Source organism: Pseudomonas citri (genome assembly GCF_025336485.1).
GTDB lineage: Bacteria > Pseudomonadota > Gammaproteobacteria > Pseudomonadales > Pseudomonadaceae > Aquipseudomonas > Aquipseudomonas citri.
The window spans coordinates 57,672-115,342 of sequence record NZ_JAODAB010000015.1 but is presented as its reverse complement, the minus strand read 5'-3'; the positions used below and the strand labels follow the sequence as shown (position 1 = coordinate 115,342).

Genomic DNA, 57,671 nt, shown 5'->3' with positions numbered 1-57,671 from the left:
AGCGCCAACGCCCGCCAATTGTTCAACTGGTAAGCCTGAAGCCCACACAGGCCACTAGTGGCCTGTACTCGAATTAGCCACACAGGCCACTCACTACACCCTGAACGCATTGATCAACTGCTTGAGCCGCACCACCTGGGCGGACAGCTCGCGGCTGGCGTCTTCGGTCTGGTGCGCACCTTGCGCCGTGCGCTCGCCGGCGCGATTGATCTCGACGATGTTCTGGTCGATATCGTGGGCCACGGCCGTCTGCTGTTCCACCGCAGCGGCGATCTGCTGGTTCTGGTCGACGATCATGCCGACCGCACCGAGAATATTCTCCAGCGCCTGCTGGACCTTCTCCGCCTGGCCGACCGTACCGCTGGCCATCTCATGGCTGGTGCCCATGGCCTTGACCGCCGCCCCCACGCCACCGTGCAGGCGGCTGATCATCGCTTCGATTTCTTCGGTCGACTGCTGGGTGCGCTTGGCCAGTGTGCGGACTTCATCGGCCACCACCGCGAAACCGCGCCCCTGCTCACCGGCCCGGGCCGCTTCGATGGCGGCGTTGAGGGCCAGCAGGTTGGTCTGCTCGGCGATGCTCTTGATCACTTCCAACACGCGGCTGATGGCCTGGCTGTCATTCGCCAGTTGATTGATCACCTTCACTGACTGATCGATCTCACCGGCCAAACGGACGATGCTGTCCTGTTGCGACTCCACCAGCCCTCGGCCACTGAGCGTCTCGTCGTTCACGCTATGGGCACTGCTTACCGCCGCGGCGGCGCTGCGGGCTACTTCCTGGGCCGTCGCCGACATCTGATTCATCGCCGTGGCCACCTGCTCGATCTGGCTGCGCTGCCCGGCCACGGCCTGGTTGCTCCGGGCCGAAACCGTTTCCACCTGCCCGGCCTGGCGCTCGACCTCGGCGACGGTGCGGCCGACCTGTTCGATCAGGTCATGGATCTTCGCCACCGTGCCGTTGAACACGTCACCCAATTCACCCAGTTCATCTTTGCTGCGGGCCACGAAATTGACGGTCATGTCGCCGGCCGCCACCTTGTCCATCATCCGGCCCAAATACCGGAGCGTGGTGCGGGTCGACGCGTAGAAACCGGCGTACAGGTAAAAAATCAACAGGAACACCCCGGCCAGCGCCACGGCCTGCAGCACCATGTGGCTGCGATTCTGCTCCAGGCGCTGCTGTAACTCGGCGCCGAGAAAACCCAGAATCGCGTCGTCGAGGCGGTAGGTCTGCTCCATCAGGCCACTGAGCTGCTCATAGAATCCCGACCATGGCGCATCGAGGGTATCGGCCATCACCACCTGTTCCTCGATCAGTTCCGCGGCCTTCTTGAGCGTGCCCTTGCTGTCATTGGCTTGCCCCGCCAACGCCTGGCCGGCGGCCTTGCTGGAGCCGAGGGCGTCTTGCAATTTCAGGTCATATTCACCCTGGAGTTTTTCGATCTGCGCCAGCAACTCGTCAAACCGGGTGCTCGACGCCGAATTGAGAAACCCCAACCCCAGCGACGCAGCTCCCAGCGCGCGACCTTCGCCCAGGGTCTGGGTGACCCGGGGCGTCACGCCGATGCTCAGCTCGCTGAGCTGGCGGATATCGCTCTGGTTGTCGCGGCCAAGCCCCGCCTGGCTGGCGATGAGCTGGCTGAACATTTGCGCAGTGTTGAGCAACTTGCCAATCAGGGCGCTTTTGCTTTGCAGGGAACCCTCACCCTGCTGCGCCTTGAAGGCCGCCATCAGTTCATCGCGCTTGGCATCGAAGGCCCCAGCCTGTTCAGGCTCGACGGCCACGGCACGCATGCCTTGCAGGCGCACGAGGACACGTTGCTCAAGCGCCCCGATCTTCGCCTCGACATCACCGGCCTTGCCGGACTGGCCCAGGCTGGCGTTGATCTGCACCAGGTTGTTGAGGGTTTCCAGATCCCGGCGCAGGGTCAGGCTGCTGCTCAGCAGGTCGAGGCTTTGCAGCTCCACTTGCGTTCCTTGGAATTCCCGATAGGAATCGCGCACCAGAAAGAAGTTGGTCACCAGCATCGGCAACAGGAACAACACGCTGATCAGGCTGAACTTCATACCGAAGCTCAGGCGATTCATCAGCGCGACAGCGGGCCAGAGCAAACTCTTCACAAGGAAGTCTCCCGGGGTGTTCTTATTTTTATGAATTCGCGCGCAGAGACAGCAGAAAGCCACTATTCGGGCGCTGCCCCTGTATAGCCTAAAAAGGCGGGGAGATTTGTAACTTAAGGTTAACGCAACCCATCACGTTCCCTATGGTGGTGAGGGGACACTGTGGGAGCAAGGCTTGCCCGCGATGGCCGCGTCGCAGTCTAAAAGCTAAACCGCGTTATCGTTCCTCGCGGGTAAGCCTTGCTCCCACAGCTTCTCTCACCACAGGGAACAGGCGTGTCTAGGCCAACACCGTCCACAACGCAAAACCGGCATACCAGAGCACCGCCGCGCGCAGCAGCAACTCCCAGAGCCGGTCCAGGCTGTTGATCCCGTCCGGCCCCGTCGCGGGTTCGGCTATTTCGCCGGCCACCCGACCGACCTTATCGATCAGATGGGCGGCGCTGATGTTCCAGTTCAGCAGTTCATGCAACATGATCCGGCTGACGGCGACGAAGTTGCCCACCAAGGCAAAACTCGCCGCCAGCAAGCGCACCGGCAACCAGTCGAAGGCATGGCGCAGCTGCGCGGCCCTCTCGGCCACGCCGGGGTTCAGGCTGTGCTCGGCCGCCAGCGCCAGCAGTCGATAACTCAGCGCCGCGACCGGCCCCAGCAGGAAGTACCAGAAAATCACCGCGAAAAAGCTCTGGTACGCCTGCCACAGCACATACCCCTGGACCCGCTCCAGCAATTGCTCGCCGCAGTCGGCTTCAAGGTCCAGGTCGCGCTTGGCCACATGGACGGCCGCTTGCAGGTCTTCCCGCCGCCACGCGTCGCGAAACGGCCCCAGGGCCGCCAGCAGATCGCCGCGCCCCAGGCTGTAAATCACCACCAACAGATGCACCGGCAATGCCAGCAGGCCATAGGCAACCGGGTCCAGCACCCACAGCAGCAACGCCAACGACGCCACGGGCAGCAGGACCATCACCAGCAGCACCAGCCAGGGCCGCTTGAGCCAGCGCGGGCGCGCTTCCAGCCGGTTGAGCTCGTGCAACCAACCACTGTCGCGCTGGACCCGCTGGCGCAACGCCGAGAACTTCTCGATCCAGACGGCCAGCAGCAACACCAGAAAACTCATTGTCCTTCCCCTTCTGTCAGGGCCGCACGATAGCGAACCCAGTCGAATGCCGGCCCCGGATCGGTCTTGCGTCCCGGCGCGATGTCACTGTGCCCGCAAATGCGCGACACCGTGATCGCCCTGAACGCCGCTTGCAACTGCCGGGTCAGGTCCACCAGCGCGGCGTACTGCGCGTCGGTGAACGGCTGATCATCGGTGCCTTCAAGCTCGATGCCCAGGGAAAAATCGTTACACGTTTCCCGCCCCTCGAAGCACGACACACCGGCGTGCCAGGCACGGTCCAGGCAGGAAACGAATTGGGTAACGGCACCGTCACGCTCGATCAGAAAATGCGCAGACACGCGCAGATCGGCGATCCCGGCAAAGTAGGGATGCTCTGTGACATCCAGGCGATTCTGGAAAAATTCCTGCACCTTGCCCGTGGCGAACTGTGCCGGCGGCAAGCTGATGTTATGGATCACCAGCAGGGAGATCTCGCCCTCGGGGCGCGCATTGAAGTTGGGCGATGGGCAATGGCGCACGCCATCGCACCAACCGCTCGCGGGGTCCAACTGCATACAGGTTCCTTCGATGACAGCGGTCGATGCCGCCAGTATGCCGTGATCGGACTGGCGAGTGTGATCACTTGCCGCGATTGAGCTGGCGCAAGTTGCCCAGAACCGACTCCAACGCCCGGTCGAACAGCAACGTATCGTCCAACAGGCGCGCCGCCCCCCGGCGAAATTCCAGGGCCAGGCTGGTGCGGCTGTGCTCCTGCACCTTCAGGCCGGTGCGGTTGACGAAGACATACTTGCCGGTGGACTCGATGATCGCCGCCAGTTTGCAGCGCAGGCGGTTGTCCTCGTCCTCCTGGAACTCGACCCAGCTTCCCAGACGCAATTGATCGACCTGGCGCAAGCTCGCATCATCGGCCGGCAAGCCGACCAACGAGCTGTCCACCGAAGCCTTCTGAGGCGCACGCAGGGTGATTTTTTCCAGCACCTGGATCATTACCGGCGACTCGGCCGACTCGCCCTGCCCCGACGCCTGCCCCATGTGCTCCAGCGCCTGCACGTGCAAGACCTCCAGCTCGGCGAAAAACTCGCTGGTGGCGAACGGGTCGAACGCCGAACGGCTCAAGCCTTCACGCAGGGCCTTGAGCAGTTCCGGCACCATCGCCAACAAGCGCACGCCCGCGTCGGCCTCATTGTGGGGCTGGACGCTCCAGATCAGTTGTTCCAGGGTCAGGACATCCGCCTGCCACTCGGCTGAACGCTCGCCGTGCTTGAAGCAGGTCAGCAGCAACACCTGGCTCCAGGCCTGCTGCACGAACTCCACCACCGCCAGCGGCAACACTTTGCCCAGCATGAGGTGGTTCAGTGCCCCTTCGACACGCTGGCGCGCCCATTCCGCCTTGGCCCTCCCCTCTTCGGCATCCCGGATGCGCTGCTCGAGCAGTTCGCTGCGGCGTCGCTCGTCGCTGGTGAACGCCAGGAAGTCGGCCAGCAGCTCGGAGAAAATGGCCGGGTCATCGACGAAATCATTCAATAAACGCTGCACCACCTGTTCGATGCGCTGGTAAAGGCTGTCACGCTGATGATCGTCGCAATCGCCACAGCCCATGGCCGCCGCGGCGATTTCATTGAGCAGCCGCCGCGCCGGATGATTGCCTCGGCTGAAGAAGCTCTTGTCTTGCACCGCGACCTTGAGCATCGGGATCTGCAAGCGACCGATCAGCGCCTTGAAAGAGTCCGGCAGGTTATGGTCGTCGAGGATGAACTCGAACATCATCGAGATCAGGTTGATCACGTCCTCGTCCGCGCCTTCCACCACCCGGGATTTGCCGCTGCGGACACTGACCCGGGTCAGCAGTTGCTCGAGCTGGCTACGCAGATCGAACTCGTCCTGAACCGCGGGCGCCGGCACGTATTGCTGCAAATGCGACAGCAGACGCAACAAGTCACTGGTGGAGATCGGCTGGGTCGGCGCGCTGACCTCCAGGGTCGGCGCTACGCTGCCACGGACCTGCCGCAACAGCTTCTGCAACGCCGCGAACACTTCCTGCACGCTGTCGTCGACTTCAGCGGCCCGGGACTTGGCAGCGGCATCGGCCTTGGGCCTGGGACTGGCATCCGCGCGATCCGATGCGCGCCGCGACGGCGTCGCCTTGAGGTCGGGCAGGATGCCGGTGGCGGCCAGCAACTGATTGGCCTCGGCGTAGAGTTGGTCGCACTCGCTGAGCACATAGCGCTCGAACAATTTGAGCAGGATCAGCTTGACCTTGATCCCCACACCCAGGTTCCGCGCGGCCTGTAGAAAGCTTTCGCACAACAGTGCCGGGCTCAGAGGATTCTGCTGGCTCGACAGCGGCCGGGCCAGCAGCGCACTGAGCCGGACCGTCAATTGATCGAGGGCCCCGCCTTCGCGGCTGAGTACCCGGGTGACCATGGCTTCTACCGCGAGATGGCGCTCCAAGTCGTCATGGCCGCGCTGGGGCGGGCCATCTTGCGCCAGGATGGGCGCCAAGGTGGCTTGGGTCAGGTCGTACTGGGCGAGGCTGACAAACGCCTCGAAAAACTGTTCGATGAACTCGCGCTCAATGCTCTTGCGCTTGAGCCGCAAGTCCCGCATCGCTTCGAAATACAGGTTCTGCTCGACATCCTGACGCGCCCGGTCGGCCATTTCGAACAGAGTGTCGTCGGCGTTATCGAACAACTCCTGCAAGCCTTGGCGCAACTGCTGTGCGGCCTTGTCGCGGACCTGAAGCAGAATCACAGGAAGACGGGCAAGGGGCGAACGAATCGCCTGATCGGCAGAAACCTTGTGTAAAGGCACTACATTCCCGTCGTTATGCATCCCGACCTCCTGTAACGGCATTCTTCGGCGCTGGACGTCAAAGTCATGACGTCAATCGAAAGGCGGATTATCTGCAAAACAACCCCGTCGCACCAGCGGACTCTGTGATCCCACTCGAAATCCAGCGCAATAAGTGACCGGATAAATGCGCAAACGTTGCGAGCAGGCGACCAAATGCCGTTTCGATACCTACGGTAGACCTCCGGCACCTTGGGTTCGCTCACGGCCTGGCCCTATAATCTGGCCACTTTGTTTGTGGAGCCCGTCATGCCGAATCTACGTCTCGCCGATCTGACCGCCGAAATCGAAGCCAACGTGCGCCGCGCGTTGCTCGAAGACATCGGCAGCGGCGACATCACCGCGAAACTGATCCCCGCCGAACGTCTGGCCAAGGCCACCATCATTACCCGCGAAGCGGCGATCATCAGCGGTACGGCCTGGGTCGATGCCGTGTTCCGGCAGTTGGACCCGCGCGTCGCGGTGCATTGGCAAGTGCACGACGGCGAGCGGGCCAGTCCCGATCAGGCGCTGTTTCACCTTGAAGGCCCGGCCCGTTCGCTGCTGACCGGCGAGCGCAGTGCGCTGAACTTCTTGCAGATGCTTTCGGGCGTCGCCACCCGGGCGCGCTACCTGGCGGATTTCGTCGCCGACACCCAGGTCAAGCTACTGGACACCCGCAAGACCCTGCCCGGGCTGCGGCTGGCGCAGAAGTACGCCGTGACTTGCGGCGGCTGCCATAACCACCGCATCGGTTTGTACGACGCGTTCCTGATCAAGGAAAACCACATCGCCGCCTGCGGTGGCATCGCCCAGGCCATCAGCGCCGCCCACAAGATCGCACCGGGCAAACCGGTGGAAGTCGAGGTGGAAAGCCTGGAAGAATTGAAACAAGCGCTGGCGGCCGGCGCCGACATCATCATGCTCGACGAACTGAGCCTGGACGACATGCGCGAAGCCGTGCGCCTGAATGGCGGCAAGGCGAAACTGGAGGCCAGCGGCGGGATCAACGAAAACACGTTGCGCCCGATCGCCGAGACCGGGGTGGACTACATCTCGATCGGGGCGATGACCAAGGATGTGAAAGCGGTGGACCTGTCGATGCGGCTCAGTCTTTAAGCAGCTTCGAGCCGCAAGCTACAAGCTGCAAGCTGCAAGCTGCAAGCTGTTCCGTGCTTGGCTTGTAGCTTGTAGCCGCCGTTAAACCACCAGATTATTCATCTCGCAGTATTCTTCCCACTCAACCCCCAATACCTCGGCCGCTTCCTTGTGCAACGCAAGGCGCTGCGCCTCGAATTCTTCAGGCGTGCAGGTGTACTTGAGGGTCAGTTCCCAAGGCTGCAGCCCCTGGGCTTCAGCCTCGTCCTCGAACGCCCACTGGATCTGGTCTCTCTGATCGTCGGCGGACAAGTCCTTGATCTCTTCCAGCAACTGCGGCGCGTCCAGAACGTACTTCTTCAGCGCTTCTTCGTGCCTGGCTTCTTGGGACAATTGTTTAACAGTCATGGCGTTCTCGTTGATCTGGGGAATGGGAGATGGATCTGGATCATCAAGGATCTCTCTGACGCAAGAAACCGTGTGAAGCCCGGTTTACCTGGCCTTCAGGACCATTCTGGGGATCATTTGAAAACCGCTGGGTGAAACTCATAACGAGGGAATGGTGCCCGAGACAGGAATCGAACCTGCGACCTTCGCGTTACGAGTGCGCTGCTCTACCGGCTGAGCTACACGGGCGGTGGCTAAACCTAGCATCGTCCCCGGTGACCAGGCAACCTGCCAGAGAGGGATTTTTAGCACATAGCAAAACGCCCCGAACCAGTCGGGGCGTTTGCTTGTTCAGCAGTCAGGCGAAAGGCTGATTAAACGCCCGATGCCTTGGCGGCAGCCACGTCCTTGATGGACAGCTTGATACGGCCACGGTTGTCCACGTCCAGCACCAGCACTTCCACTTCCTGGCCTTCCTTGAGGATGTCGGTCACTTTCTCGACGCGAGCATCGCTCAACATGGAGATGTGCACCAGACCGTCCTTGCCCGGCAGGATGTTGACGAAGGCGCCGAAGTCGACGATGCGCTCGACCTTGCCGACGTAGATCTTGCCGATCTCGGCCTCGGCGGTGATGCTCAGGACGCGCTGGCGTGCTGCTTCTGCCGCTTCCTTGGTTTCGCCGAAGATCTTGATCGAGCCGTCGTCTTCGATGTCGATCGAAGCCTTGGTTTCCTCGCAGATCGCACGGATGGTCGCGCCGCCTTTACCGATGACGTCACGGATCTTGTCGGTGTCGATCTTCATCGCGATCATGGTCGGAGCGTTGGCCGACAGCTCGGTACGGGACTGACCGATCACCTGGTTCATCTGGCCGAGGATGTTCAGGCGCGCTTCCAGGGCCTGGCCCAGGGCGATTTCCATGATCTCTTCGGTGATGCCCTTGATCTTGATGTCCATCTGCAGTGCGGTGACGCCCTTGGCGGTACCGGCCACTTTGAAGTCCATGTCGCCCAGGTGGTCTTCGTCACCGAGGATGTCGGTCAGGACGGCGAATTTCTCGCCTTCTTTCACCAGGCCCATGGCGATACCGGCAACCGGCGCCTTCATCGGCACACCGGCGTCCATCAGGGCCAGGGAAGCGCCGCAGACCGAAGCCATCGAGCTCGAACCGTTGGACTCGGTGATTTCCGATACCACGCGGATGGTGTACGGGAACACGTCAGCGGCTGGCAGCATGGCCTGGACCGAACGACGGGCCAGACGGCCGTGACCGATTTCGCGGCGACCGGCGCCACCCATGCGACCACACTCGCCTACCGAGAACGGTGGGAAGTTGTAGTGCAGCATGAACGGGTCTTTCTTTTCGCCTTCCAGGGTGTCCAGCAGTTGTGCGTCACGGGCGGTGCCCAGTGTCGCAACGACCAGCGCCTGGGTTTCGCCACGGGTGAACAGTGCCGAACCGTGGGTCTTTGGCAGAACGCCGACTTCGATGTTCAGCGGACGCACGGTGCGGGTGTCGCGACCGTCGATACGCGGCTTGCCGTTGACGATGTTTTCGCGAACGGTACGGTATTCGATTTCACCGAAAGCCGCTTTGACGTCGGCAGCAGACGGCTGGCCTTCTTCGCCGGACAGCTTGGCAACCACCTGGTCGCGCAGCTCGCCCAGACGCGCGTAACGGTCGGCCTTGACGGTGATGGTGTAGGCCTGGGAGATCGCTTCGCCGAACTCGGCACGGATCGCGCCCAGCAGTTCGGTGGCTTCCGGCTGTGGCGCCCAGGTCCAGGTTGGCTTGGCGGCTTCGGCGGCCAGCTCTTTGACAGCCTTGATGACCGATTGGAATTCGTCGTGGGCGAACAGCACGGCACCCAGCATCTGGTCTTCGGTCAGCTCTTTGGCTTCCGATTCAACCATCAGTACGGCTTCCTCGGTACCGGCCACGACCATGTCCAGGCTGGAGGCAGCCAGTTGCTCGTAGGTCGGGTTCAGCAGGTAGCCGGTGCTTTCGTGGAACGCCACGCGGGCTGCGCCGATCGGGCCATCGAAAGGAATGCCGGAGATGGCCAGTGCAGCCGAGGTACCGATCATCGCAGCGATGTCCGGATCGGTCTTCTTGCTGGTGGAAACGACGGTGCAGACAACCTGCACTTCGTTCATGAAACCTTCTGGGAACAGCGGACGGATCGGACGGTCGATCAGTCGGGAAGTCAGGGTTTCTTTCTCGGAAGGACGGCCTTCGCGCTTGAAGAAACCGCCAGGGATCTTACCAGCCGCGTAAGTCTTTTCCTGGTAGTGAACGGACAGAGGGAAGAAGCCCTTGCCTGGATCGGCTTGCTTGGCACCCACTACGGTCACCAACACGCTGACGTCGTCGTCAACGGTGACCAGTACTGCGCCGGAGGCCTGACGGGCAATACGGCCAGTCTCGAGGGTAACGGTCGACTGACCGAACTGGAATTTCTTGATTACCGGGTTCACGGTGTCCTACCTTCTTTGTGGCTCTTGGGGAACTTGTCTTCTTGCGAAATTCTTGGGCAGTGCGGGGAATCGGCCCAACGACTGTCCAGATAAAACTTGAGGCTGGAAGCCTGCCGGCCACCCGAGCAGAACGCAGGCAACTGGCAGACAACCAACCTCATAGCGCAATCGCTGATTAGCGACGCAGGCCCAGGCGGCCGATCAAGGTGCTGTAACGATTAACGTCCTTGCCCTTGAGGTAGTCCAGCAGCTTACGACGCTGGTTTACCATGCGGATCAGACCACGACGGGAGTGGTGGTCTTTACCGTTGGCCTTGAAGTGACCTTGCAGTTTGTTGATGTTGGCGGTCAGCAGTGCAACTTGCACTTCTGGCGAACCAGTATCACCAACAGCTTGCTGGTAGTCGGTCACGATCTGAGCTTTTTCTTCAACGCTGAGTGCCATGTGGCTTTCCTCTTGTGAGGTACCGTTTCCAGGGAAACCGTACCAACAGGCCAGGGACAAATCCCTGTATCGATAAATGAGTAGTGACCGTGCCTGTTAACAGCCACACTCGCCAGCCTGTTGTTACACAGGCTGGTTCCGGTCATTCCGACCGAATCAGTCGACGCGGCGCAATACGCCCGTCTTCGCTCACTTCACCGATACCGATGAAACGACCGTTGTGATCCTGTACCCGTACCATGCCGAACTTCGGCGCATCCGGGGCACGTACCGGCTGGCCGTTGAGCCAGTAGAACGCACTGTGTTCCGAGAACTGCAACAGCGGCCAGTCTTGCAGCCCGCTGTCCGATGGCATCAGGAAACGGTCGACCGCTTCATTGCCACCTTCGGCATGGGCCGCTTCGAGCTCTTCCAGCGTGACCGTCTGGGCCAGTGTGAAAGGCCCGGCCTGGGTCCGGCGCAGTTCCGCCACGTAGGCACCGCAACCGAGCCGCTCGCCGATATCCTCCACCAGGGTCCGGATATAAGTGCCCTTGCTGCAATCCACGGCCAGCCGCGCAGTATTACCGTCAAAGGCCAGCAATTCCAAGCGCGCAATAGTAACAGAACGCGGTTCACGCTCCACTACTTCACCCGCACGCGCCAGTTTGTACAACGGCTGCCCATCACGCTTGAGGGCCGAGTACATCGGCGGTATCTGACTGATTTGCCCACGAAATCCTGGCAACACCGCCTCGATATCAGCCTGACCAACGGTCACCGGGCGCTCGAGCAAAACCTCACCTTCGGCATCTGCCGTGGTAGTGGTCTTGCCCAGTTGCGCCAGGGTTTCATACCCCTTGTCGGAATCGAGCAGGTATTGGGAGAACTTGGTTGCCTCGCCGAAACACAACGGCAGTACGCCGGTGGCCAGCGGGTCGAGACTGCCGGTGTGCCCGGCTTTCTCGGCATTGAGCAACCAGCGGACCTTCTGCAGCGCCGCGTTGGAGGTGAACCCCAGCGGCTTGTCGAGCAGGATGATGCCGCTGACGTTACGACGGATACGTTTGACCTGCGCCACCGAATTACTCCTTGGTGTCTTCGGGTTCAGCCGCGTGCTGACTGTCTTCAGCCACGGCACGCTCGATCAGCGCCGACAGGTGTGCACCCCGAGCAACGCTTTCGTCGTAGTGGAAGTGCAACTGCGGGACGCTGCGCAGCTTCATCTCCCGGGCCAACTGCATCCGCAGGAAACCGGCCGCCGAGTTCAGCACCTTGATGCTCTGGGCGATTTCTTCGCCGCTGTCCTGGCCCATCACAGTGATGAAAATTTTCGCGTGACCGACGTCACGGCTGACTTCCACAGCGGTAATGGTGACCAGGCCGACGCGCGGGTCTTTGACTTCGCGACGGATCAGCTGGGCCAGCTCGCGCTGCATCTGATCGCCGATTCGTTGGGTACGGCTGTATTCTTTTGCCATGTCTTGTTACCTGTTACTGCCCCACGGTGAAACCCGCGAGGTCTGAAAGCGGCAAACGCCCGGCCTGGCAAAAACCAGACCGGGCGTTGCGTTTAGAGTCCGCTCGCGCGGCAGCGCATGTTCATGCGACTACCCCGTGCGGCTCTTGAAGTGCGCGAGTCAGAGGCTGCGAGCAACCTGGACCTTCTCGAAGACTTCGATCTTGTCGCCGACCTTGACGTCGTTGTAGCTCTTGACGCCAATACCGCATTCCATGCCGGCACGAACTTCGGAAGCGTCATCCTTGAAGCGACGCAGCGATTCCAGCTCGCCTTCGAAGATCACGATGTCTTCGCGCAGTACGCGGATCGGACGGTTACGGTGAACGACACCTTCGATCACCATGCAACCGGCGATGGCACCAAACTTCGGCGAGCGGAACACGTCGCGAACTTCGGCCACACCCAGGATGTTCTCGCGAACGTCGCTGCCCAGCATACCGGTCAACGCTTTCTTGACGTCTTCGATGATGTCGTAGATCACGTTGTAGTAACGCATGTCCAGGCCTTCCTGCTCGACGATCTTGCGAGCGCCGGAGTCGGCACGCACGTTGAAGCCGAACAGTACCGCATTGGAAGCCAGCGCCAGGTTCGCGTCGCTTTCGGTGATACCACCGACCCCGCCGCCGACCACACGCACTTGGACTTCGTCGTTGCCCAGGCCGTTCAGGGCGCCTTGCAGGGCTTCCAGCGAACCACGGACGTCGGACTTGAGGACGATGTTGAGCGTCTTCTTCTCTTCCTGGCCCATGCTTTCGAAGATGTTTTCCAGCTTGCCGGCGTGAGCGCGAGCCAGTTTGACTTCGCGGAACTTGCCTTGACGGAACAGCGCCACTTCACGGGCTTTCTTCTCGTCAGCCACAACGCTCATCTCGTCGCCAGCGTCCGGGGTACCGTCCAGGCCGAGGATCTCGACTGGAATGGCAGGACCGGCTTCCTTGATAGGCTTGCCGTTCTCGTCGAGCATGGCGCGCACGCGGCCGTAGTTCGAGCCGACCAGCACCATGTCGCCCTGACGCAGCGTACCGTCCTGGACCAGGACAGTCGCAACCGGGCCACGGCCCTTGTCGAGGCGCGATTCAACGACCACACCACGGCCAGGGGCCGAAGGTGTCGCGGTCAGTTCCAGGACCTCTGCTTGCAGCAGGACCGCTTCGAGCAGTTCGTCAACGCCGGTACCCATCTTCGCCGAGACCGGAACGAATGGCGTGTCGCCACCCCAATCTTCGGAAGTCACGCCGTGAACCGACAGTTCGCTACGGATGCGATCGAGGTCAGCACCTGGCTTGTCGATCTTGTTCACCGCGACCACCAGCGGTACGCCAGCAGCCTGGGCGTGCTGGACGGCCTCGACGGTTTGCGGCATCACACCGTCATCCGCCGCGACCACCAGGATCACGATGTCGGTCGCCTTGGCACCGCGGGCACGCATCGCGGTAAACGCGGCGTGACCCGGGGTGTCGAGGAAGGTGACCATGCCGCGATCGGTTTCAACGTGGTATGCACCGATGTGCTGGGTGATACCGCCGGCTTCGCCAGCCGCCACCTTGGCACGACGGATGTAGTCGAGCAGCGAGGTCTTACCGTGGTCAACGTGGCCCATGACGGTCACGACCGGCGCACGAGGAACCGCTTCACCTTCGAACTTCAGCGACTCGGCCAGGGAATCTTCCAGGGCGGTATCACTGATCAGGGTCACTTTGTGGCCCAGCTCTTCAGCAACCAGTTGGGCAGTTTCCTGGTCCAGTACCTGGTTGATGGTGGCCGGTGTACCCAGCTTGAACATGAACTTGATGATTTCGGCAGCCTTGACCGACATCTGCTGGGCCAGATCGCCCACAGTGATGGTTTCGCCGATCTTCACTTCACGCACGACAGGGCCGGTCGGGCTCTGGAAACCGTGGGCGTTGCGTTTTTTCGGTTTGGCCTTGCCGCGACCGCCGCGACGGAATCCATCGCTTTCTTCATCGGTAGTGCGCGGGGCAACGCGGGGTGCCGGCGCCTTTTCCTTGACCGAAGCACGATGAGGCGCGTTCTTGCGCTCGCCATCGCCACCGCCACGACGGTTTTCGTCGGCACGTGGCTTGTCTGGACGACGCTGCTCGTCACGCTTGCGAGTATCCGCCACCGGGGCCGGCGCAGGCGCCACGACCGGGGCGCTTTCGCGCTCGGGCTCGACAGCCGGTGCAGGTGCAGGTGCAGCGACGGCCTCGACCGGCGCGGGTTGCGCGACGGCAGGCTGGCGACGCGCCTCTTCTTCGGCTCGACGCTTGGCTTCTTCTTCAGCCTTCTGACGGGCAGCATTCTCTACTGCGCGACGCTCTTCCAGTTCACGCTTGCGCTCGGCTTCGATTTCTTCCGGGCTGCGCTGTACGAAGACTTTCTTCTTGCGGACTTCTACGCTGATGCTCTTGCTACCGGCAACACGCAGGGTGCTGGTGGTTTTACGCTGCAGAGTGATCTTGCGTGGTTCTTCCACTTTCGCCTTGTGACTGCTTTTCAAGTGGGTCAGCAGGGATTGCTTCTCACTGTCGGTCACATGTTCCTCGGCGGCGGTGTGCGGCAGACCTGCCTCACGCATCTGCTGCAACAGGCGCTCTACCGGTGTTTTGACCTCATCGGCCAGTTGTTTCACCGTGACTTGCGTCATGCACTTCTCTCCTCAGGCCGCGCCTAATTACTCGAACCAGTGGGCTCGGGCGGCCATGATCAACTTGCCGGCACGCTCATCGTCAATGCCGTCGATGTCGAGCAGATCGTCAATAGACTGCTCGGCCAGGTCTTCGCGGGTAATGACGCCGCGCACCGCCAGTTCCATCGCCAAATCCTTGTCCATACCCTCAAGCGAGAGCAGGTCGTCGGCCGGATGGGCGTCTGCCAGCTTTTCCTCAGTAGCGATGGCTTTGGTCAACAAGCGATCCTTGGCTCGAGCGCGAAGCTCGTTGACGATGTCCTCGTCAAAGCCGTCGATGTTGAGCATCTCCTCCACCGGTACATAGGCAATCTCTTCCAGGCTGGTGAAGCCTTCATCCACCAGCACCTGCGCCAGCTCTTCATCGACTTCGAGTTCTTCGATGAAGTTGCGCAGGATGTCGCCGGTTTCAGCTTGCTGCTTGGCCTGGATGTCCGATTCGGTCATCACGTTCAGGGTCCAACCGGTCAACTGGCTGGCCAGACGCACGTTCTGGCCTCCGCGACCGATGGCCTGAGCCAGATTGTCCGCGCCAACGGCGATGTCCATGGCGTGGGCATCTTCGTCGACGATAATGGCCGCCACTTCAGCAGGCGACATGGCATTGATCACGAACTGCGCCGGGTTGTCGTCCCACAGGACGATGTCCACGCGCTCGCCGCCCAACTCGCCGGATACGGCCTGGACACGCGAACCACGCATGCCGATGCAGGCGCCTTGCGGGTCGATGCGCTTGTCCTTGGAACGGACCGCGATCTTGGCACGCGAGCCCGGATCACGGGAGGCAGCCATGACTTCGATCAGGCCTTCAGCGATTTCCGGCACTTCGATGCGGAACAACTCGATCAGCATTTCCGGCGCGGTACGCGACAGGATCAGCTGCGGGCCACGGTTTTCAGTGCGGATTTCCTTGAGTAGCGCGCGCAGCCGCACGCCCACCCGGAAGGTTTCGCGGGAAATGATGTCTTCACGCGCCAACAGCGCCTCGGCGTTGTTGCCCAAGTCGACGATCACGTTGTCGCGGGTGACCTTTTTCACGGTACCGGAGATGATTTCCCCCAGCTTCTCGCGATAGGCGTCGACCACTTGCGCGCGCTCGGCTTCGCGAACTTTCTGCACGATGACCTGCTTGGCAGTCTGCGCAGCGATACGACCGAATTCGATAGACTCGATTTTTTCTTCGACGACATCGCCGACCTTGGCACCTGGATGCGTCTGGGCAACCTTGCTCGGCCAGGTCTCGATAGCCGGATCGTCCAGGTCGGCTTCCTCGACCACTGTCCAGCGACGGAAAGTCTCATAAGACCCCGTGTGACGATTGATCTCCACACGCAAGTCAACTTCGTCTTCAAACCGCTTCTTGGTAGCAGTGGCCAGGGCCAGCTCCAGCGCTTCAAAAATAACGTGAGCCGGTACGCCCTTTTCATTGGATACCGACTCAACAACCAGCAGTACTTCTTTGCTCATCGTACGCCTCGCCTTTCGCAAGCCATTGGATCCGCGGGATCCGCAGTATCTGGCACGTATCAGTCAAAACTGGGAATAATGTTGGCCTTGTCGATCATATCGATCGGCAACAGGAACTCATGGTCATCTACCTGCACCACGACGTCCTGTTCTTCTACACCGCGCAGAAGGCCTTGAAAGTTGCGTCGCCCTTCGAAAGGAGAACGCAGCTTGATCTTCACTTGTTCACCGGCAAACGAAGCAAACTGCTCAAGAGTGAACAGTGGGCGTTCCATGCCAGGCGAGGAAACTTCAAGGGTGTATTCGGTGCTGATTGGATCTTCAACATCCAGCACACCGCTGATCTGACGGCTGACGATGGCGCAATCGTCCACCAACACGCCGCCTTCCTTATCGATATAAACGCGCAACAATGAGTGGCGACCTTGAGCCGAAAACTCAATACCCCAGCATTCATAGCCCAGGGCCACGACCACCGGGGCCAACAAGGCCTGCAACTGTTCTAGCTTGCTCGACACCTGAACCCCCTCGTGCATGTTTGTGCATGCTGTGCAAATAAAAAAAAAATGGGCGAATCGCCCATCCCTGAAACGCCGCCTGAACAGCGGCGCTGTAAAGTGTCCAGCTAACAAAAAGCCCCTTGGAAGGGGCCCTGAAACTGGTTGCGGGAGCCGGATTTGAACCGACGACCTTCGGGTTATGAGCCCGACGAGCTACCAGGCTGCTCCATCCCGCGACAAAGCTGGGGCGGAAGTATACGACCGATCCCCTACAGGGTCAATGTAACCCTTCCACCTACAAGAAAGCCCGCAATCGCGGGCTTTCCTGATAATTGGTACCGAGAAGGGGACTCGAACCCCTACACCCTATGGGCACAACCACCTCAAGGTTGCGTGTCTACCAATTCCACCACCTCGGCAAATACAGCGTTTGAAACCTTCTTACTTCTGCTCTTGAGCTGGAGGTACGTCAGTCGCCGGGTTGGCCGACTTTTGCTCTTGAAGCACCGGGACATCATCAGAAGCCGGTTGTTGCTTTGGCGCCTCCAGAACGGCCGGGTTTGGCAAACCTACTTGAGTCAGCTCGTGAGCCTTCTCTTTAGCAAAGTAACCTAACCCTAAGCTGGTCATGAAGAAACCGGCGGCAAGTATAGCAGTAAACTTACTAAGAAAGGTAGAGGAACCTTGGCTTCCGAACACAGTATTTGAAGCACCTGCACCGAAAGACGCACCAGCATCCGCACCTTTACCCTGCTGCAGCAATACGAGGGCAACTACACCCAGTGCACCCAGCAGATGAAAAACGACTACGACTGTTTCCAGCATTTTTTCAGTTTCCCGCGGCGCGACAAATCGCACCGAACTCATCTGCATTCAGGGATGCCCCACCAATGAGCCCCCCATCGATATCCGGCATGCCGAACAGCTCAGCCGCATTGGCCGCCTTCACGCTGCCGCCGTATAGAAGCCGCACACCTCGTGCCACTTCAGAATTCTCTGCCGCCAACTGCGCCCTGATGGCTGCATGCACATCCTGCGCCTGTTGAGGCGAAGCTGTCAGCCCGGTACCAATGGCCCAGACCGGCTCGTAAGCAATGACAGCCTTGGCAAAAGCGCCGACGCCCAGGTCTTCGATGATGCTGCCCAGCTGACGCCCGACAACCTCAAGGGTCTTGCCGGCTTCACGCTGTTCGAGGGTCTCCCCTACACACAACACCGGGATCAGACCGCACGCCTGAGCCGCAGCGAATTTGCGAATCAAGGTCTTATCCTGCTCACCCATGATCAGGCGACGCTCGGAGTGTCCAACCAGGACCAGGGAACAATCCGCATCCACCAACTGACTTGGAGCAATCTCACCCGTCAATGCACCTTGCATGGGCTCTATCGCGGAATTCTGTGCGCCGACCGAAATCGACTTGCCTTTCAAGCCATCAATCACTTGATTGATATACAAGCAAGGCGGGAATACCGCGACATCAACACCGCTTGGCAAGGCCAAATGACGAAGGCCATTGATCAGCTCAGCGACGCTGGCGCGGGTACCGTGCATCTTCCAGTTACCAGCTACCATAGGGCGACGCATGCTGTACCTCGTCGGTCAAAGTGGGCGCAGATCTTACCCAACCGTTCCATGGCTGGCAAGCCGAATTCAGGCAGAAACTTCAGCAACCAGTTTTGCCAGCTCTTCGGCATAGCCGCGAACCAGTGTTTCGTCCTCGCCTTCGACCATCACACGCACCAGAGGCTCTGTTCCGGACTTGCGCAACAGCACACGACCACGACCAGCCATCGCCTGTGTCACACGCTCGCTGGCCTGCTTGACCTTCTCATGCTCGATCGGGCTCGCCCCGCCACCGAAACGCACGTTGATCAACACCTGCGGGCATTTGCGCAATGCCTGGCGTGACTGTGCGAGCCCTTCGTTGCGCGCCTTGAGCGCCATCAGCACTTGCAAGGCAGCAATGATGGCGTCCCCGGTAGTGGTGTGATCAAAGCACACGATGTGACCGGAGTTTTCACCGCCGATCACCCAATTGCGCTCCAGCAACTCCGAGATCACGTAGCGGTCACCCACGTTGGCGCGCACGAAGGGAATATCAAGATCCGCCAAGGCCAGTTCAAGCCCGAGGTTGCTCATCAGTGTACCGACGACACCGCCCTGCAACCTGCCACGACCGTGCAAGTCGCGAGCAATGATGAACAGCAGCTCGTCTCCATCGACGACCGTACCGGTGTGATCAACCATCAGGACCCGGTCACCGTCGCCATCGAAGGCAATCCCCAGGTCGGCCTGCTCGGCGAGCACGGCAGCCTGCAACGCCTCGGTATGGGTGGAACCGCAGTTGTGATTGATGTTCAGGCCGTTAGGCTGGGCGGAAAGCACCACGACCTCCGCCCCCAACTCGCGAAATACACTCGGCGCGACCTTGTAGGTAGCGCCATGGGCGCAGTCGACGACAATTTTCAGGCCCGAGAAGCTGGTGCCGGTCGGCACACTGCCTTTGCAGAATTCGATGTAGCGACCCGACGCATCGTTGATCCGCGATACCTTGCCGATCTTGCTCGACTCAACCACGGTCATCGGCGTATCCAGCAGTTCCTCGATCATCAGTTCGATTTCATCGGGCAACTTGGTGCCCTGGCCGGAGAAAAACTTGATGCCGTTGTCGTCGTGAGGGTTGTGCGAGGCACTGATCACGATGCCTGCCTGCGCCTGGAATGTACGCGTCAAGTAAGCAATGGCGGGCGTCGGCATCGGCCCCAGCAGCATCACGTCGGCACCCGCCGACGTCAGGCCAGCCTCCAGGGCGGATTCGAACATGTAGCCGGAAATGCGCGTGTCCTTGCCGACCAGCACCTTGCAGGCGCCCATCTTGCGGAACGCCATGCCGGCAGCCCAGCCGAGCTTGAGCATGAAATCAGGGGTGATGGGGTATTCGCCGACCCGACCACGGATACCGTCGGTGCCAAAGTATTTTTTGCTCATAAGTGCTCCGTCATTCTTATTCGGCTGAATCCACAGCAGCGATCATCCGCACAACATCCATCGTTTCGGCCACATCGTGCACTCGCAGGATGCGCGCACCTTTTGTAATGGCCAGGGCCGCGAGCGCGAGACCGCCATACAGGCGCTCCCCCACCGGTCGCCCCAAGGCATTGCCTATCATGCTCTTTCGCGAAACCCCAACCAACAGCGGGCGCCCCAAGGCATGCAAAGCTTCCATATGCTTGAACAGGCTGAGGTTGTGAGCCAGCGTCTTGGCAAAGCCAAATCCGGGATCGAGAATAATCCGCTCTCCAGGGATACCCGCTGCGGCGCACTGGGCCAGACGCTCTGCCAGAAACTCGCCCACCTCCCTGGCTACATCGTGATAATGCGGGTCATCCTGCATATTCCCGGGCTCACCCAGCATATGCATCAGGCACACCGGCAACCCCGTGGCCGCTGCTGCGTCGAGTGCACCATCGCGCCGCAGAGCGCGGACGTCGTTGATCAACCCCGCCCCCAGCCGCGCACTCTCGCGCATGACCGCCGGGGTGGAAGTATCGACAGAAATAATCACGTCCAGCTCGCGGTGTATGCGCTCGACAATCGGCGCCACGCGCTCCAGCTCCTCGGTAGGGGACACCGCTCGCGCCCCTGGCCGGGTTGACTCCCCCCCGACATCGATCAGCGTCGCCCCGGCAGCCACCATGGCCTCGGCATGACGCAATGCCGCATCGAGCTGGCTGAAGCGCCCACCGTCGGAAAAGGAATCAGGAGTGACATTGAGAATACCCATGACATGCACATGGGCCAAATCAAGAACCCGGTTGCCGAAAGGCAACCGGGTCGAGGACTGAACAGAATTCATTTCAAGCCTTATACGTCAGCCGCCGGACCACCGATCGGCGTCTCCGGACGCTCACCCTGCACGGCCGGAGGCGTTCCCGAAGTACCGGTGCCACCGGACCAGTCGCGAGGCTCACGAGGCGGGCGACCCGCCATGATGTCGTCGATCTGTTCGGCGTCGATGGTCTCGTACTTCATCAGCGCGTCGGCCATGGCATCGAGCTTGTCACGATTGTCCGTGAGGATCTGCTTGGCCGTGCCATAGCACTGGTCAATGATGCTGCGCACCTCGGAATCAATCAGCTTGGCCGTCTCACCGGAGAAGGTGGCATGCTGACCACCGCCACCACGCCCCAGGAACACTTCGGTGTCTTCTTCGGCATACATCAGAGGTCCCAACTTCTCGGACAACCCCCATTTGGTCACCATGTTCCGCGCGATCTGGCTCGCACGCATGATGTCATTGGATGCCCCCGTGGTCACACCATCGAACCCAAGAGTCATTTCCTCAGCGATACGACCACCGTACAGCGAACAGATCTGGCTGATCAGCGCACGCTTGGACAGACTGTAGCGATCCTCTTCCGGCAGGAACATGGTCACCCCAAGGGCACGACCGCGCGGGATGATCGACACCTTGTAGACAGGATCGTGCTCAGGCACCACGCGACCGACGATGGCGTGACCCGCCTCATGGTACGCAGTGTTCTGCTTTTCCTTTTCCGACATGACCATGGATTTGCGCTCGGCGCCCATCATGATCTTGTCCTTGGCCAGTTCGAACTCCTTCATTTCCACGACCCGCTTGCCGGAACGAGCAGCGAACAAGGAAGCTTCGTTCACCAGGTTAGCCAGGTCGGCACCAGAAAAGCCCGGTGTACCGCGCGCAATGACCGCCGCGGCGACGTCGTCACCCATCGGCACCTTGCGCATGTGAACCTTGAGGATCTGTTCGCGACCGCGAATGTCCGGCAAGCCGACCACAACCTGACGGTCGAAACGACCTGGACGCAACAGCGCAGGATCAAGCACATCCGGACGGTTGGTGGCGGCAATCACGATGATGCCGTCGTTCATTTCGAAACCGTCCATCTCGACCAGTAACTGGTTGAGGGTTTGCTCACGCTCATCGTGACCACCGCCCATGCCAGCGCCACGGTGACGGCCCACGGCGTCGATTTCGTCGATGAAAATGATGCACGGCGCGTGCTTCTTGGCTTGTTCGAACATGTCACGAACACGGCTGGCACCCACGCCGACGAACATTTCGACGAAGTCGGAACCGGAAATCGTGAAGAACGGCACCTTGGCTTCACCGGCAATCGCCTTGGCCAGCAAGGTCTTACCGGTACCCGGCGGACCAACCATCAGGACGCCACGCGGAATACGACCACCCAGGCGCTGGAACTTGCCCGGATCGCGGAGGAACTCGACCAGCTCGCCCACTTCTTCCTTGGCTTCGTCGCAACCGGCCACGTCGGCCAGCGTCGTCTTGACCTGGTCTTCGGAGAGCAACCGGGCCTTGCTCTTGCCAAAGCTCATCGGCCCGCCCTTGCCGCCGCCACCGCCCTGCATCTGGCGCATGAAGAACATGAACACCGCGATGATCACCAGGATCGGGAAGCTGGCGACCAGAAGCTGGGTCCAGATGCTTTGCTGTTCAGGCTGCTTGCCTTCGACCACGACATGGTTGTCCACCAGGTCGCCGATCAGGCCATTGTCCTGGATCGCCGGACGAATGGTCTTGAAATTGTCACCGTCGGTGCGCTTGCCGGTAATCACATAGCCGTCTACGGCTACGCGTTCGACCTTGCCATCCTTGACCTGCTGGATGAAGTCGGAATAGTTAAGGGTCTGCGGCTCGTTAGGGCTGGAGAAGTTGTTCATCACGGTCACAAGGACAGCGGCGATGATCAACCACAGGATCAGATTCTTTGCCATGTCGTTCAATTAACTACCCTCTGAAGCAAGCTCCGCTACTGGCGCGCGCTTCGCATGATATTCACCGGCCTAACTTACTACATTACGTACGGCTCTGGCAGGCGCCGTCTGTAACCCAATGTGAAACTGTGACCGCCTGATTTTCATCCCGCGGCTTCTGCAATGCGATACAAAAAAAACTATCGCACCCTCTCAAAGACGCTCATCGCTCGCTGCGCCCTCGATCCCGCGAAAGCCTCTCGCCAGCAGATACTGTTCGCGAGAACGGTCACGGGACGACAGTGGCTTGCGCATCTGCACCTTTTCGAACAGTTTGCGCATGCCCTTGTGGTACTCGTCGAAACCTTCACCCTGGAAAACCTTGATCAAAAAATCCCCGCCCGGGCGCAACACCCGCCCGGCCAGATCCAGGGCCAGCTCGCTGAGGAACATCGCACGAGGCATGTCGACAGCGGGTAATCCACTCATATTGGGGGCCATATCGGAAATCACAAGGTCAACCTGCGTATTTCCGACGGCTTCGAGGATTTTTGCCAGTACCGCATCTTCAGTGAAATCGCCCTGGATGAAGGTCACATCAGGGATGCTGTCCATTTCCAGGATGTCGGAAGCGATCAATCGTCCCTGGCCGCCAATCAGACGACTGGCCACCTGGGACCACCCACCCGGCGCCGCGCCGAGGTCGATGACTGTCATGCCCGGGCGGATCAGGCGATCCTTTTCCTGCAACTCCAGCAATTTATAGCTTGCACGAGAGCGATAGCCGTCCTTTTGCGCCATTTTGACGTATGGGTCGTTGAAGTGCTCTTTCAGCCAGTTCTGGCTAGTCTTGGAACGGGCCACAGGCCACCTCTGAAATAAAAACGGATCGTGATTAAGTGGGCGGTCCCGGACTCGCTCGGGTAAACTGGCCGCCGCTTTTTACAAGATCAGACGCAGGGGTCAGATTATGCCGCTCACTCAAGAGCAGAAGAAACAATACAAATCCATTGGCCACCACCTCAAGCCGGTGCTGACAGTAGCTGACAACGGTCTGACTGAAGGTGTACTGGCCGAGCTGGAACGCGCCCTGAGCGATCACGAGCTGATCAAGATCAAGCTCAACATCCTCGATCGCGAAGCTCGCCTGGCTGCCGTGGCAGAGCTGTGCAAGACCGGCAAGGCGGACCTGGTGCAGGTCATCGGCAAGATGGCGCTGATCTATCGCAAGAACTTCAGCGTCAACAAGCAGCTGTCGAACGTCCACCGTTTCAAGTAACGCCAAAGGGTCAAGGGTGTGCCTCGCACACCCTGCCACTCCATCCGGGCACCGGCTGTAACACCAGTACCAAACCTGAAAAGCCCAGCACCAGGTAACTGAAAGCCAGCCACTGGCCTGCATCCGGCCAGCCAAGCCGCACGACAAAGTACATCCCGCACGCATACAACGACATGACCAGCAGTTGCCCACGGATGTCGCGCCATAGACTGACCAGGCCCTCGGCCTGAATCAGCACCAAAGCCTGGAACGTCACGCACACTGCGGAAAAACCTACCAGCAGCGCCGTCAGCATGCCGTCGATCTCATCGATCAGCAGCGGTGCCAGGCCTACTCGGCCCAGCACCGGCAGCAAACCGATGTGCAACAACCAGACACCGCCCACCCACAACATTTGGGCAAGCTGCCAGATCATGGCGCCCGCGCGAAGCGGGCGCCTTCGTTCAGACGTGACGGACTTCGACAATCTCATACTCGATGACGCCACCGGGCGTCTTGACCGCCACCACATCCCCCTCTTCCTTGGCAATCAAGGCGCGGGCGATAGGCGAGCCAACGGAAATCTTGCCGAGCTTGATATCAGCCTCGTCCTCACCAACGATCTGGTAGGTAACGCTTTCATCCGTCTCGACGTTGGCGATTTCCACTGTGGTGCCAAAAATGACCTTGCCAGTATGGGGAATCGTCGTGACATCGATGATCACCGCATTCTGCATGCGGCCTTCGATATCACGGACACGCGCCTCGACCATCCCCTGCTCCTCGCGGGCAGCGTGGTATTCGGCGTTTTCCTTGAGATCGCCCAGCTCACGCGCTTCACCAATAGCCTGGCTCAAGCGCGGGCGCTCGACCTTGGTCAGGAAAGCGTGTTCTTCTTCCAGGGCCTTCGCGCCCTGAACGGTCATCGGGTACTTGGTTATGCTCATGCCTTCAATCCTGCATGTAGATCCTGCAAGCGACGCACGGTCTTCTCCGGACCGAACTTGAGCGCTTCGCAGATCGCTTCGCCCGCAGCAATGGTCGTGGTGCAATAGATCTTGTGCTGCAGCGCATTGCGACGAATGGAGTAGGAGTCGGCGATCGACTGGCGACCTTCGGTGGTGTTGATGATCAGCGTGACTTCGTCATTCTTGATCATGTCGACCACGTGCGGACGCCCTTCGGTCACCTTGTTCACGCGACGCACCTTCAGGCCTGCGGCCTCGATCAGCCTGGCAGTACCGGCGGTGGCGACCACTTCGAAGCCCAAGTTGATCAGATCACGGGCTACGCCTGCAACCAACGGCTTGTCGTCATCACGCACGCTGATGAATGCCGTGCCGCCCGTCGGCAGCACTTCGCTGGCGCCCATCTGGGCCTTGGCGAACGCTTCGCCGAAGGTATCGCCCACGCCCATCACTTCACCGGTGGATTTCATTTCCGGGCCGAGGATCGGGTCAACGCCAGGGAACTTGGCGAATGGGAATACCGCCTCTTTCACGCTGTAGAAGTTCGGGATGATTTCCTTGGTGAAACCCAGCTCCGCGAGGGTCTTGCCGGCCATGACACGGGCCGCGATCATCGCCAGGGAAACACCGATGCACTTGGAGACGAACGGCACGGTCCGGGACGCGCGCGGGTTGACTTCGATGACGTAGATGTCTTCGCCTTGAAGCGCCAATTGCACGTTCATCAAGCCGACGACGCCCAGCTCCAGGGCCATCTTCTTGACCTGCTCGCGCATTTCATCCTGGATGTGCGCCGGCAGCGAATAAGGCGGCAGCGAGCAAGCGGAGTCGCCGGAGTGAACGCCCGCCTGTTCAATGTGCTGCATGATGGCGCCGATCACGACATCCTTGCCATCGCAAACCGCATCCACGTCCATCTCGATGGCGCAGTTGAGGAAGTGGTCCAACAGCACCGGGCTATCGTTGGACACCTGGACCGCTTCGCGCAGGTAGCGCTTGAGCTCTTCTTCCTTATAAACGATTTCCATCGCACGGCCGCCCAGTACATAGGACGGACGCACCACCAGCGGGTAACCGATCCCGGCCGCGGCACGCACTGCTTCGTCTTCGCTGCGCACAGTGGCGTTTGGCGGCTGACGCAGGTTCAGGCGCTCGACCATCTGCTGGAAGCGCTCACGGTCTTCGGCGCGGTCGATGGCATCCGGGCTGGTGCCGATGATTGGCACGCCGGCCGCTTCGAGGGCACGAGCCAGTTTCAACGGAGTCTGGCCACCGTACTGGACGATCACGCCTTTTGGCTTCTCGACACGGACGATTTCCAGCACGTCTTCCAGGGTCACTGGCTCGAAATACAGGCGATCGGAGGTGTCGTAGTCGGTCGATACGGTTTCCGGGTTGCAGTTGACCATGATGGTCTCGTACCCGTCGTCGCGCAGCGCCAGTGCGGCGTGTACGCAGCAGTAGTCGAACTCGATGCCCTGGCCGATCCGGTTAGGACCGCCGCCCAGGATCATGATCTTGTCGCGGGTCGATGGCGCGGCTTCGCACTCTTCTTCGTACGTGGAGTACAGGTAGGCGGTGTCGGTGGCGAACTCGGCCGCGCAGGTGTCGACGCGCTTGTAGACCGGGAACACTTCCAGCTTGTGACGGTGAGCGCGCAGGCTCTTCTCGGTCACACCCATCAACTTGGCCAGGCGTTGGTCGGAGAAGCCCTTGCGCTTGAGGCGGAACAGGGTGTCACGGTCAATGCTGGACATACCCAGGGTCTTGACCTTCTCTTCTTCCTTGATCAGGTCTTCGATCTGCACCAGGAACCAAGGGTCGATCATGTTCATGCCGAAGATCTGCTCGACGGTCATGCCGGCACGGAAAGCGTCAGCCACGTACCAGATGCGCTCGGCGCCTGGAACGGTCAGTTCGCGCTTGAGCACGCTCATGCTTTCCGGGTCGTTCAGGTCCAGCTTCGGATCCAGGCCGCAGACGCCCACTTCCAGGCCACGCAGGGCCTTTTGCAGCGATTCCTGGAAGGTCCGGCCGATGGCCATGACTTCACCAACCGATTTCATCTGGGTGGTCAGGCGAGCGTCTGCCTTGGCGAATTTTTCGAAGGCAAAACGTGGCAACTTGGTGACGACGTAGTCGATGGACGGCTCGAAGGACGCCGGGGTCTTGCCACCGGTGATGTCGTTCGACAGCTCGTCCAGGGTGTATCCCACGGCCAGCTTGGCGGCAACCTTGGCAATCGGGAAGCCGGTGGCCTTGGAGGCCAGCGCCGACGAACGGGACACCCGCGGGTTCATCTCGATGACCACCATGCGCCCGGTGTTCGGGCAGATACCGAACTGGACGTTGGAGCCGCCGGTTTCCACGCCGATCTCGCGCAGCACCGCCAGGGAGGCGTTACGCAGGATCTGGTATTCCTTGTCGGTCAGGGTCTGGGCCGGTGCGACGGTGATCGAGTCGCCGGTGTGCACGCCCATCGGGTCGAAGTTCTCGATGGAGCAGACGATGATGCAGTTGTCCTTTTTATCGCGGACCACTTCCATCTCGTACTCTTTCCAGCCGATCAGGGATTCGTCGATCAGCAGTTCCTTGGTCGGCGACAAGTCCAGGCCACGGGCGCAGATTTCTTCGAACTCTTCACGGTTGTAGGCGATGCCACCACCGGTGCCGCCCATGGTGAAGGACGGACGGATGATGCACGGGAAGCCAAGGCGCTCCAGCACCGCGTTGGCCTCTTCCATACTGTGGGCGATCCCCGAGCGCGGGCATTCCAGGCCGATGGCTTTCATCGCCTTGTCGAAACGCGAGCGATCTTCGGCCTTGTCGATGGTGTCGGCATTGGCGCCGATCATTTCCACGCCGAATTTTTCCAGGACGCCTTCGCGCTCCAGGTCCAGGGCGCAGTTGAGCGCGGTCTGGCCGCCCATGGTCGGCAACAGCGCGTCCGGACGCTCTTTCTCGATGATCTTGGCAACGGTCTGCCACTTGATCGGCTCGATGTAGGTGGCATCGGCCATGGCCGGGTCGGTCATGATGGTAGCCGGGTTGGAGTTCACCAGGATGACGCGGTAGCCCTCTTCGCGCAGGGCTTTGCAAGCCTGGGCGCCGGAGTAGTCGAATTCGCAAGCCTGGCCGATCACGATCGGGCCAGCGCCGAGAATCAGGATGCTTTTTATGTCTGTACGTTTTGGCATGGGTTTGTCACTCAAATCCGCAGGTCAGTCGGCTAGGCCGTCGAACAATCTTTGAAGCGCCCGAGGGGGCCGCCGCGCACGGGGCCGCCCTCGGGCTGCACGCCGTCAGCGTCGCTTGGCCATCTCGTTGATGAAGCGATCGAACAGCGGCGCCACGTCATTCGGGCCCGGGCTCGCTTCAGGGTGGCCCTGGAAGCTGAATGCGCTCTTGTCGGTACGCTCGATGCCTTGCAGCGTGCCGTCGAACAGCGATTTATGGATCGCGCGCACGTTGGCCGGCAAGGTGGCTTCGTCCACCGCGAAACCGTGGTTCTGGCTGGTGATCATCACGACACCGGTATCCAGGTCCTGCACCGGGTGGTTGGCACCATGGTGGCCGTGGCCCATCTTCAGGGTCTTGGCACCCGAGGCCAGGGCCAGCAATTGGTGACCGAGGCAGATGCCGAACACCGGGATCTCGGTTTCCAGCACATCCTTGATCGCCTGGATCGCGTAGTCGCAAGGCTCCGGGTCACCCGGGCCGTTGGACAGGAACACGCCATCAGGGTTGAGGGCCAGGACATCGGCAGCCGGAGTCTGGGCCGGCACCACGGTCACGCGGCAACCACGCTCAACCAGCATGCGCAGGATGTTCAGCTTGACGCCGTAATCGTAGGCAACCACGTGGTACGGCAGCTCGGAAGCCTCGATCGTCGCGTGGGCGTCGGTCTTCAGGTCCCAGACGGTGGAGCGCCATTCGTAGGCTTTCTGGGTGCTGACGACTTTTGCCAGGTCCATGCCCTTGAGGCCCGGGAAACCCTGGGCCGCCGCGATGGCCGCGGCTTCGGAAATGTTGTCACCGGCCATGATGCAGCCGTTCTGCGCGCCTTTTTCCCGAAGAATGCGGGTCAGGCGGCGGGTATCGATACCGGCGATCGCCACCACGTTGTTGGCTTTCAGGTAATCGGACAGGGACAGCGTGTTGCGCCAGTTGCTCGCTACCAGTGGCAGGTCGCGGATGACCAGGCCGGCAGACCAGACACGGTCAGACTCGGCGTCTTCCGGCGTAGTGCCGGTGTTGCCGATGTGCGGGTAAGTCAGGGTAACGATTTGCTGGGCGTAGGAAGGATCGGTAAGAATTTCCTGATAGCCGGTCATTGCGGTGTTAAACACCACCTCACCAACGGTCTGGCCGTCGGCTCCAATGGCTTCGCCGCGAAAAATGCTGCCATCAGCAAGGGCGAGTATGGCTGGCTTAGTCAAGAAGACCTCCCGTAAATAAAGCCTGAAAGGGCGATCGCAGGTTGTAAAAAAGCGGAGTGACGTATGGACACGTCACCCCGCTTGTTCACTGAATTATTCTGCGCGCTTTTAGTGGACACACTAAAGCTGTAGCTTACAGAAAAAGGCTTTTTTGGTCCACCGCTAATGAGCCTTGAAGGCAGGGGAATGCGACAGGCCGTCGCGAAGCGGTGTTGAAACGGGGCGCAGTATAACCTGAACCCCGCTTTCAATGACATCAACGCAGGTCGAGAACGTCCTGCATGTCGTACAGGCCAGGCTCGCGACCCTCCAGCCACAGTGCAGCACGCACGGCCCCCTTGGCGAAGGTCATCCGGCTGGATGCCTTGTGAGTGATCTCCAGGCGCTCGCCTTCCGTGGCGAACAGCACGGTATGATCGCCCACTACGTCACCACCGCGCACAGTGGCAAAACCGATGGTGTCGCGCTCGCGGGCACCGGTGTGCCCCTCGCGACCGTAGACGGCCACTTGCCGCAGATCGCGACCCAACGTATCGGCGATCACTTCCCCCATGCGCAAGGCCGTGCCGGAAGGCGCGTCGATCTTGTGCCGGTGATGCGCCTCGATAATCTCGATGTCCGCGTCATCGCCCAAGACCCGAGCCGTCATCTCCAGCAATTTCAGCGACAGGTTCACCCCCACGCTGAAGTTCGCCGCGAACACGATCGGAATGTCCTTGCCCGCCTCGGCCAGCAATTGCTTCTGCGCAGCGTCCAAGCCCGTGGTGCCGATCACCATGGCCTTGCCGTGCTTGCGGCAGATGGCGAGGTTTTTCAGCATGACGTCCGGCAAGGTGAAGTCGATCAGCACGTCGAACTCCTCCAGCACCTTCTCCAGGCCACCGGACATCGGCACACCGATACGTCCAAGCGAGGCCAGCTCACCGGCGTCGGCACCAACCAGCGTGCTGTCGGGCCGAACGATGGCCGCCGTCAGGCCGGAAAGCGGCGAGCGCTGCTGCACCGCCTCGACCAACGCCTTGCCCATGCGCCCGGCAGCGCCCATCACAGCTATACGTCGCATGAGAACTCCTTACAGGTCGCCGAAGAAACGCTTCACGCCTTCGAACCAACCGGTGGTTTTCGGGGAATGGCTGTTGTCGTCCGCCAACGAGCTGCGGAATTCCTCCAACAGTTCACGCTGACGCCGGCTCAGGTTGACCGGCGTCTCCACCGCCACACGGCACATCAGGTCACCCGCACCACCGCCACGCACTGGCGCAACACCTTTGCCACGAATCCGGAATTGCTTGCCGGTCTGCGTACCTTCGGGAATCTTCAGCTTGACACGACCGTCGAGGGTCGGGATCTCAAGCTCGCCACCCAACGCCGCATCGACGAAGCTGATCGGCACTTCGCAAAACAGATGCTTGCCGTCACGTTGGAAAATCGCATGCTCACGCACGTTGATGACCACATACAGGTCACCCGTCGGACCACCCAGGGCGCCCGCCTCGCCTTCGCCCGACAGACGAATGCGATCCCCGGTATCGACACCGGCCGGCACCTTGACCGACAGCGTCTTGTACTCTTCGACACGCCCTTCGCCGTGGCAGGAGTCGCACGGGTCGGAAATGATCTTGCCCTGGCCATGGCAACGCGGGCAGGTCTGCTGCACCGAGAAGAAACCTTGCTGCATGCGAACCTGACCAATACCGCCGCAGGTCGGGCAGGTCACTGGCGAGGAGCCTTTCTTGGCACCCGAACCATCGCACGGCTTGCAATTGACCAATGTCGGAACACGGATATTGACCGTGGTACCGCGCACCGCTTCTTCCAGGTTCAGTTCCAGCGTGTAGCGCAGGTCACTGCCACGCTGAGCGCCGCCACGGGAACCGCCACGACCGCCACCAAAGAAATCGCTGAACACGTCACCGAAAATATCGGAGAAGTTCTGGCCACCAAAGCCGGCACCGCCGCCACCCATGCTCGGGTCGACCCCGGCATGACCGTATTGGTCGTACGCTGCGCGCTTGCTGGAATCGGACAGCACTTCGTAGGCCTCGTTGGCCTCCTTGAACATTTCTTCCGACGCTTTATCGCCGGGATTACGGTCCGGGTGATGCTTCATTGCCAGGCGACGATAAGCCTTTTTCAGCTCCGCCTCGCTGGCCCCGCGCTCAACACCCAATACTTCGTAAAAGTCACGCTTTGCCATTAGTCTTTGCACTCTTATAGGACGTCCGGCAAACCTCTCCTGAGCCTCGCCAAACTCGTTGAGCCCTATAGGCCCGGACCCAACCACGCCAATTCAACGATCCTGGTCTTCGATTTTTCAGCCAGAGACCCAGCCAAAACGCGGCGCCTATTGCACGGAAAGCAGGAGCATTCCCGATCACGCCGCCCAGCATCCGAGCACTGTCGCATGCTGTAAAAATTCATTGGTTCCAGACACGCCAACGCGGGAGCAAGCCCCCGCGCGGCGACATCCTACCAGTCACCGCACAAATGCAGTCAACCGGCCGACCAACAAGCGATTACTTGTGGTCTTTGACTTCTTCGAACTCGGCGTCGACGACGTCGTCGGCTTTTTCAGCCGACTCGCCTTGCTCAGCCGCGCCTTCAGCGGGCTTGGCCTGCTCGGCGTACATCTTCTGGGCCACTGGCGCGGAGACCTTGGACAGCTCTTCGATCTTCGCCTCGATGGCCGCCTTGTCATCACCCTTGACAGCGGCTTCCAGCGCAACCACCGCTGCTTCGATGGCGGTTTTCTCTTCCGCAGTCACTTTTTCACCGGCATCGGCAATCATCTTGCGAGTCGAGTGCACCAAGGCGTCGCCCTGGTTGCGGGCACCGGCCAGCTCTTCGAACTTGCGATCTTCCTCGGCGTTCACTTCAGCGTCGCGAACCATCTGCTGAATTTCTTCCTCGGACAGCCCGGAGTTGGCCTTGATCACGATCGACTGGGTCTTGCCAGTGGCCTTGTCTTTCGCGCCCACGTGCAGGATGCCGTTGGCGTCGATGTCGAAGGTCACTTCGATTTGTGGCACGCCACGTGGCGCTGGCGGAATCTCGGCCAGGTCGAACTTGCCCAGGGATTTGTTCTGGGCAGCTTGCTTGCGCTCACCCTGCAGCACGTGAATGGTCACGGCACCCTGGTTGTCATCGGCAGTCGAGAACACTTGGGATTTCTTGGTAGGAATCGTGGTGTTCTTCTCGATCAGCGCGGTCATCACGCCACCCATGGTTTCGATACCCAGGGTCAGCGGGCTGACGTCGAGCAGCAGAACGTCCTTCACGTCACCGGCCAGAACAGCACCCTGGATGGCAGCACCCATGGCAACGGCTTCGTCCGGGTTCACGTCCTTGCGTGCTTCCTTGCCGAAGAAATCGGTGACCAGTTTCTGCACCAGCGGCATACGGGTCTGACCGCCCACCAGGATCACGTCGTTGATCGAACCCACGTCGATGCCAGCGTCTTTCATGGCGATGCGGCAAGGTTCGATGGTGCGCTGGACCAGGTCTTCCACCAGTGCTTCGAGCTTGGCGCGGGAGATCTTCACGTTCAGGTGCTTAGGACCGGTGGCGTCTGCGGTGATGTACGGCAGGTTCACGTCGGTCGACTGGCTCGAGGACAGTTCGATCTTGGCTTTTTCAGCGGCTTCTTTCAGGCGCTGCATGGCCAGCGGGTCACCCTTGAGGTTCATGCCGCTTTCTTTCTTGAACTCGTCGACGAGGTAGTCGATCAGGCGGATGTCGAAGTCTTCACCACCGAGGAAGGTGTCACCGTTGGTCGCCAGTACTTCGAACTGGTGCTCGCCATCGACTTCAGCGATCTCGATCACGGACACGTCGAAGGTACCGCCACCCAGGTCATAAACGATCACGGTGTGATCGCCCTTGGCCTTGTCCATACCGTAGGCCAGAGCGGCTGCGGTCGGTTCGTTGATGATGCGCTTCACGTCCAGGCCCGCGATACGGCCGGCGTCCTTGGTCGCCTGGCGCTGGCTGTCGTTGAAGTACGCCGGAACGGTGATGACCGCTTCAGTCACGGCTTCGCCGAGGTAGTCTTCGGCGGTTTTCTTCATCTTCTTCAGAATTTCAGCCGAGATCTGTGGCGGAGCCATTTTCTGGCTGTTCACTTCAACCCAGGCGTCGCCGTTGTCAGCCTTGGCGATCTTGTAAGGCACCATCTTGATGTCTTTCTGCACGACTTCTTCGTCGAACTTGCGACCGATCAGACGCTTCACCGCGTACAGGGTGTTATGCGGATTGGTCACAGCCTGACGCTTGGCCGACTGGCCAACCAGAATCTCGCCATCGTTGGCGTACGCGATGATCGACGGCGTGGTGCGCGCGCCTTCAGCGTTTTCAATCACTTTGGCTTTGCCGTTTTCCAGCACGGAGACGCACGAGTTGGTGGTCCCCAGGTCGATACCGATAATCTTGCCCATGTTAACTCTCCCGGAACTTGGATTTGGTTGCCGCAGCAGTGGTGGCTAACTGCGGTAGCACTTAAACGCTTGACTTATAAATGGGGCCGCTGCGATCGATTTCAAGCCTGCTCATCGATAGAAGGCGAAACCGGTGCGGGCGTCTTGCTGACCACAACCATGGCCGGGCGCAGCAGGCGACCGTTGAGCAGGTAACCCTTCTGGAAAACCTTCAGGACACTGTTTGGCTCGACATCGGTACTTTCCTGCATCGCCATGGCCTGGTGATGCTCGGCGTTGAACGGCTCGCCGTGTGGGTCCAGGGCTTCAAGCTGATAGCGCTTGAGGGTGTCCTGGAACATCTTCAGGGTCAGCTCGATGCCTTCACGCATCGGACGAATGTTCTCGTCGTCCGGGCTGGAGAGCTCCAGGCCACGCTCCAGGCTGTCGATGATCGGCAGCAAGTCGCCGGCGAAACGCTCCAGGGCGAATTTGTGGGCTTTTTCCACATCCTGCTCGGCGCGACGACGGACGTTCTGCAGGTCGGCCGCTACACGCAACGCCTGATCCTGCGCACCGGCCAGTTGCTCCTCGAGCACTTGTACACGTGCCGCCAGGTCTTCACCCGAATCCTGGGGAGCCTGGTTGGTGTCTAGATTTTGCGTATCCTGCGTCTGTTCGTCAGCCATAGATTTCTCCTCTCAACTTCGTCCGCGAGTTCGACTCGCGCTTCTGCCCCGGTATATGGGGCCGGGTTTTTCAGCTTCAAGGGCTACCGGACGAATTAACCCTACAAAAAATAGCTGCGTAACAATTCCCCTCAGCACTAAGAAAGCCATTGTCTCAAGCAAATCGAGCTAAGCACGGGCATTGTCAGGCCGAAACAAAACACTGTATAAATAACCAGACCTAAAGCCTGGGAGCGGCCTTATGCTGGTGCACCTGTCCGTACACAACTACGCCATCGTCGAACACCTCGACCTCGAACTCGATCGAGGCATGAGCGTAATCACCGGGGAAACCGGCGCGGGCAAGTCGATCATGCTCGACGCCCTCGGCCTGACCCTGGGCGATCGCGCCGACAGTGGCGTGGTACGCCCGGGGGCGGACAAGGCTGACATCCTGGCGACCTTCGACCTGGTCGACATCCCCGAAGCCAGCGCCTGGCTGGCGGAGCGGGACCTGGACACCGACGGCCTGTGCATCCTGCGCCGGGTCATCACGGCCGAAGGCCGCTCGCGGGGCTACATCAACGGCACACCATGCCCCCTGGGGGACCTCAAGGCCCTGGGCGAGCTGCTGATCGATATCCACAGCCAGCACGAACACCAATCCCTGCTCAAGACCGACACCCATCGCCGCCTGCTCGATGAATACGCTGCTGCCACGGACCTGGCCCGCCAGGTCCAATTGGCCGCCCAGCGCTGGCGCCAGACCCGCCAGGAACTGGACCGGCTCTCCAATTCCGGCGATGAACAACGCGCCCGTCATCAGTTACTGAGCTATCAACTCGAAGAACTGGAAAACCTGGCCCTGGGCGAACATGAACTCGAGGAACTGGAACAGGAACACAAGAACCTGACCAACGCCGAAACCCTGCTGGGCATCTGCCGGCAAGTGGTCGAACAATGCAGTGAGAGCGATTCGGGCAACGTGCTCAATGCCCTGACGGCGAGCCTTAACCGACTCTCCAGCGTGAACAATTCGGTGGGCGCCCTGAACGAGGCGACCAACCTGCTGACCAGCGCGCAGATCCAGGTCGAGGAAGCCGTTGGCGAGCTGAACCGGTTTCTCGATCATTTCGATGCCGACCCGGCACGCCTGCAATACCTGGAAGAGCGCCTGGACACTATATATACGCTGGCCCGCAAACACCGCGTCCAGCCCACTGACATCGTCGAACTCCAACAACGCCTGCTGGAAGAGCTGGAAACCCTTAACGCCAACGACGAATCCATCGAGAGACTGGGAGACGAACTGGCCTCCTATGCTCGCCACTACCAGGAAAAAGCCAACGAACTCAGCGAACTGCGCCACCAGGCCGCCACCGACCTGGCCAGCGCCGTGGAGCAGGAAATCCAGCGCCTGGGCATGCCCGGCGGCCGCTTCACCATCGAACTGCGTCCCAACGGCGGCGACGAGCTGCTCCCCCACGGGTTGGAACAGGTGGAGCTATTGGTCAGCGCCAACCCTGGACAACCGCTCAAGGCACTGGCAAAAGTCGCCTCCGGCGGCGAGCTGTCGCGTATCAGCCTGGCCATCCAGGTCATTACCGCGCAAACCTCACGGGTACCGACCCTCGTGTTCGACGAAGTGGACGTGGGCATTGGCGGGCCAACCGCGGAGATCGTCGGCCAGTTGCTCCGTCGATTAGGAGAACGAGGCCAGGTGCTGACAGTCACCCACCTGCCCCAGGTCGCCGCCCAGGGTCACCAGCATTTATTTGTGCACAAGGTTCGAGGCGAAGACGCCACGCGCACGGCTGTGTCCAAGCTCAACAAGAACGAGCGGGTGGAAGAGGTTGCGCGCATGCTGGGTGGGATTGATCTCACCAAGGAATCCTTGGCCCATGCGAAGAAAATGGTCGTGGCAACCAAGAGCTGAAACAGCCAGACAAAAATATGGCGACCCGCGGGTCGCCTTATTTCGTTTTGAACCTTTAAAGCCCAGGCAAGCGCTTACTTGCGCTTGCGCACATGCAAGACGAGATGGTGATCGATCAGCTCGAAACCATACTTCTCGGCAATGTCCTTTTGCAGCGCTTCGATTTCCGGACTGATGAATTCGATAACCTCACGGGTTTCCACGTCCACCATGTGATCGTGGTGCTCCCCATCGGCCAATTCAAAGACCGCATGACCGCCATCGAAATTGTGACGAGCCACGAGACCTGCTGCCTCGAATTGAGTCAGGACGCGGTAAACCGTGGCCAGACCAACGTCCTCACCCGCTTCCATAAGCGCTTTGTAGACGTCTTCGGCGCTCATGTGGCGTTGCTCGGTAGAGTCGAGCATTTGTAGAATCTTGACCCTTGGCAGGGTCACCTTGAGGCCGGCTTTGCGTAGTTCGCTATTTTCAACCATGGTCAGCTTTCTCGCGATGCTGCTTCGCAGCTTCTCTTAATGCGGGTATGATCGGCGTTTACGTTGTCCCAGCCAAGATAGTGGAAGTCGCCCACCGATGCAAAACACCAAGCTCTTGCTAACCAGTTTCACCTTCGTGGGACTGCTCGCACTCGCCGGTTGTTCATTCCCCGGGGTTTACAAAATCGACATCCAGCAGGGCAATGTCGTCACGCAGGACATGATAGACCAGTTGCGCCCGGGAATGACCCGCCGGCAAGTACGGTTTATCATGGGCAACCCTCTGCTTGCCGACACATTCCATGCCGATCGCTGGGATTACCTGTACAGCTTGCAGCCTGGCGGCGGTGAACGCCAACAGGAACGCATCAGCGTAATCTTCAATGCCAATGACCAACTTGTCAGCCTGTCGGGAGACTTCATGCCCGGCGTGAGCCGCGACGAAGCCATCATGGGCAAGGACAGTGGCACCACCGTCACCGAGCCCACCCAGAACGGCCAGCAGCCGAAACCGGAAAAACCGGTCAAGCCCGGTTCGTTGCTGGACCAGATCCAGAAGGACGTGGACAAGGTCGAGACCGTGCCTGTCCCGACCCCGGAACCGCTGGATACTTCACCGCAATAAATCGACACATCAAAAAACCCGGCATGCCGGGTTTTTTGATGCCTGCGATTCAGGACCGAATCGTCAGTCCGATTGACGCGCCAGGGCAGCCTTGGCGGCGCGCAAGCGACGAATTTCTTTCGGGTCGGCCATCAATGGCCGATAGATCTCGAGCCGATCACCCGCCTGCACCTGCCGCTGCTCCGGATCGCTCACTACCTTGCCGAAAATTCCCACCGGGCAAGTGGCCAGGTCCAGCTCCGGAAACTCAGCGGCAATGCCCGATGCCACCAACGCGGCGCGAACGCTGGTGCCCTCTTCCACCGCGAATGCACGCAGGTACTGACGCTCAGCGCCGGCATACACCACTTCTATCCCGATCAACGCTTGAGCTCGGCATTCTGCTTGGCGCGCTGGCAGAACGCGTCGACCAGGGTATTGGCGGCCTGATTGAACAGCGGCCCCAACGTCGCGCGCACCAGTGGGCCGGCATAGTCGAACGACAGATCCAGGCTGATCTTGCAGGCTTTCTCGCCCAGCGGCTTGAACACCCAGACGCCGTGAAGCTGATTGAAAGGCCCCTCTTCCAGATTCATCTCGATGGACTGCCCCGGCACCAGGGTATTGCGCGTGACAAAGTGCTGGCTCAACCCGCCCTTGGCGACGTTGAGCCTGGCGCGCATCTGCGTGTCCGAGCTCTCGAGCACCTCAGTCGAAGAACACCAGGGCAGGAATTCGGGATACCTCGCCACGTCGTTGACCAGGTCGTACAGCGCCTGCGCCGGATAAGGCAATAAGGCCGAGCGTTGAATATGAGTCGTCATGTCAGCGTCACTTCCACAACTGGGCGGCAAACACTACGAGAATGCCAATGGGCGCCACGTAGCGCATCAAGAACAGGCTCAGGGCAAACAACACGGGACTGCGCAGCGACAGCTCATCACGCACCGCCTCGCGCCCCATCACCCATCCCGCAAACACCACGAAACACAAACCACCGAGTGGCAGCATGATCCGTGAAGTGAAGAAATCGATCACGCCAAAGAAATCCAGGCCAGCGGTGGCTCCCCAGCGGTAGAGATGGAACAAGCCATCTTCGTTCACGAAAAACTTCGCCTCCTTCCATATATTGAAGGAAAACACCGTACCCAGGCCGACGAACCAGCAGGTAAAGGCCAGCCAGAACGTGACCCAGGCGCGACTGATCCGCGTCCGCTCGACCAGATACGCCACCATGGGCTCAAGCAGGGAAATGGCCGAACTCCAGGCAGCGATCGCCACCAGGACGAAGAACACCACACCCATCACTTGGCCGAACGCCATGCTGCCAAAAGCGAATGGCAAGCTGACGAACATCAGCCCCGGGCCTTCGCTGGGGTTCAGGCCCGCGGCAAAGACAATCGGAAACAATGCCACGCCAGCCATCAGCGACACGAAGGTGTCCAGCAGTGCGACACCGACGACAGTCCGGGTGAGAGAGGCGTTCTTGGGCATGTAGGCGCCATAGATCATGATCGAGCCGACGCCCACGCTCAGGGAAAAGAACGCGTGCCCCATGGCAGGCAGCAAGCCATCCAGGACTTTTTCCGGCTGGAAGTCGAACATGAAATGCAGGCCTTCCATGAAATGCCCGGTGGTCATGCTGTAGCCCAGCAGCACCAGGATCATCACGAACAGCAACGGCATCATGACGCGCAGGCTGCGCTCGAGCCCCGCCACCACGCCCTTGGCGATCACCACGGCGGACAGCAACATGAACACCGTGTGCCAGAGGGTCAGCCGCAGGGGATCGGCGATTACACCGCCGAAGTAGGCCCCCACCAGGTCGGGCGTTGCGCCTTGGAAGTCCCCGCGCCCCATGTCGATGATGTAGTCCAGCGACCACCCCCCGACCACGCTATAGAACGACAGGATCAGCAACGCCGTGATCATCCCGGCGAAAGCGCCCCACGACCACTTGGTGGAATGGCCCGCCTCCTGCGCCAGCACCTTCAGGGCGTTGGCCGGGCTTTGCCGGGCGCGACGACCGATCAGGGTTTCAGCCAGCATCACCGGCCCGCCGATCAGCGCGATGCAGGCCAGGAACATCAATACGAAGGCGCCGCCACCGTAAACGCCCACCATGTACGGAAACTTCCAGATACTACCCAGCCCCACGGCAGAGCCGGTCGCGGCGAGTATGAAGACCCAGCGGCTAGCCCAACTGCCGTGGACAGAAACCTTGTCTGTCGACATCGTGATCACGCCCAAGCGTTCAAAAAAGAGGCCGCATTGTCCGGGATTCACTCAACGTGCTCAAGCACACAGCTTCACCGTAGCCGACACGCGCGCAACTGCCTATAATGCCGCCCCTATGGCTAAACAGAAGAAACACCCCACAGGGACCATCGCGCAAAATAAAAAGGCGCGACACGATTACTTCATCGAACAGCGTTTCGAGGCTGGCATGGTCCTGGCCGGCTGGGAAGTAAAGAGCTTGCGTGCCGGCAAGGCGCAACTGGTCGACAGCTACGTGCTGCTCAAGGACGGCGAAGCCTGGCTGCTAGGCAGCCACATCACGCCGCTGACCACCGCCAGCACCCACGTGATCGCCGACCCGGTGCGTACCCGCAAGCTGTTGCTCAACAAGCGTGAGCTGGAAAAGCTTTTCGCGGCGGTGCAGCAAAAGGGCTATGCCTGCGTCTGCACCTCCTTCTACTGGAGCAAGCACTTGATCAAGTGCGAGATCGCGCTGGGCAAGGGCAAGAAGGAATACGACAAGCGCGATACCGAACGCGAACGCGATGCCGGTCGCGAATTGCAGCGAGCGGTGCGCAACAAGGGCAAGGAAGAATAAATAAGCCCGGGCTCAACTGTGGGAAGGAGCCTGCTCATTCCCACAGGATTCACAGCCACGATTACATCCCCTTGCGCCGCTCCGCCCGCGCCACCCGCTGCACCTCCTGACGCACCTCTTCCAGCACTTCCTGCACGTACAGAATATGTCGGCTGGACACTTCCCGCGCCTGCTCGGCATGCCCATCCATGATGGCCTGGTACAACTCCCGGTGCTGGCTGATCAGCATGTCGCGGGTTTCGCTGCGCTGCTTGTACATGCCGCCGATGTTGGTCACCACGTTGCGCTTGAGCAAATCGAACAGCCCGCGAATGGTGTGCAGCAACACCGCATTATGGCTGGCCTCGGCGATCGCCAGGTGGAAGCTGGCATCCGCGGCACCCTCCTCCGCCCGACTCACTTCTTCATGACGCGAATAGCAATCGAGCAGCGCCTCAAACGCCGACGTCAGCCGTTCGCGGTCCACATCGGTGGCGCGCAAGGCCGCGTAATAGGCACAGGACGCCTCCAGGGTGTGACGAAACTCCAGTAAGTCACGTTGCGCCTCAGGATTGCTTTCCAACAATTGCAGCAGCGGATCGCTGAAGGTCGAGCCCAGCGACTCCACCACATAATTGCCGCCGCCCTGACGACTGACCAGCAAGCCCTTGGCTGTCAGTTTCTGGATAGCCTCACGCAACGACGGGCGCGACACACCGAATTGCTCGGCCAGGGTCCGCTCAGCCGGCAGCCGCTCGCCCGCCTTGAGCGTGCCCTCAAGGATCATGCCTTCAAGCCGCTCGACAATATCGTCAGACAAACGGCGCTGACGAATCTGATCAAACCCCATAACACCTTTCTCCACGATCCCGACGGCTCGCCGGGCTGTCTATTCTGGCCCATTCGGGCCTCGTCCACACCCACCAAAAGCCGTTTGCAGCTACGGATCAGATGCCATCTGCGCCGCTTATTCGACGAAAGTTTCAGGGCGGCAAATTGACACATCACAACCAAGGCTTTTACCCTAGCCGACAGCGCTTGTAAATTGGTCTTACCAATTACCCAAAATCGCTGACAGTGCCTGACCAACAACAATTAGGGGCCCACCCATTATGCAAACCTGGCAACAGCTCTACAGCCCGCTCGGCAGCCTCGGCTTGTCTGCACTCGCGGCCGTCATCCCCATCGTATTTTTCTTCCTGGCCCTGGCGGTGTTTCGCCTCAAGGGGCATGTGGCCGGCAGCATCACCCTGGCCCTGGCGATCATCGTGGCGATCTTTGCGTTCCACATGCCTGCCGACATGGCTTTCGCCGCCGCCGGCTATGGCTTTGCGTACGGCCTGTGGCCCATCGCCTGGATCATCGTCGCCGCCGTGTTCCTATACAAACTGACGGTCAAGAGCGGGCAGTTCGAGGTGATTCGCAGCTCGGTGCTGTCGATTACCGATGACCAACGCCTGCAGGTGCTGTTGATCGGTTTCTGCTTCGGCGCATTCCTGGAAGGCGCCGCCGGCTTCGGCGCACCCGTGGCGATCACCGCTGCCTTGTTGGTGGGCCTGGGCTTCAATCCGCTGTACGCCGCCGGCCTGTGCCTGATCGCCAACACCGCCCCGGTGGCGTTCGGCGCACTGGGTATTCCGATCATCGTCGCCGGCCAGGTCACCGGCATCGACGCCGTCAAGATCGGCGCCATGACCGGCCGCCAACTGCCGCTATTGTCGCTGTTCGTGCCGTTCTGGCTGGTGTTCATGATGGACGGCCTGCGCGGCGTGCGCGAAACCTGGCCGGCTGCACTGGTAGCAGGCTTGAGCTTCGCCGTTACCCAGTACTTCACCTCCAACTTCATCGGCCCGGAACTGCCAGACATCACCTCGGCCCTCGCCAGCCTGATTTCCCTGACGCTGTTCCTGAAAATCTGGCAACCCAAGCGCACCGCAGGCGCGCAGATTGCCGGTGCCGCCGCCAACACAACGGTCACCGCCAGCGCCGGTGGTTTCGGCCAACCGCGCACCACCGTGGCTTCGCCCTACAGCCTGGGGAAAATTTTCAAGGCCTGGTCGCCCTTCCTGATCCTCACCGTACTGGTGACGATCTGGACCCTGAAACCGTTCAAGGCCATGTTCGCCGCGGGCGGCTCGATGTACGGCTGGGTGTTCAACTTCGCCATCCCGCACCTGGACCAGATGGTGATCAAGGTCGCCCCCATCGTGATCAACCCCACCGCCATTCCGGCCGTGTTCAAGCTCGACCCGATTTCCGCCACCGGCACGGCGATTTTCTTCTCCGCGCTGATCTCGATGCTGGTGCTGAAAATCAACCTGAGAACTGGTCTTACCACTTTCAAGGAAACGTTTTTTGAACTGCGCTGGCCGATTCTCTCCATCGGCATGGTGCTGGCGTTCGCCTTCGTCACCAACTATTCGGGCATGTCCTCGACCATGGCCCTGGTGTTGGCCGGCACTGGCGCCGCCTTCCCGTTCTTCTCGCCGTTCCTGGGTTGGCTGGGTGTGTTCCTGACCGGTTCCGACACATCATCCAACGCCCTGTTCAGTTCCCTGCAATCCACCACTGCGCATCAGATCGGGGTCAACGACACCTTGCTCGTCGCGGCGAATACCAGCGGCGGCGTCACCGGCAAGATGATCTCGCCACAATCGATCGCCGTGGCCTGCGCAGCGACCGGCCTGGTGGGCAAGGAGTCGGATCTGTTCCGTTTCACCCTGAAACACAGCCTATTCTTTGCAACGATCGTCGGCCTGATCACGTTGGCCCAGGCCTATTGGTTCACCGGCATGCTGGTGCACTGAGTACGACAAGCCCTACCGAAAGAACCGACGCCGAATACCGACTCGGCGTCTGCTATGGATCACCGGGTCTGCAAGGCTGCTGAAAGATTTGAACTCTATATTCAGCAGCCTCAGCGGACGGACAACCGGGACCACCCGGAGACACGCCTGATGAGCGAGCTTTTTTACAACGCTGTGCCGAACGCGACCCGTGTCGCCCCGCCATTGCCCGAGCCTCGGCAGTACCCCAGCGAGAAACCGCAACGGGTCTACCTGTTCGGGACCTGCGTGGTGGATTTGTTCTATCCCGAAGCCGGGATGGACGCGATCCATCTGCTGGAACGCGAAGGGATCCGGGTGGAGTATCCGCAAGGGCAAAGTTGCTGCGGACAACCGGCCTACACCTCGGGCTACACCGAGCAGGCCCGGACGGTGGCACGCGCGCAACTGGCCTTGTTTGCCGGCGATTATCCGGTGGTGGTGCCTTCGGGCTCCTGCGCCGGCATGGTGCGCGAGCATTATGCCGACCTGTTCAAGGACGAGCCCGACACGCTCAAGCAGGTCCAGGCCCTGGCGGCCCGGACCTATGAGCTGGCCGAGTTCCTGCTGTTTGTCTGCAAGGTGCAGTTGAACGACAGCGGCACGCCAGTGAAAGTCGCGCTGCACACGTCGTGTTCGGCACGGCGTGAAATGAATACCCACTTGCATGGCCGTGCCCTGTTGGCCCAGCTGAGCAACGTGGAGCGCGTCGAACACAGCCACGAAAGTGAATGCTGTGGTTTTGGTGGGACGTTCAGCGTTCGCATGCCGGACATTTCCGGCGCGATGGTGGCCGACAAGACCCGCGCGCTGAAGGAATCCGGCGCGCACCAGGTGGTCAGTGCCGATTGCGGCTGCCTGATGAACATCAACGGCGCATTGGAAAAACAGCAGGCGGCGTTGCGCGGCCAGCATCTGGCGAGCTTCCTCTGGCAGCGTACCGGAGGTGCGGCATGAGCTCGCCGACGCTGATTCCCACCGTTGAGGTGCAGGAAGATTTTCGCGCCAGGGCCCGGAAGGCACTGGGCGACACACAACTGCGAAACAACTTTCGCAGTGCGATGGATTCGCTGATGACCAAACGGGCAACGTCCTTCAGCGATGCCCACGAAAGAGAACATCTACGGATGCTGGGCAATGCTGTCCGCGCCCGTGCGTTATCCAAGCTGCCCGACCTGCTCGAGCAACTTGAAAGCAACCTGACCCGCAACGGTGTGAAAGTGCACTGGGCGGAAACGGTGGACGAAGCCAACGGCATCGTCCTTTCGATCATCCGTGCTCACGAGGCGCGGCAAGTGATCAAGGGCAAATCGATGGTCAGCGAAGAGATGGAGATGAACCATTTCCTCGAGGATCGGGACATTGAATGTCTTGAGTCCGACATGGGGGAATACATCGTCCAGCTCGATCACGAGAAGCCTTCACACATCATTATGCCGGCAATCCACAAGAACGCCGGTCAGGTCGCGTCCTTGTTCCACGACAAACTCGGCGTGGAGTACACCAAGGACGTCGACCAACTCATTCAGATCGGTCGCCGGGTGTTGCGGCAGAAATTCTTCGAGGCCGATGTCGGCGTTTCGGGCGTCAACTTCGCCGTTGCCGAAACCGGCACGCTGTTGCTGGTGGAAAACGAAGGCAATGGGCGCATGTCCACCACCGTGCCACCGGTGCACATCGCCGTCACCGGCATTGAAAAAGTCGTGGAGAACCTGCGCGACGTCGTGCCACTGCTCTCGCTGCTGACCCGCTCGGCCCTCGGCCAGCCGATCACCACCTACGTCAACATGATTTCCGGCCCGCGCAAGGCCGAAGAACTGGACGGCCCCCAGGAAGTCCACCTGGTGTTGCTGGACAACGGCCGCAGCCAGGCCTTTGCCGACAGTGAACTGCGCCAGACGCTGAACTGCATTCGCTGCGGTGCCTGTATGAATCATTGCCCGGTCTATACCCGAATCGGCGGTCACGCCTACGGCGAGGTTTACCCGGGGCCTATCGGAAAAATCATCACTCCCCACATGGTTGGCCTGGCCAAGGTGCCGGACCACCCGAGCGCATCGTCGCTGTGCGGCGCCTGCGGCGAAGTGTGTCCGGTGAAGATTCCGATCCCGAGCTTGCTGCGCCGCTTGCGCGAAGAAAACGTCAAGGCGCCGGACAGTCCGCATCAGGTCATGCGCGGCCAGGGCAGCAAGTACTCGCCCAAGGAACGCTTCATCTGGAACGCCTGGGCCTGGCTCAACAGCTCGCCACGGCTGTACCGGTTGTTCGGTTTCCTCGCCACGCGCCTGCGCGCCCTGACACCGCGCAACGTCGGCCCCTGGACCCAGCACCACAGCGCCCCCAAACCCGCCGCCCGCTCGTTGCATGACCTGGCCCGCGAACACCTGAACCAGCAGGGAGAGCGCCAATGAGCGCCAAGAACAATATTCTCGCCAAGCTGCGTAAAAGCCTGACCGGCACCACGCCCGTTGCCGACAATTTCGATGTCGACCTGGTGACGCAAACCTACCGCTATGCGCCCGAGCAACGCATCGCGCAATTGCGCAAGTTGATGGAAGCGGTGCACACCGAAATCCACCTGACTTCCGGGGACGGCTGGCCGGCCCTGCTGGCGCAATTGCTGCGCGACCGGCAGTTGCCCGGCCTGCTCATCGCCCCGACAACAGCACACGGAGAAAAAATCACACAGTTCTGGGCGAACAATCCGGACCTGCCAACGCTCAAGGCCTACAACCGGCCGGTAGAAGAATGGAAAGCCGAACTGTTCAATGACACGCCCGCCAGCCTCACCGGTACGCTGGGCGCCATCGCCGCCACTGGCAGCCTGATCCTCTGGCCGACTCGCGAAGAACCCCGACTGATGAGCCTGGTGCCGCCGGTGCATTTTGCCCTGCTCAAGGCCAGTCAGATCCGCGACAACTTCTATGAAGTGCAGCAGGAATTCGAATGGGCCCAAGGCATGCCCACCAACGCCTTGCTGGTGTCCGGCCCGTCGAAGACCGCCGACATCGAGCAAGTCCTGGCCTACGGCGCCCATGGCCCGAAAGACCTGGTGGTGCTGATCCTGGAGGACCAATGACCCTTCCAGCCTCTTTCCTGCACGACGTACACCGCCTGATCCCGCAGAAGCGACGTTTCGACGACCCCGTGTCGACCCTGGCCTTCGGCACCGACGCCAGTTTCTATCGGCTGATTCCGAAACTGGTGGTACGGGTCGAGTCCGAGGATGAAGTGATCGCCCTGCTGAAACTCGCCCAACGCGACCGGGTTGCGGTCACGTTCCGCGCCGCCGGCACCAGCCTGTCCGGGCAAGCCATCAGCGATTCAGTGCTGATCGTGCTTGGGGATAACTGGAACGGCCGGGAGATTCGTGGACAAGGCACGCAGATTCGCTTGCAACCCGGCGTGATCGGCGCCCAGGCCAACGCCTGGCTGGCACCGTTCGGGCGCAAGATCGGCCCGGACCCTGCGTCGATCAATGCCTGCAAAATCGGCGGTATCGTCGCCAACAACGCCAGCGGCATGTGCTGTGGCACGGCGCAGAACACCTACCACACCCTGGCCGGCATCCGCCTGGTCCTGGCCGACGGCACACGCCTGGACACCGAAGACGAGCGCAGCGTGGCCGCTTTTCGCACAAGCCACGGCGAACTGCTGGAACGCCTCGCCACCCTGGGACGCGAGACCCGCGCCAACACCGAACTGGCCGCCAGAATCCGCCACAAGTACCGTCTGAAAAATACCACCGGCCTGTCACTCAACGCCCTGGTGGACTACGACGAGCCTGTGGATATCTTGAGCCACCTGCTGGTGGGCTCCGAAGGCACCCTCGGCTTCATCAGCGCGGTGACCTACAACACGGTGGTCGATCACCCGAACAAAGCCTCGGCCCTGATCGTCTTCCCGGATGTGGAAACCTGCTGCAACGCCGTCACCGTGCTGAAAAGCCAACCCGTGTCGGCCGTGGAACTGCTGGACCGCCGCAGCCTGCGCTCGGTGCAGGACAAACCGGGCATGCCGGATTTCGTACAACACCTGTCGACCCATGCCTGCGCCCTACTGATCGAATCCCGCGCGGCGTCTTCATCTCTACTGCAAGAACAACTGGCGCGGATCATGGCCTCGCTGGCCGCATTCCCTGTGGAAAAACAGGTCGACTTCACCGAAGACCCACGGGAAAACGCCCGCCTCTGGGCCATCCGCAAAGACACCTTCCCGGCAGTGGGCGCGGTACGCAAAACCGGCACCACGGTCATCATTGAAGACGTGACCTTCCCGGTGGAACAATTGGCCATCGGCGTGAATCGCCTGATCGAGCTGTTCGACAAACATGCCTACGACGAAGCGATCCTTTTCGGACACGCGCTGGAAGGCAATCTGCACTTCGTCTTCACCCAAGGCTTCAACAGCGCCGCAGAAGTCGCACGCTACCAGGCATTCATGGATGACGTGGCGCAGTTGGTGGCGGTGGAGTTCGGTGGCTCGCTCAAAGCCGAACACGGCACCGGCCGCAACATGGCGCCCTTCGTCGAACTGGAATGGGGCAGCGATGCCTACCAGCTGATGTGGCAACTCAAGCGCCTGCTCGACCCCAACGGCATCCTCAACCCGGACGTGGTGCTCAGCGAAGACCCGCAAATCCACCTCAAGCACCTCAAGCCGCTGCCGGCCGCCGACGAGATCGTGGACAAGTGCATTGAGTGCGGTTTCTGCGAGCCGGTGTGTCCGTCCAAGGACCTGACCCTGAGCCCGCGCCAACGCATCGTGATCTGGCGCGATATCCAAGCGAAGAAACGCGCCGGCACCGACACCGCCGAACTGGAGCAGGCCTACCGATACCACGGCATCGACACCTGCGCCGCCACGGGCTTGTGCGCACAACGCTGCCCGGTCGGCATCAACACCGGCGACCTGGTGAAAAAGCTGCGCAGTCGCGAAGCAACAAAGACGAAAACCGCCAACTGGGTTGAAGGAAATTTCGCCGCCACGCTGCAAGGCGCCCGCTTCGCCCTGCACGTCGCCAACGGCGCGCGCATGTTGCTCGGTGCGCCGCGCCTGGCCAAACTCTCGGCATCGCTGACCCGACTGTCCAAAGGCCAGGTGCCGCAGTGGACCAACGCCATGCCCCAGCCGGAAAAAGCCATCCGCGTAAGTATCGCGGTAACGGACGAGCGTCCGCGGGTGGTGTACCTGGCAGCATGCGTGTCGCGGGTCATGGGCCCGGCAGCGGGAGACAAGGAACAAACATCGCTGTACGAAAAAACCCGCAGTCTGCTGGAAAAGGCCGGCTACCAAGTCGTCTTCCCAGACAACCTGGACAACCTCTGCTGCGGCCAGCCCTTCGCTTCCAAAGGCTATGCCGAACAAGCCGAACACAAGCGCCAGGAACTGATCGGCGCCTTGCTGCACGCCAGCCGCGGCGGGCTCGACCCGATCTACTGCGACACCAGCCCGTGCACCTTGCGACTGGTCCAGGACCTCGGCGACGTGCGGCTCGACTTGTACGACCCGGTACGTTTCATCCGCACGCACCTGATGGACCGCCTCGACTTCACCCCCCAAGAGGCGCCCATTGCCGTACACGTCACCTGCAGCACCCAGCACCTTGGCGAAAGCCAGGCACTGATCGAACTGGCACGCAAATGCAGCAAAAACGTGGTCATTCCCGAAGGCATCCATTGCTGCGGCTTCGCCGGCGACAAAGGCTTCACCACACCGGAACTGAACGCGCATTCGTTACGCAGCCTGAAGGACGCGGTGCAGCATTGCAGCGAGGGGATCTCCACCAGCCGCACCTGCGAGATCGGTCTGACACAACATGGCGCAATCGACTACCACGGACTGGTCTACCTGGTGGATCGGGTGACCCGGGCCCCCGCGACCTCAAGAAAGCGACCTGAAGAAAAATAGAACCCTGGCGAACGGTCGCAGTCCACTGATCAAGTCCCGCAAACGCGGGACCTTCCCCAATGGGTAGCCGTACTGATGGCCGGTGTTGCCTGGGCCACAGTCCAAGGAGAGACATATGAAGCGCTCTGTACTGTTAGGTCTGTTCGTTACCGCCTCCATGCTGGCGTCGCCCTCGTTTGCCGCCGGCAGTTCGAGCGACCTGTGCGACACCAACCTGAAAACCATCGAAAGTGCCAAGACCCAGATCCAGGGCTCGGACATCGAGGCGCGTGTCGAAGCCAGCGTCCAGCAAGCCAAGGCTTATCAAGCCCAAAACACGGAGGAAGGCACCAAGAAATGCATCTCCGAAACCACCCAGACCATCCAGGAAATCCAGAAGGTCAACAAAGACGGTAAAAACACCTGACCACCGAGGGCCAACCTGCGGGTTGGCCTCGGACGTGGATTGGCGTACACTGCAAATGCCTGCCGCTTCAACAGATCCACGAAGCGCCAGGTTCGGGGCCGTTCAGGATTCGACGCCGGTTGCGAAACTTTAGGTGCATGCCGAGTTGGTAACAGAACTCGTAAATCCACTGTTGCAACTTCTATAGTTGCCAATGACGAAACCTACGGCCAGGATTACGCTATCGCTGCGTAAGCAGCCTTAGATCCTGAGCTTCTGGTACCTTCGGGTCCAGCAATCATTAGGGGATGTCCGTAAACCCAAAGTGATTGTCATATAGAACGGAATCGCCGTGCAGTACGTTGTGGACGAAGCGGCTAAAACTTACACAACTCGCCCAAAGCACCCTGCCCGTCGGGTCGCTGAGGGTTAACTCAATAGACACGGCTACGCATGTAGTACCGACAGCGGAGTACTGGCGGACGGGGGTTCAAATCCCCCCGGCTCCACCAAATTAGCGTTATAAATCAGGCACTTAGCGATTATCGCAAGTGCCTTTTTTGTGCCTGAAAGGGATAGATTGACTCAGGAATGCCTGCTTAATGACAGCCTGCTAGGCACAGCTCAACGGCGTATAGATCCTGGAATGAGCTTTCGTGTTTGCCTCATCAGACCGATTACTTCGGGCCCTTCCATTCCCACCTAGGCAAAGGCTAAACAAACAGCTCCTTTGAGCGTCTGGCTCGATGGCGCAAAAACCTTACCGCAACCCCGTCCCCTACCGGGTGCAGGACGTCGCTTGGCTTAGGATACAATCTCCGGCATTTAATCGGCATCCACTCCCTGGGTGCCCACAAGAGATTCCGCAATGCCCCTCACTCTGCAACAACTGGAACGCCATCTGTTCAAAGCTGCCGATATCCTGCGCGGCAAGATGGATGCCTCGGAGTTCAAGGAATACATTTTTGGCATGCTGTTCCTCAAGCGCTGCTCCGACGTATTCGAGGAGCGCTATGAGCAGGTCGTTGTCGATCAGATGAATGCCGGCAAGAGTAAATCCGAGGCATGTGCCATGGCGGAAAATCCGCGCTGGTACAAGCTTCATGGCAATTTCTGGGTGCCCATCCATTCGCGATTCTGGTACGTGCTCAACGAAGCGCACATCAATGTCGGCGACCTGCTGAACAAGGCGCTGGCCGGCATCGAGGGCAACAATGCGGACCTGGAAGGGGTGCTGGAGCATATCGACTTCACTCGTAAGGTCGGCCAAGGAAAGATTCCCGATCAGAAGCTACGCCAGCTCATCACCCACTTCGGTGAAGTGCGCCTGCGCAACAGTGACTTCGAATTCCCTGATCTGCTCGGTGCCGCCTACGAGTACCTGATCGGCGAGTTCGCCGACTCGGCCGGCAAGAAGGGCGGCGAGTTTTATACACCGCGTGCGGTGGTGCGGTTGATGGTTCACCTGCTCAAGCCACGCCTCGAACACGACATCTATGACCCATGTTGCGGCTCGGGCGGCATGTTGATTGCTGCCAAGGAATACATTGACGAGCACGGAGAAGACGGTCGCAAGGCCAACCTGTTCGGCCAGGAATTCAACGGTACCGTCTGGTCCATCGCACGGATGAACATGCTGTTGCACGGCATCAGCGGCACCGGGCTGGAGAACGAAGACACCTTGGCCAACCCTCGGCATATCGAAGGCGGTGAGTTACGCCGCTTCGACCGCATCCTCACCAACCCGCCGTTCTCCATCAACTGGGGCCACACCGAGAAAAGCCCGGATGGCAGCCTGGCCTGGAACCCGACATTCCGCGAGCAGCGCTTCCGCTTCGGCGAGGTGCCGTTGGGCTCGAAGAAGGCCGACTTGATGTTCCTCCAGCACATGCTCGCCGTGACCCGCGACGAGGGCATGATCGCCACGGTACTGCCCCACGGAGTGCTATTCCGTGGAGGTGAGGAGCGCGGTATCCGAGCCGGCATTATCGAGAACGACCTGCTCGAAGCCGTGATCGGTCTGCCGGCCAACCTGTTCTATGGCACCGGCATTCCGGCGTGCATCCTTATCCTGCGCCAACAAAAGCAGGAAGGCGCCAACCGTGTCAGCGCCAAGCCTGCCGATCGCCAGGGCAAGGTGCTGTTTATCAACGCCGACCGCGAGTACTTCGAGGGTCGTGCGCAGAACTACCTGCTGCCCGAGCATATCGAGAAGATCACCACCGCCTTCGATGAATTCCGCCGGATCGACGGCCTCAGCGATGTGGTGGATATCGCTACGCTGCGCGAAAACGATTACAACCTGAACATCCGCCGCTATGTGGATAACGCACCGCCACCAGAACCGCATGATGTACGCGCTCACCTGCTGGGAGGTGTGCCCAAGGCTGAAGTTGACGCGAAAGCCACACTGTTCGCTGCCCATGGCCTCGACCCGCAGGACCTCTTCGTGGCTCGAGACGCACAGTATCTCGACTTTCGCGACGAGCTAAGCCGGCGCACCGACCTCAAGCCAGCCATCGAAAGCAACGCAGGGCTGCAGGCCAAGGAAGCCGCCCTGCGTGATGCCTTCGAAAACTGGTGGCACGCACACAGCCCGCGCATCACTGCCCTGGCTGGGAAGCTGGATAACAGTGCCACACTGGTCGAGTTGCGCGGCGACCTGCTGGCCAGTTTTAGCCAGACGCTGGAAGGCATCGGCCTGCTCGACCCCTTCCAGGTGCGCGGCATTGTTGCCGGCTTCTGGTACCAGAGCAAATACGACTTTCTCGGTTTGATGGCCCACGGCAGCCGGGGCGTAATCGACGCTTGGCGCATCAGCATCATCACCGCCCTGGAAGACAAGACCAGCAAGCAAAGCCCGCTGGAGCACAAGCTGGTGAAGTTCCTACTCGGCGATTTCGTAACCGAGCTGGCCAAGTTGGAATCGAAAAGGGCCGAACTGGATAGCCAGCTCAAAGCCGCAGCCCCAATTAAGGGGGAAGATTCAGACGAGGCCGATGTCGAGATGGGTGCCGATGACGAGGAAAACCCTATCGATGAAGCCCAGCTCAAGAGCTGGAAGGCCGAGCTGACAAAGGTAAAGAAACAACTCAAAACTCAGCAGGAAAACTTCGCCAGCCACCTGAATCAGGCCGTCGACGGGCTGGACGAGCTACAAGCGACCGAGCTGCTGCTAACCATCCTGCATAACGATATGCAGGCCATCGTCGAGCGCTATATCGCCGCCCAGCGCAAGCAGATAGTCGCTACCTTCGAGAACTGGTGGGACAAGTACCGGGTAACGCTGAACGAGATCGAGCACAAGCGCGATGCGGCAGCAGAGGCGTTGCAGGGGTTCTTGAAGGGGCTGGGGTATGTCTGAGCAAGAGTTCCTACCTTTGGAAGTCTCGATACCCAATGAGGCAGGATGGCCAAAAAAGACGCTCGATGAACTGTGCAACCTGATTTCCCGAGGCACGGCACCGGTTTATGTAGAGGGCAGCAGCGTTTTGGCCATCGGTCAGCGGTGTGTCACCACATCTCGCTTCGCTCCTGAGTTTGCACGCCCTCATGCAGATCGAGCGATGCGTAATGTGCTGCGCCCGGAGTCTGGTGATGTCCTGCTGAACTCTACCGGCACAGGGACTATTGGCCGATCGGTTGTATTCGATCATGACGGGGCCTTTATTGTTGACGGGCATGTCACCGTGCTTCGGCCAAGGGCTGAAGCCGCTGATGGAAGATGGCTCAATGCCGTGCTGCGTACGTCTTGGGGGCAGAGCCACCTTGAGCGATTTTGCTACGCAGGGTCGACCAATCAGTTAGAGCTAATCCGTAAACCTGTTAAAGCAAGCGTGCTTCCTGTTCCAACAGTTCAGGAGCAGCAAGGAATTGCCCAAATCCTCGACATCTTCGACACCGCCATCCGCGAAACCGAGGCGCTGATCGACAAGCTCAAGGCCATCAAGCAGAGCCTGCTGCACGACCTGCTGACCCGTGGCATTGACTCTAACGGCCAACTGCGCCCGCCGGAGAGCGAAGCGCCGCAGCTCTACAAAGAGTCGCCGTTAGGCTGGATTCCAAGGGAATGGGATGCGCAGTTAATTGCTACATTGCTTACTGACATTGAGGCGGGAAAAAGTCCGAGCTGCTCGGACACTCCAGCACCTTCTGGAAGTTGGGGTGTATTGAAGGTTAGCGCTGTTCATTCCGACGGTTTCCGCTCTGACCAAAACAAGCTTGTAGAGCATGAATCTCTTGTTAATCCGGCTTACGAGGTCCACTCAGGCGATCTTTTGATAACGCGCGCCAATACTCCAGAACTAGTTGGAATGGCATGCCTGGTAGAGGACCCACAGCCTAAGTTAATGCTCTGTGACAAGACCCTACGTTTGGTGGTTAATTGCGGCATGGCTTCGAAGGAGTACTTGTGTCTCTGTTTGCAACAGCCGTATATCCGATCTCAGATTGAGTGCTCGGCAACCGGAACCAGCATGAGCATGAAAAACATCAGTCAGCACGCTATCCGAAACTTGCTCGTGGCTATCGCCCCCTTGCCGGAGCAAATTGAGATCAGTGCTCGAGCCAACACCTTGGCTTTGAGGCTCCAGCATGAAATGGCCCTGCTTGAAAAACTGAGACAGCAAAAAGCTGGCTTGATGGATGATTTACTGACCGGCCGCGTGCGTGTCACCCCGCTGCTGGAGTCCGTTCAGCAAGCTGCTCCATCAATGGAAGCCTGATATGCCCCAGCACCTACCACCCCGCGAAACCCTCACCGTCGAGTTCAAGAGCGACCTCAAGAAGCTCCCCGACCGCGAGCTAATTGAGGCACTGGTCTGCCTGGCCAATGCCGAGGGCGGCGAACTGTGGCTGGGTGTCGAGGATGATGGCACGCCCACCGGCCTGCATGCCGAGCACCGCCTGCTGGAGGGCTTGGCCGGCATGGTTGCAGCGCGCACCTCGCCGTCGCTGAACGTACAGGCAGAGGCGCTCGACCTGGATGGTGTAATCGTGGCGCGCATCAATGTACCCAAAGCCCAGGGCGAGGTGGCCACCACCAGCGGCGTCTACCTGCGCCGCCGCTTGAAGCACAACGGCACGCCCGAATGCATAGCCATGCTGCCCCATGAGCGCAGCAGCCGCGCAAGCAGCTTCGGCCTACTCGATGTTTCCGCCCAGCCAGTGGCCGGTGCCACTCTCGCCGACCTCGACCCGCTGGAGCGTGAACGCCTGCGCCAGGCGGTGCAGCAATACGGCGGCGACCGCGTGCTGTTAGAACTGGACGACGAAGCCCTGGACGGCGCACTGCTGCTCACAGCGCGTCAACCCGATGGTTCGCGCGTGCCGACCCTTACCGGCCTGCTACTGATCGGTCGGGAAACCTCCCTGCGTCAACTGGTACCCACCCATGAGTTCGCTTTCCAGGTGCTGGCCCAGCAGGCAGTGCGCTTCAACGAGTTTCGCCGCTTCCCATTGCTCAAGGCACTGGACTGGCTGGAAACCAACTTCCGTCCCTACAACCCAGAGGAAGAACTACAGGTCGGCCTATTCCGCGTGCCAGTGCCCAAGGTCGACCTCGGCGCCTTCCGTGAAGCCGTAGCCAATGCCTTGGTGCATCGCGATTACCACGGCAGAGGCGCGGTACATGTGCGCCTGGAGGACGATGCCCTGGTGGTTAGCAACCCCGGTGGCCTGGTCGATGGCGTGACCCTGGCCAACCTGCTGGTGACCGAACCGCGCCCGCGCAACCCGGCCCTGGCCGACGCCATGAAGCGCGTCGGCGTGGTCGAACGCTCCGGCCGAGGCGTGGACAAGATTTTCCGCGGCATGCTCAAGTTCGGCCGGCCGGCCCCGGACTACAGTTACACCACCGCACAGAACGTGGTGTTGCGCCTCCCCACCGCAGAGGCCGATCTTGACTTCCGCCGTCTGGTAGTCGAGCACGAACGCGCCACCAGCGCCGAGCTGCCCATTGACAGCCTGATCGCCCTGGCCGCCCTACGTGAGACCAAGCGCGTCACGGCCGACGAACTGGCCGTACAGATCCAGCGCGACACCGCCAGTGCCAAACGCACCCTGGAAGCCCTGACCGAAGCCGGCTTGGTGGAGGCTCACGGTTCTACCCGAGGGCGCAGCTACACCTTGTCCGCCAGCCTATACCAGGCCGTGGGTGACAAGGCCGCCTATACCCGCCAGGCTGGCTTCGCTCCGATTCAGCATGAGCAAATGGTGTTGAACTATGTACAGCAGCATGGGCAAATAAAACGTGCCGAGGTCATGGGACTATGTCGCATATCAACTGACCAAGCGGCCAAGCTGCTGAAAAAGCTGAAAGACAAAGGCGCCCTTGTGCAGAGCGGCAAGAATCGAGGGGCAATCTACACCGTTGGGATCTCGGAATGAGCCGGAATGCGCGGAAATGAGTCGGAATGAGCCGGAATGAGCCGCTATGAGCCTGTATGAGCCCATACACGCCTGAACTGGATTAAAGGAGTAAACCGTGGGCTGGGAGCTGAAAGACGTCGAAAAACCCTTTGTGGCTCAGTTACAGGGGCTGAACTGGAAGCATATCGAGGGCAGCCTCGACGACCCGGCCATCACTGGCCGCAGCAGCTTCAGTGAAGTGATTCAGCAGGCCGCACTGGCAGAGCGGTTGCGTGCCATCAACCTGCGCGACGGCCAGCCCTGGCTGGATGAGCAGCGCATTGCCGAAGCACTGGCGGCCATTACCCGTGTAGGCGCCGGCAAGCTGATGGAAGCTAACCAGACGGTCACTGAGCTGCTGCTCAAAGGTATCACTGTCGACGGCCTCCCAGGCTGGGAGGGCGGTCGCGGCCAGACAATCCAGTACATCGACTGGGCCAGCCCGGCCAATAACCACTTCAGTGTGATCAATCAGTTCCGAGTGGATTGCCCGCCGGGCTATAACAGCGGCAAGAAATTTATCGTCCCGGATCTGGTGTTGCTGGTGAACGGCATCCCTCTGGTGGTGGTGGAGTGCAAGAGCCCGTCCATTCCAGAACCGCTGGCCGAGGCTGTCGACCAATTGCGCCGCTATAGCAACCAGCGCAAAGCGGCCTTCGAGGTCGAGGAGAATGAGGGCAACGAGACTCTGTTCGCCAGCGTGCAGCTGTTGATCGCCAGTAGCTACGACGAGGCTCGGGTCGGCTGCATTGGTGCCGGCTTCGGGCATTTCTCCCAATGGAAAACCGTGGTTGGCCCGGATGGCAGCGGCAGCGAACAGTCTGTGGCCGAGCAGTTGGGCAAAGCCAAATTGTCCGAACAGGAACGCCTGGTGGCAGGCATGCTGACGCCGGCCCACCTGCTCGATCTGATTCGACATTTCATGCTGTTCATGCAGATTGGCGGGCAGACCATAAAGACAGTCTGCCGCTACCAGCAATACCGCGCGGTGAACCGCACGGTGATCCGCATGAAACGCGGGCAGACACGCCTTGAACATGGCGAGAGCGACCAGCGCGGCGGCATCGTTTGGCACACCCAGGGTTCGGGCAAGAGCCTGACCATGGTATTTCTGGTGCGCAAGATGCGCACGGATACACAACTGCGCCGCTTCAAGATCATCGTGGTCACCGACCGTAAAGACTTGCAAAACCAGCTCGCCGCCACCGCCACGCTGAGCGGCGAGCTGCCGGAGGTGGCGTCCAATATCGAGGGCGTTAAAGCCTTGGCACGCCGCCAGGGCCCAGGCCTGATATTCGCCACCATCCAGAAGTATCGCAATCCCGAACAGGAGGAAGATGGAGAGGCGCCGCCCCCTGCGCAAGCTACGGCATCCCTCAAAGCCGCAGAAAAGCGTGCGCCCTACCTGGTGAGCAAACCATTCGAAGTGCTCAACCACGACGAGAGCATTCTGGTACTGATCGATGAGGCGCACCGCACCCAGGCCGGCGATCTACACGCGAACCTGCTGGCGGGCCTGCCAAACTGCGTGCGCATCGGCTTTACCGGTACGCCGATCATCATGGGCGATAAGAAACGCACCCACGAAATTTTTGGCGCGTTCATCGATAAATACACCATCAAGGAAGCCGAGGCAGATGGCGCGACAGTGCCGGTGCTTTACGAAGGACGAACTGCTCAGGGCGCTGTGAAAGACGGGGCGAGCCTGGATGAACTGTTCGAGGATTTGTTCCGCGAGCACAGTCAGGACGAGCTGGAACTGATCAAGAAAAAATACGCCACCAAGGGTCATATCTTTGATGCCCCCGCGCTGATTACCGAAAAGGCGCGCGATATTCTCAAACATTACGTCACCAACATCCTGCCCAACGGCTACAAGGCGCAAGTGGTGGCTTATAGCCGGATTGCAGCGATCCGCTATTTTCATGCGCTGGAGGCCGCCCGCGATGAGCTGCTGGCCGAGGCCGACGCGCTGCCAGCAGTTGACAAAGATCTCGACGACGAGACCCTGTGCCAGCGCCCACCCAAGCTCCAGGCACGCGTGCAGGCATGGCGCTATCGCGACAGGCTACGCAGCTTAGAATTCGCACCGATTATTTCCGGCTCAAATAACGATCCGGCCGAATGGAAAACCTGGACGGATGGCAGCAAGCACGAGCAGTTGATCCA

At 60.3% G+C, this 57,671-nt stretch carries 46 protein-coding genes, 3 tRNA genes, 1 other RNA gene and 2 pseudogenes (2 of these 52 cut by a window edge); 17 read left to right on the top strand and 35 right to left on the bottom strand.

Going from position 1 to position 57,671, the window contains the following annotated elements; translation table 11 throughout:
* Positions 1-33, top strand: partial view of a TatD family hydrolase gene (locus N4Q37_RS17415; protein WP_260960369.1) — the end only. 744 nt of this gene lie to the left of the window's left edge; the window shows 33 of its 777 coding nt (coding positions 745-777); its start codon lies off the left edge, out of view; the stop codon is at positions 31-33.
* 60 nt (positions 34-93) lie between these two features.
* Here the strand turns inward: N4Q37_RS17415 and N4Q37_RS27915 are convergent.
* From N4Q37_RS27915 to N4Q37_RS17395, 5 genes and pseudogenes are all read right to left on the bottom strand, one after another.
* Positions 94-666: pseudogene (locus N4Q37_RS27915) on the bottom strand (methyl-accepting chemotaxis protein); the annotation flags it as partial.
* Positions 667-951: 285 nt separating this feature from the next.
* Positions 952-1,155 (bottom strand): annotated as a pseudogene (locus tag N4Q37_RS27910) (HAMP domain-containing protein); the annotation flags it as partial.
* 1,249 nt (positions 1,156-2,404) lie between these two features.
* Positions 2,405-3,241, bottom strand: a complete 837-nt coding sequence (gene ampE, locus N4Q37_RS17405) for a regulatory signaling modulator protein AmpE (protein WP_260960367.1) — start codon at positions 3,239-3,241, stop codon at positions 2,405-2,407.
* Positions 3,238-3,798 carry a 1,6-anhydro-N-acetylmuramyl-L-alanine amidase AmpD gene (gene ampD / locus N4Q37_RS17400; RefSeq protein ID WP_260960366.1) on the bottom strand — a complete coding sequence of 187 codons (561 nt, stop codon included), beginning with the start codon at positions 3,796-3,798 and terminating at the stop codon, positions 3,238-3,240. The genes ampE and ampD overlap by 4 nt, the downstream gene beginning before the upstream one ends.
* Positions 3,799-3,862: 64 nt before the next feature.
* Positions 3,863-6,076 carry a DUF1631 domain-containing protein gene (locus N4Q37_RS17395; protein WP_260960365.1) on the bottom strand — a complete coding sequence of 738 codons (2,214 nt, stop codon included), beginning with the start codon at positions 6,074-6,076 and terminating at the stop codon, positions 3,863-3,865.
* Between the two features lie 267 nt (positions 6,077-6,343).
* Between N4Q37_RS17395 and nadC the strand changes: the two genes are divergently transcribed.
* On the top strand, positions 6,344-7,192 hold the full coding sequence (gene nadC, locus N4Q37_RS17390) for a carboxylating nicotinate-nucleotide diphosphorylase (RefSeq protein ID WP_260960364.1): 849 nt from the start codon (positions 6,344-6,346) through the stop codon (positions 7,190-7,192).
* 81 nt (positions 7,193-7,273) lie between these two features.
* On the opposite strand, the gene N4Q37_RS17385 is transcribed toward nadC, so the two are convergent.
* The 17 genes from N4Q37_RS17385 to rlmE form a co-directional block, all read right to left on the bottom strand.
* On the bottom strand, positions 7,274-7,579 hold the full coding sequence (locus tag N4Q37_RS17385) for a DUF6388 family protein (protein ID WP_260960363.1): 306 nt from the start codon (positions 7,577-7,579) through the stop codon (positions 7,274-7,276).
* A gap of 152 nt (positions 7,580-7,731) precedes the next feature.
* Positions 7,732-7,807: transfer RNA gene (locus tag N4Q37_RS17380), tRNA-Thr, on the bottom strand.
* Between the two features lie 125 nt (positions 7,808-7,932).
* The gene (gene pnp, locus N4Q37_RS17375) at positions 7,933-10,038 is read right to left on the bottom strand and encodes a polyribonucleotide nucleotidyltransferase (protein ID WP_260960362.1); all 2,106 of its coding nucleotides are present in this window, start codon (positions 10,036-10,038) and stop codon (positions 7,933-7,935) included.
* A gap of 175 nt (positions 10,039-10,213) precedes the next feature.
* A complete protein-coding gene (rpsO, locus tag N4Q37_RS17370) occupies positions 10,214-10,483 on the bottom strand; it encodes a 30S ribosomal protein S15 (protein WP_039592311.1) in 270 nt (89 codons plus the stop codon).
* Between the two features lie 142 nt (positions 10,484-10,625).
* Positions 10,626-11,543: a tRNA pseudouridine(55) synthase TruB gene (truB, locus tag N4Q37_RS17365; protein WP_260960337.1), complete on the bottom strand. Its 918-nt coding sequence runs from the start codon at positions 11,541-11,543 to the stop codon at positions 10,626-10,628.
* Between the two features lie 4 nt (positions 11,544-11,547).
* On the bottom strand, positions 11,548-11,943 hold the full coding sequence (gene rbfA / locus N4Q37_RS17360; protein WP_260960327.1) for a 30S ribosome-binding factor RbfA: 396 nt from the start codon (positions 11,941-11,943) through the stop codon (positions 11,548-11,550).
* 159 nt (positions 11,944-12,102) lie between these two features.
* Entirely contained in the window at positions 12,103-14,631 is a 2,529-nt protein-coding gene (gene infB / locus N4Q37_RS17355) for a translation initiation factor IF-2 (protein ID WP_260960321.1), read from the bottom strand.
* A 27-nt stretch (positions 14,632-14,658) separates the two neighbouring features.
* Positions 14,659-16,140 (bottom strand): transcription termination factor NusA, encoded by a 1,482-nt coding sequence (nusA, locus tag N4Q37_RS17350; protein ID WP_260960300.1) that lies wholly within the window; start codon positions 16,138-16,140, stop codon positions 14,659-14,661.
* 59 nt (positions 16,141-16,199) lie between these two features.
* Positions 16,200-16,658 (bottom strand): ribosome maturation factor RimP, encoded by a 459-nt coding sequence (gene rimP, locus N4Q37_RS17345; RefSeq protein WP_053153211.1) that lies wholly within the window; start codon positions 16,656-16,658, stop codon positions 16,200-16,202.
* A gap of 141 nt (positions 16,659-16,799) precedes the next feature.
* Positions 16,800-16,876, bottom strand: a tRNA-Met gene (locus N4Q37_RS17340).
* A 97-nt stretch (positions 16,877-16,973) separates the two neighbouring features.
* A tRNA-Leu gene (locus N4Q37_RS17335) sits at positions 16,974-17,059 on the bottom strand.
* A gap of 22 nt (positions 17,060-17,081) precedes the next feature.
* Positions 17,082-17,465, bottom strand: coding sequence for a preprotein translocase subunit SecG (secG, locus tag N4Q37_RS17330; RefSeq protein WP_003197714.1), 384 nt, complete (start codon positions 17,463-17,465; stop codon positions 17,082-17,084).
* A gap of 4 nt (positions 17,466-17,469) precedes the next feature.
* Positions 17,470-18,225: a triose-phosphate isomerase gene (gene tpiA, locus N4Q37_RS17325; protein ID WP_260960278.1), complete on the bottom strand. Its 756-nt coding sequence runs from the start codon at positions 18,223-18,225 to the stop codon at positions 17,470-17,472.
* A 66-nt stretch (positions 18,226-18,291) separates the two neighbouring features.
* Positions 18,292-19,629, bottom strand: coding sequence for a phosphoglucosamine mutase (glmM, locus tag N4Q37_RS17320; RefSeq protein ID WP_260960272.1), 1,338 nt, complete (start codon positions 19,627-19,629; stop codon positions 18,292-18,294).
* 16 nt (positions 19,630-19,645) lie between these two features.
* Positions 19,646-20,497, bottom strand: a complete 852-nt coding sequence (gene folP, locus N4Q37_RS17315; protein WP_260960265.1) for a dihydropteroate synthase — start codon at positions 20,495-20,497, stop codon at positions 19,646-19,648.
* Positions 20,498-20,505: 8 nt separating this feature from the next.
* On the bottom strand, positions 20,506-22,416 hold the full coding sequence (gene ftsH / locus N4Q37_RS17310; RefSeq protein WP_260960262.1) for an ATP-dependent zinc metalloprotease FtsH: 1,911 nt from the start codon (positions 22,414-22,416) through the stop codon (positions 20,506-20,508).
* 192 nt (positions 22,417-22,608) lie between these two features.
* Positions 22,609-23,259, bottom strand: coding sequence for a 23S rRNA (uridine(2552)-2'-O)-methyltransferase RlmE (rlmE, locus tag N4Q37_RS17305; RefSeq protein ID WP_260960255.1), 651 nt, complete (start codon positions 23,257-23,259; stop codon positions 22,609-22,611).
* 106 nt (positions 23,260-23,365) lie between these two features.
* On the opposite strand from rlmE, the gene N4Q37_RS17300 reads away from it, so the two are divergent.
* Positions 23,366-23,674 carry a YhbY family RNA-binding protein gene (locus tag N4Q37_RS17300; protein ID WP_003197704.1) on the top strand — a complete coding sequence of 103 codons (309 nt, stop codon included), beginning with the start codon at positions 23,366-23,368 and terminating at the stop codon, positions 23,672-23,674.
* Positions 23,675-23,684: 10 nt separating this feature from the next.
* On the opposite strand, the gene N4Q37_RS17295 is transcribed toward N4Q37_RS17300, so the two are convergent.
* From N4Q37_RS17295 to grpE, 8 genes are all read right to left on the bottom strand, one after another.
* Positions 23,685-24,089, bottom strand: coding sequence for an MFS transporter (locus tag N4Q37_RS17295; protein WP_260960229.1), 405 nt, complete (start codon positions 24,087-24,089; stop codon positions 23,685-23,687).
* A gap of 28 nt (positions 24,090-24,117) precedes the next feature.
* A complete protein-coding gene (greA, locus tag N4Q37_RS17290) occupies positions 24,118-24,594 on the bottom strand; it encodes a transcription elongation factor GreA (RefSeq protein WP_024779954.1) in 477 nt (158 codons plus the stop codon).
* Between the two features lie 2 nt (positions 24,595-24,596).
* Positions 24,597-27,818: a carbamoyl-phosphate synthase large subunit gene (gene carB / locus N4Q37_RS17285; protein ID WP_260960214.1), complete on the bottom strand. Its 3,222-nt coding sequence runs from the start codon at positions 27,816-27,818 to the stop codon at positions 24,597-24,599.
* Positions 27,819-27,923: 105 nt separating this feature from the next.
* Complete coding sequence (gene carA / locus N4Q37_RS17280) at positions 27,924-29,060, bottom strand: glutamine-hydrolyzing carbamoyl-phosphate synthase small subunit (protein WP_260960201.1); 1,137 nt, start codon at positions 29,058-29,060, stop codon at positions 27,924-27,926.
* Between the two features lie 256 nt (positions 29,061-29,316).
* On the bottom strand, positions 29,317-30,123 hold the full coding sequence (gene dapB / locus N4Q37_RS17275; RefSeq protein ID WP_260960192.1) for a 4-hydroxy-tetrahydrodipicolinate reductase: 807 nt from the start codon (positions 30,121-30,123) through the stop codon (positions 29,317-29,319).
* Positions 30,124-30,132: 9 nt separating this feature from the next.
* Positions 30,133-31,257, bottom strand: coding sequence for a molecular chaperone DnaJ (gene dnaJ, locus N4Q37_RS17270; protein ID WP_260960186.1), 1,125 nt, complete (start codon positions 31,255-31,257; stop codon positions 30,133-30,135).
* A 319-nt stretch (positions 31,258-31,576) separates the two neighbouring features.
* Positions 31,577-33,529, bottom strand: a complete 1,953-nt coding sequence (dnaK, locus tag N4Q37_RS17265) for a molecular chaperone DnaK (protein WP_260960516.1) — start codon at positions 33,527-33,529, stop codon at positions 31,577-31,579.
* Between the two features lie 65 nt (positions 33,530-33,594).
* The gene (grpE, locus tag N4Q37_RS17260; protein ID WP_260960182.1) at positions 33,595-34,161 is read right to left on the bottom strand and encodes a nucleotide exchange factor GrpE; all 567 of its coding nucleotides are present in this window, start codon (positions 34,159-34,161) and stop codon (positions 33,595-33,597) included.
* 241 nt (positions 34,162-34,402) lie between these two features.
* Here grpE and recN point away from each other — a divergent pair, with 241 nt between their 5' ends.
* Positions 34,403-36,076, top strand: a complete 1,674-nt coding sequence (gene recN, locus N4Q37_RS17255) for a DNA repair protein RecN (protein WP_260960174.1) — start codon at positions 34,403-34,405, stop codon at positions 36,074-36,076.
* 74 nt (positions 36,077-36,150) lie between these two features.
* Here the strand turns inward: recN and fur are convergent, their stop codons facing one another.
* Positions 36,151-36,555, bottom strand: coding sequence for a ferric iron uptake transcriptional regulator (fur, locus tag N4Q37_RS17250; protein ID WP_260960163.1), 405 nt, complete (start codon positions 36,553-36,555; stop codon positions 36,151-36,153).
* 97 nt (positions 36,556-36,652) lie between these two features.
* Here fur and N4Q37_RS17245 point away from each other — a divergent pair, with 97 nt between their 5' ends.
* Positions 36,653-37,180 carry an outer membrane protein assembly factor BamE gene (locus N4Q37_RS17245; RefSeq protein WP_260959901.1) on the top strand — a complete coding sequence of 176 codons (528 nt, stop codon included), beginning with the start codon at positions 36,653-36,655 and terminating at the stop codon, positions 37,178-37,180.
* Between the two features lie 63 nt (positions 37,181-37,243).
* Here N4Q37_RS17245 and N4Q37_RS17240 read toward each other — a convergent pair whose 3' ends face one another.
* The 3 genes from N4Q37_RS17240 to N4Q37_RS17230 are packed head-to-tail and all read right to left on the bottom strand — an operon-like array spanning position 37,244 to position 39,394.
* A complete protein-coding gene (locus N4Q37_RS17240; RefSeq protein ID WP_260959898.1) occupies positions 37,244-37,543 on the bottom strand; it encodes an RnfH family protein in 300 nt (99 codons plus the stop codon).
* A complete protein-coding gene (locus N4Q37_RS17235) occupies positions 37,540-37,983 on the bottom strand; it encodes a type II toxin-antitoxin system RatA family toxin (RefSeq protein ID WP_260959881.1) in 444 nt (147 codons plus the stop codon). The genes N4Q37_RS17240 and N4Q37_RS17235 overlap by 4 nt, the downstream gene beginning before the upstream one ends.
* 7 nt (positions 37,984-37,990) lie before the next feature.
* The gene (locus tag N4Q37_RS17230; protein ID WP_260959880.1) at positions 37,991-39,394 is read right to left on the bottom strand and encodes a sodium-dependent transporter; all 1,404 of its coding nucleotides are present in this window, start codon (positions 39,392-39,394) and stop codon (positions 37,991-37,993) included.
* Between the two features lie 118 nt (positions 39,395-39,512).
* Here N4Q37_RS17230 and smpB point away from each other — a divergent pair, with 118 nt between their 5' ends.
* Positions 39,513-39,995: an SsrA-binding protein SmpB gene (smpB, locus tag N4Q37_RS17225; protein WP_260959878.1), complete on the top strand. Its 483-nt coding sequence runs from the start codon at positions 39,513-39,515 to the stop codon at positions 39,993-39,995.
* Between the two features lie 61 nt (positions 39,996-40,056).
* Here the strand turns inward: smpB and N4Q37_RS17220 are convergent, their stop codons facing one another.
* A complete protein-coding gene (locus N4Q37_RS17220) occupies positions 40,057-40,824 on the bottom strand; it encodes a GntR family transcriptional regulator (protein ID WP_260959871.1) in 768 nt (255 codons plus the stop codon).
* Positions 40,825-41,086: 262 nt separating this feature from the next.
* Between N4Q37_RS17220 and N4Q37_RS17215 the strand changes: the two genes are divergently transcribed.
* The 11 genes from N4Q37_RS17215 to N4Q37_RS17165 form a co-directional block, all read left to right on the top strand.
* Entirely contained in the window at positions 41,087-42,781 is a 1,695-nt protein-coding gene (locus N4Q37_RS17215; RefSeq protein WP_260959856.1) for a lactate permease LctP family transporter, read from the top strand.
* A gap of 150 nt (positions 42,782-42,931) precedes the next feature.
* The gene (locus tag N4Q37_RS17210; RefSeq protein WP_260959853.1) at positions 42,932-43,756 is read left to right on the top strand and encodes a (Fe-S)-binding protein; all 825 of its coding nucleotides are present in this window, start codon (positions 42,932-42,934) and stop codon (positions 43,754-43,756) included.
* A complete protein-coding gene (locus N4Q37_RS17205; protein ID WP_260959851.1) occupies positions 43,753-45,210 on the top strand; it encodes a LutB/LldF family L-lactate oxidation iron-sulfur protein in 1,458 nt (485 codons plus the stop codon). The genes N4Q37_RS17210 and N4Q37_RS17205 overlap by 4 nt, the downstream gene beginning before the upstream one ends.
* Positions 45,207-45,878: a LutC/YkgG family protein gene (locus tag N4Q37_RS17200; RefSeq protein ID WP_260959840.1), complete on the top strand. Its 672-nt coding sequence runs from the start codon at positions 45,207-45,209 to the stop codon at positions 45,876-45,878. The genes N4Q37_RS17205 and N4Q37_RS17200 overlap by 4 nt, the downstream gene beginning before the upstream one ends.
* Positions 45,875-48,709 carry an FAD-binding and (Fe-S)-binding domain-containing protein gene (locus N4Q37_RS17195; RefSeq protein WP_260959832.1) on the top strand — a complete coding sequence of 945 codons (2,835 nt, stop codon included), beginning with the start codon at positions 45,875-45,877 and terminating at the stop codon, positions 48,707-48,709. Before N4Q37_RS17200 ends, N4Q37_RS17195 begins: the two co-directional genes overlap by 4 nt.
* A gap of 115 nt (positions 48,710-48,824) precedes the next feature.
* Complete coding sequence (locus tag N4Q37_RS17190) at positions 48,825-49,115, top strand: hypothetical protein (protein WP_260959830.1); 291 nt, start codon at positions 48,825-48,827, stop codon at positions 49,113-49,115.
* A 94-nt stretch (positions 49,116-49,209) separates the two neighbouring features.
* Positions 49,210-49,606, top strand: a transfer-messenger RNA (tmRNA) gene (gene ssrA, locus N4Q37_RS17185).
* Between the two features lie 356 nt (positions 49,607-49,962).
* Positions 49,963-52,458, top strand: coding sequence for a type I restriction-modification system subunit M (locus N4Q37_RS17180; protein ID WP_260959829.1), 2,496 nt, complete (start codon positions 49,963-49,965; stop codon positions 52,456-52,458).
* Entirely contained in the window at positions 52,451-53,818 is a 1,368-nt protein-coding gene (locus N4Q37_RS17175; RefSeq protein ID WP_260959827.1) for a restriction endonuclease subunit S, read from the top strand. The genes N4Q37_RS17180 and N4Q37_RS17175 overlap by 8 nt, the downstream gene beginning before the upstream one ends.
* 1 nt (position 53,819) lies before the next feature.
* Complete coding sequence (locus N4Q37_RS17170) at positions 53,820-55,481, top strand: ATP-binding protein (protein ID WP_260959816.1); 1,662 nt, start codon at positions 53,820-53,822, stop codon at positions 55,479-55,481.
* Between the two features lie 97 nt (positions 55,482-55,578).
* Positions 55,579-57,671, top strand: the 5' portion of a protein-coding gene (locus tag N4Q37_RS17165; RefSeq protein ID WP_260959814.1) for a type I restriction endonuclease subunit R. Its footprint extends 1,234 nt past the window's final position; only the first 2,093 of its 3,327 coding nucleotides appear in the window; the start codon lies at positions 55,579-55,581; its stop codon lies beyond the right edge, outside the window.

Bases quoted from the DNA above. Each gene is read 5' to 3' on its own strand.
- ampE (WP_260960367.1), bottom strand. From the start codon at position 3,241: ATGAGTTTTCTGGTGTTGCTGCTGGCCGTCTGGATCGAGAAGTTCTCG.
- ampD (WP_260960366.1), bottom strand. From the start codon at position 3,798: ATGCAGTTGGACCCCGCGAGCGGTTGGTGCGATGGCGTGCGCCATTGC.
- N4Q37_RS17395 (WP_260960365.1), bottom strand. From the start codon at position 6,076: ATGCATAACGACGGGAATGTAGTGCCTTTACACAAGGTTTCTGCCGAT.
- nadC (WP_260960364.1), top strand. From the start codon at position 6,344: ATGCCGAATCTACGTCTCGCCGATCTGACCGCCGAAATCGAAGCCAAC.
- N4Q37_RS17385 (WP_260960363.1), bottom strand. From the start codon at position 7,579: ATGACTGTTAAACAATTGTCCCAAGAAGCCAGGCACGAAGAAGCGCTG.
- rpsO (WP_039592311.1), bottom strand. From the start codon at position 10,483: ATGGCACTCAGCGTTGAAGAAAAAGCTCAGATCGTGACCGACTACCAG.
- rbfA (WP_260960327.1), bottom strand. From the start codon at position 11,943: ATGGCAAAAGAATACAGCCGTACCCAACGAATCGGCGATCAGATGCAG.
- infB (WP_260960321.1), bottom strand. From the start codon at position 14,631: ATGACGCAAGTCACGGTGAAACAACTGGCCGATGAGGTCAAAACACCG.
- nusA (WP_260960300.1), bottom strand. From the start codon at position 16,140: ATGAGCAAAGAAGTACTGCTGGTTGTTGAGTCGGTATCCAATGAAAAG.
- secG (WP_003197714.1), bottom strand. From the start codon at position 17,465: ATGCTGGAAACAGTCGTAGTCGTTTTTCATCTGCTGGGTGCACTGGGT.
- tpiA (WP_260960278.1), bottom strand. From the start codon at position 18,225: ATGCGTCGCCCTATGGTAGCTGGTAACTGGAAGATGCACGGTACCCGC.
- glmM (WP_260960272.1), bottom strand. From the start codon at position 19,629: ATGAGCAAAAAATACTTTGGCACCGACGGTATCCGTGGTCGGGTCGGC.
- folP (WP_260960265.1), bottom strand. From the start codon at position 20,497: ATGAATTCTGTTCAGTCCTCGACCCGGTTGCCTTTCGGCAACCGGGTT.
- ftsH (WP_260960262.1), bottom strand. From the start codon at position 22,416: ATGGCAAAGAATCTGATCCTGTGGTTGATCATCGCCGCTGTCCTTGTG.
- N4Q37_RS17300 (WP_003197704.1), top strand. From the start codon at position 23,366: ATGCCGCTCACTCAAGAGCAGAAGAAACAATACAAATCCATTGGCCAC.
- N4Q37_RS17295 (WP_260960229.1), bottom strand. From the start codon at position 24,089: ATGATCTGGCAGCTTGCCCAAATGTTGTGGGTGGGCGGTGTCTGGTTG.
- carB (WP_260960214.1), bottom strand. From the start codon at position 27,818: ATGCCAAAACGTACAGACATAAAAAGCATCCTGATTCTCGGCGCTGGC.
- dapB (WP_260960192.1), bottom strand. From the start codon at position 30,123: ATGCGACGTATAGCTGTGATGGGCGCTGCCGGGCGCATGGGCAAGGCG.
- dnaJ (WP_260960186.1), bottom strand. From the start codon at position 31,257: ATGGCAAAGCGTGACTTTTACGAAGTATTGGGTGTTGAGCGCGGGGCC.
- grpE (WP_260960182.1), bottom strand. From the start codon at position 34,161: ATGGCTGACGAACAGACGCAGGATACGCAAAATCTAGACACCAACCAG.
- recN (WP_260960174.1), top strand. From the start codon at position 34,403: ATGCTGGTGCACCTGTCCGTACACAACTACGCCATCGTCGAACACCTC.
- fur (WP_260960163.1), bottom strand. From the start codon at position 36,555: ATGGTTGAAAATAGCGAACTACGCAAAGCCGGCCTCAAGGTGACCCTG.
- N4Q37_RS17245 (WP_260959901.1), top strand. From the start codon at position 36,653: ATGCAAAACACCAAGCTCTTGCTAACCAGTTTCACCTTCGTGGGACTG.
- N4Q37_RS17235 (WP_260959881.1), bottom strand. From the start codon at position 37,983: ATGACGACTCATATTCAACGCTCGGCCTTATTGCCTTATCCGGCGCAG.
- N4Q37_RS17230 (WP_260959880.1), bottom strand. From the start codon at position 39,394: ATGTCGACAGACAAGGTTTCTGTCCACGGCAGTTGGGCTAGCCGCTGG.
- smpB (WP_260959878.1), top strand. From the start codon at position 39,513: ATGGCTAAACAGAAGAAACACCCCACAGGGACCATCGCGCAAAATAAA.
- N4Q37_RS17220 (WP_260959871.1), bottom strand. From the start codon at position 40,824: ATGGGGTTTGATCAGATTCGTCAGCGCCGTTTGTCTGACGATATTGTC.
- N4Q37_RS17215 (WP_260959856.1), top strand. From the start codon at position 41,087: ATGCAAACCTGGCAACAGCTCTACAGCCCGCTCGGCAGCCTCGGCTTG.
- N4Q37_RS17210 (WP_260959853.1), top strand. From the start codon at position 42,932: ATGAGCGAGCTTTTTTACAACGCTGTGCCGAACGCGACCCGTGTCGCC.
- N4Q37_RS17205 (WP_260959851.1), top strand. From the start codon at position 43,753: ATGAGCTCGCCGACGCTGATTCCCACCGTTGAGGTGCAGGAAGATTTT.
- N4Q37_RS17200 (WP_260959840.1), top strand. From the start codon at position 45,207: ATGAGCGCCAAGAACAATATTCTCGCCAAGCTGCGTAAAAGCCTGACC.
- N4Q37_RS17195 (WP_260959832.1), top strand. From the start codon at position 45,875: ATGACCCTTCCAGCCTCTTTCCTGCACGACGTACACCGCCTGATCCCG.
- N4Q37_RS17190 (WP_260959830.1), top strand. From the start codon at position 48,825: ATGAAGCGCTCTGTACTGTTAGGTCTGTTCGTTACCGCCTCCATGCTG.
- N4Q37_RS17180 (WP_260959829.1), top strand. From the start codon at position 49,963: ATGCCCCTCACTCTGCAACAACTGGAACGCCATCTGTTCAAAGCTGCC.
- N4Q37_RS17175 (WP_260959827.1), top strand. From the start codon at position 52,451: ATGTCTGAGCAAGAGTTCCTACCTTTGGAAGTCTCGATACCCAATGAG.
- N4Q37_RS17170 (WP_260959816.1), top strand. From the start codon at position 53,820: ATGCCCCAGCACCTACCACCCCGCGAAACCCTCACCGTCGAGTTCAAG.